Origin of the sequence: Streptomyces sp. NPDC091279, from assembly GCF_044757465.1 — a bacterium.
In the GTDB taxonomy this organism is placed as follows: Bacteria; Actinomycetota; Actinomycetes; order Streptomycetales; family Streptomycetaceae; genus Streptomyces.
This window is the reverse complement of record NZ_JBIVVA010000019.1, coordinates 1-57348: the sequence shown is the minus strand read 5'-3', so window position 1 is coordinate 57348 and position 57348 is coordinate 1. Positions and strand designations below refer to the sequence as shown.

General features: G+C 71.6%; 48 protein-coding genes. 21 read left to right on the top strand and 27 right to left on the bottom strand.

Annotation, left to right across the window (positions count from 1 at the left end; all coding sequences use genetic code 11):
- Positions 1–22: 22 nt before the first annotated feature.
- Entirely contained in the window at positions 23–556 is a 534-nt protein-coding gene (locus ACIQOU_RS34370; protein ID WP_401543730.1) for a TerD family protein, read from the top strand.
- An 81-nt stretch (positions 557–637) separates the two neighbouring features.
- Here ACIQOU_RS34370 and ACIQOU_RS34365 read toward each other — a convergent pair whose 3' ends face one another.
- Positions 638–3526 (bottom strand): vitamin B12-dependent ribonucleotide reductase, encoded by a 2889-nt coding sequence (locus ACIQOU_RS34365; protein WP_401543727.1) that lies wholly within the window; start codon positions 3524–3526, stop codon positions 638–640.
- Between the two features lie 193 nt (positions 3527–3719).
- On the bottom strand, positions 3720–4280 hold the full coding sequence (gene nrdR, locus ACIQOU_RS34360; RefSeq protein WP_401543724.1) for a transcriptional regulator NrdR: 561 nt from the start codon (positions 4278–4280) through the stop codon (positions 3720–3722).
- 589 nt (positions 4281–4869) lie between these two features.
- On the opposite strand from nrdR, the gene lexA reads away from it, so the two are divergent.
- Entirely contained in the window at positions 4870–5643 is a 774-nt protein-coding gene (gene lexA / locus ACIQOU_RS34355; RefSeq protein ID WP_401543721.1) for a transcriptional repressor LexA, read from the top strand.
- A gap of 172 nt (positions 5644–5815) precedes the next feature.
- On the opposite strand, the gene ACIQOU_RS34350 is transcribed toward lexA, so the two are convergent.
- Together ACIQOU_RS34350 and ACIQOU_RS34345 are read right to left on the bottom strand one after the other, a co-directional pair.
- A complete protein-coding gene (locus ACIQOU_RS34350) occupies positions 5816–7810 on the bottom strand; it encodes an ATP-dependent DNA helicase (RefSeq protein ID WP_401543718.1) in 1995 nt (664 codons plus the stop codon).
- A 232-nt stretch (positions 7811–8042) separates the two neighbouring features.
- Positions 8043–8717 (bottom strand): GNAT family N-acetyltransferase, encoded by a 675-nt coding sequence (locus ACIQOU_RS34345; protein WP_401543879.1) that lies wholly within the window; start codon positions 8715–8717, stop codon positions 8043–8045.
- Between ACIQOU_RS34345 and ACIQOU_RS34340 the strand changes: the two genes are divergently transcribed.
- Positions 8677–8940 (top strand): hypothetical protein, encoded by a 264-nt coding sequence (locus ACIQOU_RS34340; protein WP_401543885.1) that lies wholly within the window; start codon positions 8677–8679, stop codon positions 8938–8940. The genes ACIQOU_RS34345 and ACIQOU_RS34340 overlap by 41 nt on opposite strands.
- A 646-nt stretch (positions 8941–9586) precedes the next feature.
- On the opposite strand, the gene ACIQOU_RS34335 is transcribed toward ACIQOU_RS34340, so the two are convergent.
- Positions 9587–11497, bottom strand: a complete 1911-nt coding sequence (locus ACIQOU_RS34335) for an IucA/IucC family protein (protein WP_401543876.1) — start codon at positions 11495–11497, stop codon at positions 9587–9589.
- A 1422-nt stretch (positions 11498–12919) separates the two neighbouring features.
- Between ACIQOU_RS34335 and ACIQOU_RS34330 the strand changes: the two genes are divergently transcribed.
- The 3 genes from ACIQOU_RS34330 to ACIQOU_RS34320 all read left to right on the top strand — a co-directional run bounded on the left by ACIQOU_RS34330 (position 12920) and on the right by ACIQOU_RS34320 (position 16564).
- A complete protein-coding gene (locus ACIQOU_RS34330; RefSeq protein WP_401543873.1) occupies positions 12920–13672 on the top strand; it encodes a thioesterase family protein in 753 nt (250 codons plus the stop codon).
- Between the two features lie 167 nt (positions 13673–13839).
- A complete protein-coding gene (locus ACIQOU_RS34325) occupies positions 13840–15027 on the top strand; it encodes a trypsin-like serine peptidase (protein ID WP_401543716.1) in 1188 nt (395 codons plus the stop codon).
- A gap of 331 nt (positions 15028–15358) precedes the next feature.
- Positions 15359–16564, top strand: coding sequence for a trypsin-like serine peptidase (locus ACIQOU_RS34320; protein ID WP_401543713.1), 1206 nt, complete (start codon positions 15359–15361; stop codon positions 16562–16564).
- A gap of 228 nt (positions 16565–16792) precedes the next feature.
- Here the strand turns inward: ACIQOU_RS34320 and hflX are convergent, their stop codons facing one another.
- From hflX to miaA, 6 genes are all read right to left on the bottom strand, one after another.
- Complete coding sequence (gene hflX, locus ACIQOU_RS34315) at positions 16793–18295, bottom strand: GTPase HflX (protein WP_401543710.1); 1503 nt, start codon at positions 18293–18295, stop codon at positions 16793–16795.
- 165 nt (positions 18296–18460) lie between these two features.
- On the bottom strand, positions 18461–20065 hold the full coding sequence (locus tag ACIQOU_RS34310; protein WP_401543707.1) for a M1 family metallopeptidase: 1605 nt from the start codon (positions 20063–20065) through the stop codon (positions 18461–18463).
- Between the two features lie 141 nt (positions 20066–20206).
- Positions 20207–22324 carry a RelA/SpoT family protein gene (locus ACIQOU_RS34305; protein ID WP_401543705.1) on the bottom strand — a complete coding sequence of 706 codons (2118 nt, stop codon included), beginning with the start codon at positions 22322–22324 and terminating at the stop codon, positions 20207–20209.
- A 298-nt stretch (positions 22325–22622) separates the two neighbouring features.
- Positions 22623–23492, bottom strand: coding sequence for a diaminopimelate epimerase (gene dapF, locus ACIQOU_RS34300; RefSeq protein WP_401543703.1), 870 nt, complete (start codon positions 23490–23492; stop codon positions 22623–22625).
- Positions 23493–23676: 184 nt separating this feature from the next.
- The gene (locus tag ACIQOU_RS34295) at positions 23677–24183 is read right to left on the bottom strand and encodes a hypothetical protein (RefSeq protein WP_401543870.1); all 507 of its coding nucleotides are present in this window, start codon (positions 24181–24183) and stop codon (positions 23677–23679) included.
- 103 nt (positions 24184–24286) lie between these two features.
- On the bottom strand, positions 24287–25225 hold the full coding sequence (miaA, locus tag ACIQOU_RS34290) for a tRNA (adenosine(37)-N6)-dimethylallyltransferase MiaA (RefSeq protein WP_401543701.1): 939 nt from the start codon (positions 25223–25225) through the stop codon (positions 24287–24289).
- 408 nt (positions 25226–25633) lie between these two features.
- Here miaA and ACIQOU_RS34285 point away from each other — a divergent pair, with 408 nt between their 5' ends.
- The gene (locus tag ACIQOU_RS34285) at positions 25634–25906 is read left to right on the top strand and encodes an antitoxin (protein WP_401543699.1); all 273 of its coding nucleotides are present in this window, start codon (positions 25634–25636) and stop codon (positions 25904–25906) included.
- Between the two features lie 85 nt (positions 25907–25991).
- On the opposite strand, the gene ACIQOU_RS34280 is transcribed toward ACIQOU_RS34285, so the two are convergent.
- The 5 genes from ACIQOU_RS34280 to ACIQOU_RS34260 all read right to left on the bottom strand — a co-directional run bounded on the left by ACIQOU_RS34280 (position 25992) and on the right by ACIQOU_RS34260 (position 30446).
- A complete protein-coding gene (locus ACIQOU_RS34280) occupies positions 25992–26717 on the bottom strand; it encodes a class III extradiol dioxygenase subunit B-like domain-containing protein (protein WP_401543696.1) in 726 nt (241 codons plus the stop codon).
- Between the two features lie 217 nt (positions 26718–26934).
- Complete coding sequence (locus ACIQOU_RS34275; protein ID WP_401543694.1) at positions 26935–27222, bottom strand: hypothetical protein; 288 nt, start codon at positions 27220–27222, stop codon at positions 26935–26937.
- Between the two features lie 30 nt (positions 27223–27252).
- Entirely contained in the window at positions 27253–28782 is a 1530-nt protein-coding gene (miaB, locus tag ACIQOU_RS34270; RefSeq protein ID WP_401543691.1) for a tRNA (N6-isopentenyl adenosine(37)-C2)-methylthiotransferase MiaB, read from the bottom strand.
- A gap of 57 nt (positions 28783–28839) precedes the next feature.
- A complete protein-coding gene (locus ACIQOU_RS34265; protein ID WP_401543689.1) occupies positions 28840–29493 on the bottom strand; it encodes a response regulator in 654 nt (217 codons plus the stop codon).
- Positions 29490–30446, bottom strand: coding sequence for a sensor histidine kinase (locus ACIQOU_RS34260; protein ID WP_401543867.1), 957 nt, complete (start codon positions 30444–30446; stop codon positions 29490–29492). The genes ACIQOU_RS34265 and ACIQOU_RS34260 overlap by 4 nt, the downstream gene beginning before the upstream one ends.
- 216 nt (positions 30447–30662) lie before the next feature.
- On the opposite strand from ACIQOU_RS34260, the gene ACIQOU_RS34255 reads away from it, so the two are divergent.
- Positions 30663–31148, top strand: coding sequence for a cation:proton antiporter regulatory subunit (locus tag ACIQOU_RS34255; protein WP_401543687.1), 486 nt, complete (start codon positions 30663–30665; stop codon positions 31146–31148).
- A gap of 4 nt (positions 31149–31152) precedes the next feature.
- On the top strand, positions 31153–32373 hold the full coding sequence (locus tag ACIQOU_RS34250) for a cation:proton antiporter (RefSeq protein ID WP_401543684.1): 1221 nt from the start codon (positions 31153–31155) through the stop codon (positions 32371–32373).
- A 66-nt stretch (positions 32374–32439) separates the two neighbouring features.
- Here the strand turns inward: ACIQOU_RS34250 and ACIQOU_RS34245 are convergent, their stop codons facing one another.
- On the bottom strand, positions 32440–32844 hold the full coding sequence (locus ACIQOU_RS34245; protein ID WP_401543681.1) for a MazG nucleotide pyrophosphohydrolase domain-containing protein: 405 nt from the start codon (positions 32842–32844) through the stop codon (positions 32440–32442).
- A gap of 85 nt (positions 32845–32929) precedes the next feature.
- Here ACIQOU_RS34245 and ACIQOU_RS34240 point away from each other — a divergent pair, with 85 nt between their 5' ends.
- Complete coding sequence (locus tag ACIQOU_RS34240) at positions 32930–33931, top strand: TAXI family TRAP transporter solute-binding subunit (protein ID WP_401543679.1); 1002 nt, start codon at positions 32930–32932, stop codon at positions 33929–33931.
- 17 nt (positions 33932–33948) lie between these two features.
- Here ACIQOU_RS34240 and ACIQOU_RS34235 read toward each other — a convergent pair whose 3' ends face one another.
- Positions 33949–35352, bottom strand: a complete 1404-nt coding sequence (locus ACIQOU_RS34235) for a sensor histidine kinase (protein WP_401543676.1) — start codon at positions 35350–35352, stop codon at positions 33949–33951.
- 10 nt (positions 35353–35362) lie between these two features.
- Positions 35363–36049 carry a response regulator transcription factor gene (locus ACIQOU_RS34230; protein WP_401543673.1) on the bottom strand — a complete coding sequence of 229 codons (687 nt, stop codon included), beginning with the start codon at positions 36047–36049 and terminating at the stop codon, positions 35363–35365.
- A gap of 294 nt (positions 36050–36343) precedes the next feature.
- Between ACIQOU_RS34230 and ACIQOU_RS34225 the strand changes: the two genes are divergently transcribed.
- The 8 genes from ACIQOU_RS34225 to ACIQOU_RS34190 all read left to right on the top strand — a co-directional run bounded on the left by ACIQOU_RS34225 (position 36344) and on the right by ACIQOU_RS34190 (position 42833).
- Positions 36344–37120, top strand: a complete 777-nt coding sequence (locus tag ACIQOU_RS34225; RefSeq protein WP_401543670.1) for an amino acid ABC transporter ATP-binding protein — start codon at positions 36344–36346, stop codon at positions 37118–37120.
- A gap of 202 nt (positions 37121–37322) precedes the next feature.
- A complete protein-coding gene (locus ACIQOU_RS34220) occupies positions 37323–38153 on the top strand; it encodes a glutamate ABC transporter substrate-binding protein (protein ID WP_401543667.1) in 831 nt (276 codons plus the stop codon).
- A gap of 84 nt (positions 38154–38237) precedes the next feature.
- A complete protein-coding gene (locus ACIQOU_RS34215) occupies positions 38238–38903 on the top strand; it encodes an amino acid ABC transporter permease (protein ID WP_401543665.1) in 666 nt (221 codons plus the stop codon).
- Positions 38900–39802 (top strand): amino acid ABC transporter permease, encoded by a 903-nt coding sequence (locus tag ACIQOU_RS34210; RefSeq protein ID WP_401543662.1) that lies wholly within the window; start codon positions 38900–38902, stop codon positions 39800–39802. Before ACIQOU_RS34215 ends, ACIQOU_RS34210 begins: the two co-directional genes overlap by 4 nt.
- A gap of 234 nt (positions 39803–40036) precedes the next feature.
- Positions 40037–41641, top strand: coding sequence for an FAD-dependent monooxygenase (locus ACIQOU_RS34205; protein ID WP_401543659.1), 1605 nt, complete (start codon positions 40037–40039; stop codon positions 41639–41641).
- Positions 41642–41695: 54 nt separating this feature from the next.
- The gene (locus ACIQOU_RS34200; RefSeq protein WP_401543865.1) at positions 41696–41809 is read left to right on the top strand and encodes a putative leader peptide; all 114 of its coding nucleotides are present in this window, start codon (positions 41696–41698) and stop codon (positions 41807–41809) included.
- A gap of 80 nt (positions 41810–41889) precedes the next feature.
- Positions 41890–42432, top strand: coding sequence for a cysteine dioxygenase (locus ACIQOU_RS34195; RefSeq protein ID WP_401543656.1), 543 nt, complete (start codon positions 41890–41892; stop codon positions 42430–42432).
- Positions 42429–42833, top strand: coding sequence for a rhodanese-like domain-containing protein (locus tag ACIQOU_RS34190; protein ID WP_401543653.1), 405 nt, complete (start codon positions 42429–42431; stop codon positions 42831–42833). Before ACIQOU_RS34195 ends, ACIQOU_RS34190 begins: the two co-directional genes overlap by 4 nt.
- A 270-nt stretch (positions 42834–43103) precedes the next feature.
- On the opposite strand, the gene recX is transcribed toward ACIQOU_RS34190, so the two are convergent.
- The 4 genes from recX to ACIQOU_RS34170 form a co-directional block, all read right to left on the bottom strand.
- Positions 43104–43991: a recombination regulator RecX gene (gene recX, locus ACIQOU_RS34185; RefSeq protein ID WP_401543650.1), complete on the bottom strand. Its 888-nt coding sequence runs from the start codon at positions 43989–43991 to the stop codon at positions 43104–43106.
- A 5-nt stretch (positions 43992–43996) separates the two neighbouring features.
- On the bottom strand, positions 43997–45121 hold the full coding sequence (recA, locus tag ACIQOU_RS34180) for a recombinase RecA (RefSeq protein WP_401543647.1): 1125 nt from the start codon (positions 45119–45121) through the stop codon (positions 43997–43999).
- Positions 45122–46096: 975 nt separating this feature from the next.
- Positions 46097–47386, bottom strand: coding sequence for an AI-2E family transporter (locus ACIQOU_RS34175; protein WP_401543644.1), 1290 nt, complete (start codon positions 47384–47386; stop codon positions 46097–46099).
- A 60-nt stretch (positions 47387–47446) separates the two neighbouring features.
- Positions 47447–47641 (bottom strand): DUF3046 domain-containing protein, encoded by a 195-nt coding sequence (locus ACIQOU_RS34170; RefSeq protein ID WP_401543641.1) that lies wholly within the window; start codon positions 47639–47641, stop codon positions 47447–47449.
- Positions 47642–47722: 81 nt separating this feature from the next.
- Between ACIQOU_RS34170 and ACIQOU_RS34165 the strand changes: the two genes are divergently transcribed.
- Positions 47723–48667 carry a hypothetical protein gene (locus ACIQOU_RS34165; protein WP_401543638.1) on the top strand — a complete coding sequence of 315 codons (945 nt, stop codon included), beginning with the start codon at positions 47723–47725 and terminating at the stop codon, positions 48665–48667.
- Between the two features lie 2 nt (positions 48668–48669).
- Here the strand turns inward: ACIQOU_RS34165 and ACIQOU_RS34160 are convergent, their stop codons facing one another.
- From ACIQOU_RS34160 to ACIQOU_RS34145, 4 genes are read right to left on the bottom strand one after another with little or no spacing between them, the layout of a single operon-like run.
- Positions 48670–48978, bottom strand: a complete 309-nt coding sequence (locus ACIQOU_RS34160; RefSeq protein ID WP_401543635.1) for an AzlD domain-containing protein — start codon at positions 48976–48978, stop codon at positions 48670–48672.
- Positions 48975–49214, bottom strand: coding sequence for a hypothetical protein (locus ACIQOU_RS34155; protein ID WP_401543632.1), 240 nt, complete (start codon positions 49212–49214; stop codon positions 48975–48977). Before ACIQOU_RS34155 ends, ACIQOU_RS34160 begins: the two co-directional genes overlap by 4 nt.
- A 5-nt stretch (positions 49215–49219) precedes the next feature.
- Complete coding sequence (locus tag ACIQOU_RS34150; protein ID WP_401543630.1) at positions 49220–49981, bottom strand: AzlC family ABC transporter permease; 762 nt, start codon at positions 49979–49981, stop codon at positions 49220–49222.
- 22 nt (positions 49982–50003) lie between these two features.
- Positions 50004–50843, bottom strand: coding sequence for an AraC family transcriptional regulator (locus ACIQOU_RS34145; protein WP_401543627.1), 840 nt, complete (start codon positions 50841–50843; stop codon positions 50004–50006).
- Positions 50844–50924: 81 nt separating this feature from the next.
- On the opposite strand from ACIQOU_RS34145, the gene ACIQOU_RS34140 reads away from it, so the two are divergent.
- Positions 50925–55685: an ATP-dependent helicase gene (locus ACIQOU_RS34140; RefSeq protein ID WP_401543624.1), complete on the top strand. Its 4761-nt coding sequence runs from the start codon at positions 50925–50927 to the stop codon at positions 55683–55685.
- 296 nt (positions 55686–55981) lie between these two features.
- Entirely contained in the window at positions 55982–56809 is an 828-nt protein-coding gene (locus ACIQOU_RS34135; protein ID WP_401543621.1) for an Fpg/Nei family DNA glycosylase, read from the top strand.
- Positions 56810–57348 lie beyond the last annotated feature (539 nt).

Genomic DNA, 57348 nt, shown 5'->3' with positions numbered 1-57348 from the left:
GGATCGGGGAAGGGGAAGTCTGGTGAACGGCCTCAACAAGGGCATCAGCAAGGTCGAGGTCGCGGTGAAGTGGGACCCCAGTCCGGCGGGAGAGCCGCCCACCGATCTCGACCTCGTCGCCGCCACCTACCCGGCTGACGATCCACAGGGCGACCCCGCCTACCTGGTCCACTTCGACAGCCGCTCCCCCGACGGGACCATCGACCTCAACCGTGACAGCAAGGACGGCAAGGGCTTCGGCTGGGACGAGGTCATGACGCTGGAACTCGACCGGCTCAGCGAGCGTTACGCGCGCGTGGTGGTCGGCGTCGTCATCCAGCAGCGTCCGGCGCACCGCACGTTCGTCGGCGTGACCAACCCCGCGCTGCGCATCCGCGAGGGCTACGACGTGCTGGCGGAGGACGACTTCGGCCAGGCACCCGGGGCAACGGCGGCCACCGTCGCGGAGTTCGTGCGCGACGAATCCGGCAACTGGGTCTTCCGCTCCGGCGTGCAGGGCTTCGAGGACGACCCCGCCGACTTCCCCCGGATCATGGGGCACGCCCGCCGCTCCTGACGCAGCGGGCCGTGAACGGCGAGGAGGGGCACCGACGCCTGGTCGGTGCCCCTCCTTTTAGTGCCGCCTACGGGCTGTCCGTCAGCTGCAACCGCTGGTCGAGCCGCAGCCCTCGCAGATGTAGCAGGAGCCGGCCCGCTGCATCTTGGTGCCGCAGGAGAAGCAGAGCGGGGCGTCGGCCTGGATGCCCAGCTGCATCTCCACCAGCTCGGCGCTGGTGTGGGCCTGCTGCGGGACGGGCTTGGCGCCCTCGGTCGCCGGGGCGGTGACGGCCTTCAGGTCGGTCGCCCGCGGTGCCGACTGCGCCAGTCCCTCGACGTCGACCTCGTCGTCGTTGGGCTCGTAGGAGCCCGTCTCCAAGTGGCGCTCGCGCTCCTCGGCGGAGTGGATGCCGAGCGCGGAGCGGGTCTCGAAGGGCAGGAAGTCCAGCGCCAGGCGGCGGAAGATGTAGTCGACGATCGACTGCGCCATCCGCACGTCCGGGTCGTCCGTCATGCCGGCCGGCTCGAAGCGCATGTTGGTGAACTTCGAGACGTACGTCTCCAGCGGGACGCCGTACTGAAGGCCCACGGAGACGGCGATGGAGAAGGCGTCCATCATGCCCGCGAGGGTGGAGCCCTGCTTGGACATCTTCAGGAAGACCTCGCCGAGACCGTCGTCCGGGTAGGAGTTGGCGGTCATGTAGCCCTCGGCGCCGCCGACCGTGAAGGACGTGGTGATGCCGGGGCGGCCCTTGGGGAGGCGCTTGCGGACCGGACGGTACTCGATGACCTTCTCGACCGTCTCGCGGATGGCCGCCTCGGTCTTCTCGGTGACCTCGGTCTTCTCCTTCTCCTTGGTCTTCGCGGAGAGGGGCTGGCCGACCTTGCAGTTGTCGCGGTAGATCGCGAGCGCCTTGACGCCCATCTTCCACGCCTCGAAGTAGACCTCTTCGACGTCCTCGACGGTCGCCGTCTCCGGCAGGTTGACCGTCTTGGACAGCGCGCCGGAGATCCAGGGCTGGATGGCGGCCATCATGCGGACGTGGCCCATCGCGGAGATGGAGCGCTCGCCCATGGCGCAGTCGAACACCTCGTAGTGGCTGGGCTTGAGGCCCGGGGCGTCGATCACATTGCCGTTGTCGGCGATGTGGGCGACGATCGCCTCGATCTGCTCCTCCTGGTAGCCCAGGCGGCGCAGGGCCTGCGGGACGGTGCCGTTGACGATCTGCATCGAACCGCCGCCGACCAGCTTCTTGAACTTGACCAGGGCGAGGTCGGGCTCAAGTCCGGTGGTGTCGCAGGACATCGCGAGACCGATGGTGCCGGTCGGGGCGATGACGGACGCCTGGGCGTTGCGGAAGCCGTTCTTCTCGCCGAGCTCCAGGACGTCCTGCCAGGCCTCCGTGGCGGCGGCCCAGATCGGCGTGTCCAGGTCGTCCGTGCGCACGGCCACGGTGTTGGCGTCGGCGTGCTGCTTCATGACCCGCAGGTGAGGCTGCGCATTGCGGACGTAACCGTCGTACGGGCCGACAACGGCGGCGAGTTCGGCGGAGCGCTTGTACGAACGGCTGGTCATCAGCGAGGTGATGGCGCCGGCGAGCGCGCGGCCGCCGTCCGAGTCGTATGCGTGGCCGGTCGCCATCAGAAGGGCGCCGAGGTTGGCGTAGCCGATGCCGAGCTGGCGGAACGCGCGCGTGTTCTCGCCGATCTTCTGGGTCGGGAAGTCGGCGAAGCAGATGGAGATGTCCATCGCGGTGATGACCAGCTCGACGACCTTGGCGAAGCGCTCGACCTCGAACGACTGGTTGCCCTTGCCGTCGTCCTGGAGGAACTTCATCAGGTTCAGCGAGGCGAGGTTGCAGGACGTGTTGTCCAGGTGCATGTACTCGCTGCACGGGTTCGAGCCGTTGATCCGGCCGGACTCCGGGCAGGTGTGCCAGCGGTTGATGGTGTCGTCGTACTGGATGCCCGGGTCGGCGCAGGCCCAGGCGGCCTCAGCCATCTTGCGGAACAGGCTCTTGGCGTCGACCTCCTCGATGACCTCGCCGGTCATCCGGGACGTCAGACCGAACTTGCCGCCCTGCTCGACGGCCTTCATGAACGTGTCGTTCACGCGGACCGAGTTGTTGGCGTTCTGGTACTGGACGGACGTGATGTCGTCGCCGCCCAGGTCCATGTCGAAGCCCGCGTCACGCAGGGCGCGGATCTTCTCCTCTTCCTTGACCTTGGTCTCGATGAAGCCCTCGATGTCGGGGTGGTCGACGTCGAGGATGACCATCTTGGCCGCGCGGCGGGTGGCGCCGCCCGACTTGATCGTTCCCGCGGAGGCGTCGGCGCCGCGCATGAAGGAGACCGGGCCGGAGGCGTTGCCGCCGGAGGAGAGCAGCTCCTTGGAGGAGCGGATGCGGGAGAGGTTCAGGCCGGCGCCCGAGCCGCCCTTGAAGATCATGCCCTCTTCCTTGTACCAGTCGAGGATCGACTCCATGGAGTCGTCGACGGACAGGATGAAGCAGGCGGAGACCTGCTGGGGCTGCGGGGTGCCGACGTTGAACCAGACGGGGCTGTTGAAGCTGAAGACCTGGTGCAGGAGGGCGTGGGCCAGCTCGTGCTCGAAGATCTCGGCGTCGGCGGGCGAGGCGAAGTACTTGTGGTCCTCGCCGGCCTTCCGGTACGTCTTCACGATGCGGTCGATCAGCTGCTTGAGGCTGACCTCGCGCTGCGGGGTGCCGACGGCGCCCCGGAAGTACTTGCTGGTGACGATGTTGACCGCGTTCACCGACCAGAAGTCGGGGAACTCGACGCCACGCTGCTCGAAGTTGACCGAGCCGTCGCGCCAGTTGGTCATGACGACGTCCCGGCGGTCCCATACGACCTCGTCGTACGGGTGGACGCCGGGGGTGGTGTGGATGCGCTCGATACGCAGCCCCTTGGTGGCCTTGGTGCCCTTGGCTCGGGAACCTCGTGCCGGACCGCTCGCCGTCTCTGTCATGCCGCCTCCCTCTACGGGCTGAAACGCCCGGAAGTGCCCCGATGTTCCCGTGGGACACGATGTGCTGTCTGATGTCGCCGGGGCAGCTCGATGCCGCCCACGGCACGTCCTGGATCGCCTCTGTTCGGCCAGAAGCGGGGCATCCGCCCTGTTTCTGGCCCGTCGAGCGAGCGATCGATCAGTGATCGATCGCTCAGTCGGCGATGCGGGTGGGCTCGGGGACCTTGAGGTTCCCGGCCGGCCCACCGTCGTCTTTCTTGTTCCCCGCGACCGCGACCGCGCGGCCCTCGTCGCCCGCGGCGGCGCGTCGCGTCTCTTCCCGGAGCTCCACGATCGCGGACTCGAAGTCCTCCAGCGAGTTGAACGCCCGGTAGACGGAGGCGAATCGCATGTACGCGACGAGGTCGAGCTCCTGCAACGGACCGAGTATGGCCAGTCCCACGTCATGGGTGGTCAGCTCGGCACTGCCGGTGGCCCGCACCGCTTCCTCGACCCGCTGGCCGAGTTGGGCGAGGGCGTCCTCGGTGACAGGCCGTCCCTGGCACGCCTTGCGCACGCCATTGATGACCTTGGTACGACTGAACGGCTCGGTGACTCCGGAACGCTTCACCACCATCAGCGAACACGTCTCGACGGTGGTGAACCGACGCGAGCAGTCCGGGCACTGACGGCGCCTGCGGATCGACGTTCCGTCGTCGGTCGTACGGCTGTCGACGACGCGACTGTCGGGATGCCTACAGAAGGGGCAGTGCATGAACTCCCAACCCTCCTCACAGCAGACTCATGGGCCTCGCCGGAATGTTCCTGCCTCCGCGAAGCAGCCCCAAGCATAGGCGATCGCCGGAGCTTCGGAGACCCGGGGGACCACAACTTCTGGGCTGCGTCCGCAATCCAACCACTAGATGTGGGGATCTGCTCACACAAACACGCCGTACGCGTGCGTGTCGCACACCGCACGCCTGTCGACGTGTGCCGTGCGGGCACTCCGGGGAGGGGCGGGACACGCCGGACACCGGCGCGAACGTCCAAGAGCCTGTGAGGCATGCGGAGATACGGTGGGCGCCGCAAGGAGGGGCCGTGCGGCTCCGGCACAGATGAGACCCGGATCTCGGCTGTCGGAATGCCGGGTGGCAGACTGAGGCGACAACCCGCGGGGCGGTCGGCCGGGCGGCGAAGAGCCCGAAGAACAAGGCTTGTTCGACCGTCGGGCCGCGCGTCAGCCATACACCCAGATGCCTGATCACGTCAGGTCATCCACGGTTTTTCACTCGAACGTGTGTTTGGCGCAACCTTTCGAAAGCAACTACCGTTGTCCAGCAGGGAGACCATCGAGAGGGGCCGACGTGACCACGACCGCAGACAGCGCCATCACCGCCCAGGACCGCTCCCAGGGCCGAGTCGAGCCGGTGCAGGCGATGAACGACATGAATCCCGAGGGGCATAAGCGCTCCCTACCAGGCCGACCTCCTGGCATCAGGGCGGACAGCTCCGGACTCACCGACCGGCAGCGACGAGTGATCGAGGTCATCAGGGACTCGGTGCAGCGGCGCGGCTACCCACCGTCGATGCGGGAGATCGGCCAGGCCGTCGGTCTCTCCAGCACCTCCTCCGTCGCACACCAGCTGATGGCCCTGGAGCGCAAGGGCTTTCTGCGGCGCGACCCGCACCGCCCGCGCGCGTACGAGGTGCGCGGTTCGGACCAGGCCACCTCGGCGCAGCCCACCGACACCGCGGGCAAGCCCGCCGCGTCGTACGTCCCGCTGGTCGGCCGGATCGCCGCCGGTGGGCCGATCCTCGCCGAGGAGTCCGTCGAGGACGTCTTCCCGCTCCCGCGCCAACTGGTGGGTGACGGGGAGCTGTTCGTCCTGAAGGTCGTCGGGGACTCGATGATCGAGGCCGCGATCTGCGACGGCGACTGGGTCACGGTCCGGCGCCAGCCGGTGGCCGAGAACGGCGACATCGTGGCCGCGATGCTCGACGGCGAGGCCACGGTGAAGCGTTTCAAGCGCGAGGACGGTCATGTCTGGCTCCTCCCGCACAACGCGGCGTACGAGCCGATTCCCGGCGACGATGCGACCATTCTCGGCAAGGTCGTGGCCGTTCTGCGCCGCGTCTGACGGCCACAGCGGGCGGGCCCCAGTACGCCTCGCTCCCTGACCGGGCCCCGGAACCTCTGCGCCGGTTCCGGGGCCCTGTGCTGCCTAGGCCCCGGGCCGTCCGGACTCCGTCGCGGCCGCTTCCGTGAACCGGGGTGTGGCTGCCGCGACACAGCGGTAGCCACACCCCGGTTCACTCGGTCTCCGCCTCGGCCGCGGCCTCCGCCTGCTTCGCCGTCGCGTCGATCGCCGCCAGCGACCTGCGGACCTGATTGCGGTCCGTGGTGGACCAGAAGTCCGGCAGGGACGCCTTCAGATAGCTGCCGTACCGGGCCGTCGCCAGCCGCTGATCGAGCACCGCGACCACGCCTCGGTCGCCCGACGCCCTGACCAGGCGGCCGGCGCCCTGGGCCATGAGCAGAGCGGCGTGGGTGGCGGCGACCGCCATGAAGCCGTTGCCCCCGGCGTCCTCGACCGCCTTCTGGCGGGCGCTCATCAGTGGATCGTCCGGCCTCGGGAACGGGATCTTGTCCATGACGACCAACTGGCAGCTGGACCCCGGGACATCGACGCCCTGCCAGAGCGAGAGGGTGCCGAAGAGACAGGTACGCGGGTCGGCGGAGAAGTTCTTGATCAACTCGCCGAGGGTCTCCTCGCCCTGGAGCAGGATCGGGAACTCCGGAATCCGTGAGCGCAGTTCCTCTGCGGCGAGTTGGGCGGCACGCATCGACGAGAAGAGGCCGAGCGTACGGCCACCGGCCGCCTGGATCAGCTCCGTCAGCTCGTCGAGCATGTCCGCGCGGTCGCCGTCCCGCGCGGGGCGGGCCAGATGTTTGGCGACGTACAGGATGCCCTGCTTGGGGTAGTCGAAGGGCGAGCCGACGTCGATGCCCTTCCACTGAGGGACGTCGTCGCCTTCGGTGCCTTCGGGGGCGAGTCCCAGGGAGGCACCGACGCCGTTGAAGTCGCCGCCTAGCTTCAGGGTCGCGGAGGCCAGCACCACGGAGCGGTCCGTGAAGAGCTTCTCCCGCAGCAGTCCCGACACGGACATGGGCGCGACCCGCAGCGAGGCGCCGAACCGGTCGTGGCGCTCGTACCAGACGACGTCCCACTCCGAGCCGTTCGCCACTCGCTCCGCCACGTCGTGGACGCTCTCCACGGAGGCGAGCGCCTGTTTGCGGACCGCGTCCTCGTCCTGCACGGATTTGTCGCGGGTCGCGCCGATCGCCGAGATCACCGTGCGGCAGGCGTCGCGCAGGGCCATGAGGGCGTAGCCGAGGTCCTCCGGCACCTGCTCAAGGCGGCCCGGCAGGGCCAGTTCCATCAGCCGCTCGAAGCCCTCGGCGGCGGTCTGGAGCTGGTCGGCGGCCTTTTCGTTCACCAGCTTCGCGGCGCGGCGCACGGCTCGGTTGACCTGGCCCGCGGTCAGCTCGCCGGTGGCCACTCCGGTGACCCGGGAGACCAGTTCGTGCGCCTCGTCGACGATCAGGACCTCGTGCGGCGGGAGGACCGGGGCGCCCTCGATGGCGTCGATCGCGAGCAGCGCGTGATTGGTGACGACGACCGAGGCGAGCTTGGCCCGCTCCCGGGCCATCTCCGCGAAGCACTCGGCGCCGTAGGCGCACTTGGTCGCGCCCAGGCACTCCCGGGAGGAGACCGATACCTGCGCCCACGCGCGGTCGGAGACGCCGGGTGTCAGGCCGTCGCGGTCGCCCGTCTCCGTCTCGTCCGACCAGTCGCGCAGTCGCAGCAGGTCCTGGCCCAGCTTGCTGGTGGGGGCCGCCGCTTCGAACTGGTCGAACAGGGCCTCCTCCTCGTCCTGCGGCATGCCCTCGTGCAGGCGGTGCAGGCACAGGTAGTTCGACCTGCCCTTGAGCATCGCGAACTCCGGGCGGCGACGCAGCAGGGGGTGCAGAGCGTCGACCGTGCGGGGCAGATCGCGCTCGACGAGCTGGCGTTGCAGGGCGAGGGTGGCCGTCGCCACCACGACCCGTTCCCCGTGAGCGAGCGCGGGCACGAGGTAGCCCAGCGACTTTCCGGTGCCGGTGCCGGCCTGGACCAGTAGATGGGAACCGTCGTCGATCGCCTCCGCGACGGATTCGGCCATGGTCACCTGGCCGGGGCGCTCCGTGCCGCCCACGGCGGAGACGGCAGCATGCAGGAGTTCGGGGAGTGAGGGCTTCGTCATAGCGCGACCACCCTACGGCCCGGCACTGACAACCGGGTGCCGAAGCCCGGGCCCGGGGTGGGGGTGGAGCCGTGTGTTTTCCGGCCGACGACCGGGACGGATCGGTTTCGGGCGGCACCGGCTCGGGGCGGGCCGGGGCCGCCCGCTCGGAGCCGGAAATTGATTTCGCGAACCGGGAACCCGTCGCGAACCCCAGCCGTTTGACTCATTGCGACGGTCCAATCACACGCCGTCACAGCAGCTGGCGCAGGGAGCGGTCCCGGATCATCAGGGCGGCTCGCTTGGCGGGCAGGTCGACCTCCGCCGAGAACCGGAAGCCGGCGCTCAGAAAAGCCGAGACAGAGGGGGTGTTACGGAGGTCCGGTTCCGCGACGACGCGTGCGCACGCGGGCCGGTTGTCGAGCACGAGGTCCGCGACAGCGCGCAGCAGCGTGCCGCCGAGCCCACGGCCACGGTCAGCGGCACCGCCGATGAGGAGGTGGATTCCAGTGTCATGAGGACGAGCGGGATAGTGCCGGGCCAGCGGGTCGAGGTCCGCCCGGTAGATCTCCCAGTAGCTCATCGGTGCGCCGTCCAGCACGCCGATACAGGGGACGCTGCGTCCGTCTCCGGCGAGTTGGGCCCGGACATGGTCCTCGGTGACGTGCTCGGCACCGGCCAACTCCCAGTACTCCGCGACGGCCGGGTCATTCATCCAACGGCTGATCAGGGAGAGGTCGCGCTCGACGCTCACCGGGACGAGGTGGAAGGCACCGACGGGGGTGGCCACGGGGCCCCAGTCGGCGAGGCCATCAAGGAGGTCGCTGTCGGCGCTGGTGGGGGTGCGAGTGCTGGTGCGGGTGCGGGTGCCGACGGGAGTAGCGGGGGTGAAGGTGTCGGACGTGGTGGGGGTTGGGGTGGGGGTGATCGATGTAGTGGGGATGGGGGTGAGGGTGCTGGATTTGATGGGGGTGCGGGTGGCCGGTGCAGGGGGGACGGGAGTGACGGTGCTGGACGGGGCGAGGGCCGGGGTGCCCGACGTGGTGGGGACGGGGGTGAAGGCGCCGGATGTGGTGCCGGTGCGGGTGACGGCTTTGGCGCTCGGGTTGGCGTTTGGTACGACGCCGGGTACGGGTCCGGCTTCGGCCTGAGCTTGGGCCTGGGCTTGGGCTCCGGTTCCGGCCTTGGCTCCGGCTCCGGCTTCGGCCTGAGCTTGGGCCTGGGCTTGGGCTCCGGTTCCGGCCTTGGCTCCGGCTCCGGCTTCGGCCTTGGCTTCAGTTCCGGGGCGAGGTCCGAGTCCGGGTTCGGCCTCGGCTTCGGGTCCAGATCCAGGTCCAAGCCCGCCTCCGGGTCCGACCTCGGCTTCGACCTCGACCTCGGGTCCGGGGCCAGGCCCAGGTCCGGGTCCGGGTCCGGGTTCAGGTCCGGGTCCTGGTCCGGGTCCTGGTCCGGGTCCTGGTCCTGGTTCAGGTCCGGGTTCAGGTCCGGGTCCTGGTCCGGGTTCAGCTTCGGCCTCGGCTCCGGGGCCGGGTCCTGGTCCAAGCCCGGCCTCGGCTTCGGTCTCGCGGAGGGTTAGGAGTTCGTCGGGGAGGTGGAGGTCGAGGGTGTCCTCGTTGTTCGGGTCGGGTTCGGAGTCGACGGCTGTGTCGGCATCGATGGGAGGCATGGCTGCGCTCCTCTCGGGAGGCGGGCTGAAGGGGATGCGCCTCGGAGGTGAAGGGGGTTGCCGGTGACGGTCGGAGGCCAGGGGCTTGCCCGAGGGCGTTGTCCGGAACGGGAAGTGTTGTCAGGTAGGCGTCAGAGGTGGAGGGGGTTGGCGATGGTGACGTAGACGGACTGGGTCTCGACCGGGCCGACGAGTTCGTCCAGGCCGTGCAGCCGAGTCAGCAGGTTGGCCTTGCAGCGCAGGACGGGTGAGTCGAGCAACTGGCCGGGGAGCGTGGTGCTCAGCCGGGCGGGGCCGGAGGCGACGTCGGCGAGGAAGCGGCGGAAGGCGGCGAGCAACAGCCGTTCGTCGGCGAGGCGCTGGGAGCCGAAGGCACCGATGAGGCCGAGGACGTTGTTGATCGCGAGGTAGTAGGCGAACCGCTCGTCGGTCACCGCGTCCGGCACGAAGGTGTCGCTGGCCACGCCGATGCCGGGTAGCCGGGCGTCGAGTTCGGCTCGACGGGACTCGCGGAAGTAGTACCCCTGGTTGTCGCGGTACCGCCCTCCCCTGGGCCAGCCGTCGGCGTCGAGCAGGACCAGGGTGTTCTGCTGATGGGCCTCCAGCGCGACACCGGCCTCGGAGTCCAGCCACAGCACGGGGCGGACGACGTGTTCGAGGTAACGCAGGAACCACTCGGCCGCGACGGCTCCCCGGGGCCGACCGGTCCGGGCGGCGAGGCGGGCGACGATGCCGGCGAGCCGGGAGCGCGCGGCGTCGGTGTCCGGCTCCTTGCCTCGGTCCCGTGAGCCGGTCGAGCACCCTGCGTCGGCCTGCGGTTGCGGCTGGGGCCGGGGTGCGATCAGGCCTGCGACGCAGGAGACGTCGTCGGAGGGGGCGAAGGGGTTGTGCCGGATCACCACGTCGAGTCCGGGCACCGGGGAACCGTCCGGGGTGTCGACGGCGAGCCAGGCCGGGTCGCGGACGATGTCGAAGTTCGGGTGCGCGGCGCGCCACTGCTCGGCCAGGCCGCTGCGCAGCAGGCGGTGGACTTCGACGCCCCGGTGGAGTTCCTTGCGCAGGTTCTCCCGGCGGGAGTTGGTGATGCGCAGGGCCAGGGACAGCTTGAGCATGGCGAGGGCGCCGGTTCGGTGAACGGTACGTACGGAGGAGGTGGGGTGCCAGGGGGCGCCATGTGTGCCGAGGTCGTGGAGGAGGCCCGCGTCGAACAGGGCGGCGACTGCGGGGCGTTGACGGACCTCGCGGAGTTGCCAGGGGTGCAGGGGCAGGGCCGCGTGGCCGTCGGGCAGGGGAAGCGGGCGTTCGGGGCGGGGGCCGTCTGCCGCGAGGCGTGCGGTGAGGTGGGAGGCCGGGATGGGACGGCCCCGTTCGGTCCAGGCGGAGTCCGAGGCGAGTACGGACGGGGCCACGGCCAGCCAGTGCAGGGGAAAGGAGCCACGCAACTCGGGTGAGTACAGGGCCGCTTCGGCGTCCGGGAGGCCTTCGCGGCTCTTCGGGGTCGGGTGGAGCGGGTGTCCGAGGAGGAGAGCCTGTTCGGCGGAGAGGAAGCGGTCGGGGACATCGGCGGGGCGTGCGCGCCGGTCGGCGACGAAGGAGGCGGTGCGATGGAGGGAATCGGCGACCCGGGTGACCAGATCCGAGGTGGAGGTGGGTGTGGTGTCCGCTCCGGTGCTGATATCGGTGCTCGTGTCGGGCGCGGCCTGGTCCGCCGTGGTCTCTCGGGCGAGCAGGGCGGCGAGCGCGACGGCGTCGACCGGGGGTGACTGGGCGGGGGCGCCTGCCACGCGGGGCAGGCCGAAGCGATGCCAGCCCGTCAGGGACCAGTAAAGGACGGGGACCAGCAGAGCCGTACCGCTGGCGGGCAGTTCGATGCGGAGCGTGCTGCCTTCGGGTGCCGGCAGGTCGGTCTCGCGTACCCAGCAGCGCAGCAGGTTCTCGACGGCGGCCGCCTCCGCCACGGCACGGGGATCGGCGTGGTCCAACAGGTCTGCGAGGGAGGGGAGTTCTTCGGTGGGGAGGGTCCTCCGCTGCTGCTCGGGCACCCGGCTGACGGGGGATGCGGAGGCGTGGACGCGGGAGGTGACGGCGACCGGGGCGGTGGGGACGGTCGGAGTAGTGGAGGTGGCCGGGGCGTTGGGGACGGTCGGAGTAGTGGAGGTGGCCGGGGCGGTGGGGGTAGCCGGGGCGCTGGGGGCGGTGTTCAAGGGGTGTTCCTCGTGAAGTGGGGGGACGAGTGTGAGGCGGGAGGTGGGTGCGGGACGGGGGGGTCGGGGTTGGGGCCCGGGGTCGATGTGGAGCAGGCGGGGGTGGTGGGCAACGGGAAACGGGCGTGGGCGTGGGGACGGCGGTTTGGTGGGCAGCGGGGTGCTCGTGCGAGGCAGGGGGTTGGTGTGGGGTCGGCGGACTCGGCCACCGTTGCTGATCCTCCCGACGTCCCTGGGTGAGCCGACGCCTCACGTGCGCCCAGGCGTCTCCCGCCCCGGACGCCCGTGTTCCGCTCCACCTCCACGACAGGGGCCGCACACGGACAGCGGCCCCCCAGCTAGCAACCCCGGACCGCGCGCGGGGTTACGGGTCGCGGCGAACCTTGCCGAGGCTTTGACCAGCCGGTGTCTACGCCTCACCCGGCCCTGCCCCGGCCTCCCGTGTCCGCCGTGCCTATCCCCCGGCCCGCCGTAATCTCCCCGAGGCCGAGACCGGCGCCCTCAACTCCCTTGCTCTTCCGGCCTCCTGACCCGCCGCCCGTTGACCCTGCGCCCCCTGCCCCTTGCCCCTCCCGCCCCGGCTCCTGCCCCTTGACTCTCCGGCCCTCCTACCTCTTGCCCCTCCGGCCAGTTGCCCCTCCGATCCCCTGCCCCCGGCCCGTTGCCCCTCCGCCCCGTTATCCCTCCGCCCCGCTGGCCCAGCATTCGCTAGCCCCAGCTCCCTTGACCTCCAGCCCCTTGCCCCGAACCTCTTTGGCCCTCAGCATCGCCCTCTCCCCCACCTCTCTCCCTCACCCCTCGCCCTTGGCCCTCGGGCCCCGCCCCTCTCCCTCCCCCTTGGCCCACCGTTCGCCAACCCCAGCTCCCTTGCCCTCAAGCCCCCTTGCCCCGAACCCCTTTGACCCTCGACATCGCCCCCTCTCCCTCGCCCTTGCCCCGCCGGCCCCGCCCCTCCCTCACCCCTCCCTCCCACCACCGCACCCGCACCACCCGCCCCGTGCTGGCCGCCCCCCCCTGCCGGTCCGGTCCCGGGCCTCGGGCCCTCTGCTGCTTCGTCCGTCGGGACCCGTTAGCTTCGCTGTGCAGTCGTGTCTGTCTTGTCCTGCTGAACTCTCGTCCCAGACCTCCCGAGGAGAATCGAACGTGCAGCCCTCTGTCTCCACCTCGACGACCGCGACCGAGACCGTCTCCGGGCTCACCACCCCGCCCTCGCCCGGGAGTTACTTCGAGCGGGTCGGTGAGCGGTGTTATCGGCCGACCTTGCATGCGGGTGGGGCGTGGGACCCGGAGGAGCAGCACTTCAGTCCGTTGGGTGGGCTGGTGGCGCACGCGATCGATGAGCACGCGGTGGCGGACGGGAAGGGGCTGGTCGTCTCCCGGATCAGTTACGACATCCTCGGGCGGCTCGGGCTAGGCGAGTGTGAGATCGACGTGGAGACCGTGCGGCCGGGGCGGACGATCACGTTGGTGGAGGCGGTCGTGCGGATCGGCGGGCGGCCGGTGGTGCGGGCGCGGGCCTGGCTGCTGGCCGAGTGGGACACCGGCGCCGTCGCGGGCGGTCCCGACGAGCGCCTCGCCCCGCCGGAGGGGCTCGACCCGTGGCGCATGTCCGAGCTGTGGCCCGGCGGTTATGTGGCCTCCCTCGACGTCCGCCCGGTCGGGCCGCCCACGCCCGGCAGGACGACGGCCTGGATCTCGACGCCGTTGGAGCTGGTCGCCGGGGTGCAGGTCGGGCCGACGGCGTCGTTCCTGGCCCTCGTCGACACGGCCAACGGGATCGCCGCGCGGCAGTCGCCGGAGGCGTGGATGTTCCCCAACGTCGATCTGACCGTCCATCTGCACCGGCGGCCGACCGGTTCCTGGACGGGGCTGGAGACGACGGTCACCTTCGGGCCGTCGGGACAGGGGCTGACCAGCACCGTGCTGCACGACGTGAACGGTCCCGTCGGCCGCGCCGAACAGCTGCTCACCGTAAGGCCGTTGCCGGGCACCGGCGCCAACTCGGGTTCCTGACCAAGGCCGTTCACCGGATGCCCGGGGCGAACCGGCCGTAGCTAAACCGTTGTCGTTCCTTGGAATCGTCACCACAGCGACCCCATAGTCTGTGGGCCGTTCCATCGAACACCGCACCACAGGCCGACGGAAGTCGGTCGGCAGAACATTCAACGGGGAGACACACCATGCGTTCCACCAGGCCATCTCTGGCCGTCGTCGCACTCGCCTCGGTGCTGGCGTTGACGGCCACCGCGTGCGAGCCGGGCGACACCGAGGCGGGCGGTCAGCCCTCCGCCACCGCGAGCACCGCCGGTGCCGACAGCGACGGCAAGATAAAGGTTCCGGACGATCTCCGCGACAAGCTCAAGGAGCACGGGATCAACCTGGACAAGTGGAAGAACGGCGCCTGGAAGAACTGGGACCGGGACGACTGGCTGCGGGAGGCGGACGAGTTCGTCAACCCGATCATCAAGGGGCTGTGGAACCCGGACCGGATGCGGGACGCCGACGACCCCGACCAGGGCGTCGACGACAACGACCTCTCCGGCGACCAGGGCGTCACCGATCCGACGCCGGAGGCGGTGAACGCGCGTGCGGTGGCGCCGAGTTACCACGCGAACGCGGCCACCGCGGGCAAGGTCTTCTTCGACTCGCCCGAGGGCACGATGGTCTGTTCGGCGACGGTGGTGACGGACCCGGCGCACCCGGGCAAGTCCAACCTGGTCTGGACGGCGGGGCATTGCGTGCACGCGGGCAAGAAGGGCGGCTGGTACCGGAACGTGGCGTTCGTGCCGTCGTACAACGACGCGGGCCGCTCGGCGGCCCAGTTGGAGAACGCCACCAAGGAGCAGATCGCGCCGTACGGCGTCTGGTGGGGCGACGGGGCGAAGACCTCGCAGCAGTGGATCGAGCAGGGCGGCCAGAGCGGCGGCGCCGGTGCCTCCTACGACTTCGCCGTCATCCATGTGACGCCGGAGAAGGGCGGCAGCGGCAAGTCCCTTGAGGAGACGGTCGGTTCGGCCCTGCCGGTGAACTTCGACGCCCCCGCCGTACCGAAGGTCGCCGACATCACCGCGACCGGGTACCCGGCGGCCAAGCCGTTCGACGGGCAGAAGCTGTACCAGTGCCAGGACAAGCCGGGGCGGCTGTCGATGGCCGCCGCCGACCCGACGATGTACCGCATCGGCTGCACCATGACCGGCGGTTCCTCCGGCGGCGGCTGGGTGGAGAGGGGGACGGACGGCAAGCCCACGCTGGTCTCCAACACCTCCATAGGCCCGGTCACTTCGGGCTGGCTGGCCGGACCGCGCTTCGGTGACGTGGCGAAGGGCGTGTACGACGCGGTGAGCAAGAAGTTCGCCGACAGCCAGTGAGCCGACGCCGGACGCGGACCCCGCTGGAGGCGACGCGCCGTCCGCCCGGTGACCCTCACAGCCGTCACCGGGACGCCTGACAGAACCTTCACCGCCCCCGTCCCGTTCGCCCCCAGACCCCCCGGCATAGTGAGGTGTCGCGGACGCATCAACCCGCCCGACCCGCGTCCGCGCCGCCTCACCACACGCCCTACCGACACGCACTGCCAACACACGCCGACGGCCCACCCCGACGACATGTCCCGGCCACGCACTCCGCACCCGCGCCCGCACTCCGCCGAGCGCACCGCACACATCGACACGTTCAGGTTCCGACGGGGGTCACCGCACCATGCGCTCCATACGTACGTCCGCACCACCCCGGCGAGGGCGCCGCACCGCGCTCGCGGCCGCCTCTCTCGTCGCCGCCCTCGCGCTCACGGCGACCGCGTGCAACGGTTCCGGCCAGGACAGCGCGAGCGGCAAGCCCGCCACCGCGTCCGCCTCGTCGGCCACCGGCGACGGGAAGGTCCATGTCCCCGCCGACCTCGCGAACCGTCTGAAGGACCATGGCATCGACGTGGACCAGTGGCAGAAGGGCGGTTGGAAGAACTGGGACCGGGACACCTGGCTCAGCGCCGCCAAGGACTTCGTCAACCCGGTGATCAAGGGGCTCTGGAAGCCGGAGCGGATGCGGTCCGCGAAGGAGGCCGACAAGACGGTGTCGGTGCAGGACGCCTCCGCCGACCAGGGCGTCAGCGACCCCGAGCCGACGCCCGCCCGGGCGGTGGCCGAGAAGACGCCCTACCAGCGGTACGCGGCGCCGGTCGGGAAGGTCTTCTTCGACTCCCCCGAGGGTTCGATGGTCTGTTCGGGCACGGTCGTCAAGGACGTGAACCACCCCGGCAAGTCCAACCTGGTGTGGACGGCGGGGCATTGCGTGCACGCGGGCGGCAAGGGCGGCTGGTACCGCAACATCGCCTTCGTGCCCGCGTACAACAACAAGGGCGAGTCGGCGGCCCAGTTGAGCAACGCGAGCGCCGCCGAGATCGCGCCCTACGGCAACTGGTGGGCGGACTGGGCGTCCACCTCCGGCCAGTGGATCAAGGGCGGTTCGGAGAGCGGCGGCGCGGGTGCCCCCTACGACTACGCGGTGCTGCACGTGAAGCCGGAGCAGGGCTCGAAGTCCCTTGAGGAGACGGTCGGAGCGGCGCTCGACGTGGACTTCTCCGCACCGGCCGCGTCCGAGGTCGCGCAGCTGGGCGCCTGGGGGTACCCGGCGGCGGCGCCCTACGACGGGCTGAAGATGTTCAAGTGCCTCGACCGGCCCGGCCGGTTCGCGCTGAGCCCGTCGCTGCCGACGATGTACCGCATCGGCTGCACCATGACCGGCGGTTCGTCCGGCGGTGGCTGGTTCCGGGTGGTGAACGGCGTGACCAAGCTGGTCTCGAACACGTCGATCGGCCCGAGCGACCACACCTGGCTGGCGGGCCCGCAGCTGGGCGCGGGCGCCGAGGCCCTCTACGAGGACATGAGCAGGACATACGGCGGCCGCTGACACCCCCCCATCCGTGTGAACGGCGACCGCTGACACCTCCCACCCGCGCGAACGTCGGCCGCTGGCCCCCCATCCGCGCGAACGGCGCTCCACCGCACCCCGCCACCACGGCGCACGCCCCTCGCAGGCGCGCACAACCCGATGGCCCGCCCCCTCTACTCAGGGGACGGGCCATCGGGTCGAACGTGGGCCTACCGATCAGCCCACCGAGGCTCAGACCACCGAGGCTCAGGCCACCGGGATCGGGACCGGCACGTAGGGGGCCAGTTCCGCCGCCAGTTCCTCGTGCACGCGGGCCTTGAGCAGGGTGCCCTCCGACGTGTGTTCCTCGGAGATCACCTCGCCCTCGTCGTGCGTGCGGGCGACCAGCTTGCCGTGGGTGTACGGGACGAGCGCCTCGATCTCGACCGACGGGCGGGGCAGCTCGTTGTCGATGAGCGCGAGCAGCTCCGCCATGCCCTGGCCGGTGCGGGCCGAGACGGCGATGGACCGCTTCTCGATGCGCAGCAGTCGTTGCAGGGTGACCGGGTCCGCCGCGTCCGCCTTGTTGATCACGACGATCTCGGGTACGCCGGTGGCGCCGACGTCCCTGATGACCTCGCGTACGGCGGCGAGCTGCTCCTCCGGGGCCGGGTGCGAGCCGTCGACCACGTGCAGGATCAGGTCGGACTGGCCGACCTCCTCCATGGTGGAGCGGAACGCCTCGACCAGGTGGTGGGGCAGGTGCCTCACGAAGCCGACGGTGTCCGCGAGCGTGTACAGGCGCCCACTGGGCGTCTCGGCACGGCGGACGGTCGGGTCCAGGGTCGCGAACAGGGAGTTCTCGACCAGGACACCGGCGCCGGTGAGGCGGTTGAGCAGGGACGACTTGCCCGCGTTGGTGTAGCCCGCGATGGCGACGGAGGGCACCTTGTGGCGCTTGCGCTCCTGGCGCTTGAGGTCGCGGCCGGTCTTCATCTCCGCGATCTCCCGGCGCATCTTCGCCATCTTCTCGCGAATCCGCCGCCGGTCCGTCTCGATCTTGGTCTCACCGGGGCCACGGGTGGCGAGGCCGCCGCCCTTGCCGCCGCCCATCTGACGGGACAGCGACTGACCCCAGCCGCGCAGCCTCGGCAGCATGTACTGCATCTGCGCGAGCGCGACCTGCGCCTTGCCCTCACGGGACTTGGCGTGCTGGGCGAAGATGTCGAGGATCAGGGCCGTCCGGTCGATGACCTTGACCTTGACGACGTCTTCGAGGTGGATGAGCTGGCCCGGGCTCAGCTCACCGTCGCAGATCACGGTGTCGGCGCCGGACTCCAGGACGATGTCCCGCAGTTCGTTGGCCTTGCCGGAGCCGATGTAGGTGGCCGCGTCGGGCTTGTCGCGGCGCTGGACGACGCCGTCGAGGACGAGGGCGCCCGCGGTCTCGGCGAGGGCGGCCAGCTCCGCGAGGGAGTTCTCCGCGTCCTGCACGGTGCCCGTGGTCCAGACGCCGACGAGGACGACCCGCTCCAGCCGCAGCTGGCGGTACTCGACCTCGGTGACGTCCTCCAGCTCGGTGGACAGCCCACCGACCCGGCGCAGCGCCGCGCGCTCGGAGCGGTCGAACTGTTCGCCGTCCCGCTCTCCGTCGATGTCGTGGCTCCAGGCGACGTCCTCTTCCATCAGGGCATCGGCCCGAAGATTCTCGGCGTAGGTGTGCGCGAGGCGCTGCTGCGCGTCCTGGGAAGGGGAAGAAGAGGAGGTCATTGGGTCCTTACGTCGAAGAGAAGGGAAGGGCGGCGGCGGTCTCCGTCACTGTGCTCAACGTACGAGCCCGCCGGGAGATTCCCGGGTCTCGTGCCGCGCCGACCCGAAGATGGTCGCACGGGACGCCCCGTGCGGTCACCGCCTTATTCCCGGCCCACGCGGGGATCAACCGGCCGGGGAAGCGGCCACGGCGGCCTTGTGGGAGGCCACGGCCGCCTTGGGAGCGGATGCGGGGGCCTTGGCCGACGCAGGCGCTTTGGCCGGCGCGGGGGCCTTGGCGGGCGTGGGGGCCTTGGCGGGTACGGCCGACTTCCAGTCCGGGTGGCCCGGCATCGGCGGGGTCTTCTCGGCGTACAGCCACGCCTGGAAGAAGTCGTCGAGGTCGCGGCCGGAGATCTCGGAGGCGAGGCGGACGAAGTCGGCGGTGCTCGCCGTTCCGTCGCGGTGCAGGCGGACCCAGGAACGTTCCAGGCGCTCGAAGGCCTCGGCACCGATCTCCTGGCGCAAGGCATACAGAACGAGCGCGGCGCCGTCATAGACATTGGGACGGAAAATACTGATCTTCTGGCCGGGCGCGGGGGCCTTCGGTCGGGCGGGCGGTCCTCCGGCGCTGCGCCAGGTGTCGGAGGCGTTGTAGGCCGCCTTCATGCGGGTCTCCATGGGGCGGTCGGCCTTCTCCTGCGCGTACAGGGCCTCGTACCAGGTGGCGTGTCCCTCGTTGAGCCACAGGTCGGACCAGGTGCGGGGGCTGACGCTGTCGCCGAACCACTGGTGGGACAGCTCGTGCACCATGACCGACTCGACGTACCACTGGGGGTAGCCGGGCTCGGTGAAGAGGTCCTTCTCGAAGAGGGAGAGCGTCTGTGTCTCCAGTTCGAAACCGGTGGTGGCCTGCGCCATGAGGACGCCGTAGGTCTCGAAGGGGTAGGCGCCGACCTTGCTCTCCATCCAGGCGATCTGGTCGGGCGTCTTGGCGAGCCAGGGTTCGAGGGCCTCGCGGTCCTTGGCGGGGACGACGTCGCGCACCGGCAGTCCGTTCGGGCCCTCGCGGTGCAGCACGCTGGAGCGGCCGATGGAGACCTGGGCGAGTTCGGTGGCCATCGGGTGCCGGGTGCGGTAGGTCCAGGTGGTGGTCCTCGCGGCCCGGGAGCGTCCGGCGGGCAGACCGTTGGCAACGGCGGTGTAGTCGTTCGGCGCGGTGACCTCGATGGTGAACATCGCCTTGTCGGAGGGGTGGTCGTTGCACGGGAACACCAGGTGGGCGGCGTCGGCCTGGTTGGCCATGGCGAGGCCGTCGGCGGTGCGCACCCAGCCGCCGTCCTGGCCGTCGGCGGCGACCGGGTCGCTGGTGTGCCGCACGGTGATCCGCGTCCAACTGCCCTCGATCAGCGGGACGTCGGGCGTGACGACGAGATCCTCACCGGCGCTGGTGAAGGCGGCCGGTTCGCCGTCGACCTCGACCGACTCGACGGTGCCGTGCGCGAAGTCGAGGTTGATGCGCTCCAGGTCGGCCGTGGTCCAGGCGTCGATGGTGGTGACGGCCGACAGGGGCTTGCGGTTGTCGCCGGAGTAGGTGAAGTCGAGGTGGTAGGACGCCACGTCGTAGCCGGGGTTGCCGAGGGTCGGGAAGAGGCGGTCGCCGATGCCCAGCGCGGCCGGGGGCGCACTCGCGGCGAGCAGGGCGACGGAGACGGCGGAGGCGAGCAGCGCGGCGGCCGTACGGCGGCGGACGGCGCGGCGGGGCGTGTGGGGGCGAGGGCTGAGCGGCATGGACCACCGCTACCAGCGCGTGTGCGCCGGGCGGCGCCGACGCGCGCCCGAACCACCCGAACGAGTCGGCGCGCGCCCTCAAGCCCGCGCCCCCTCAAGCCCGCGCCTCTCAAGCACAGGCCCCCTCAAGCCCCGAGCGTCTCAGGCGCCGGGTGCCTGTGGCTGGGCGCGGCTCACGTCGTAGACGCCGGGGACGTTGCGCATGGCCCGCATGAGGGTGGGGAGGCGGGCGGCGTCGGGGAGTTGGACGGTGTAGGTGTGCCGGACCCGCTGCTGGGTGGGCGGTTCGACGGTGGCCGAGGAGATCTCGGCGCCCTCCGTGGCCATCGCCTCGGTGAGGTCGGCCAGGAGGTGCGGGCGGACGAACGATTCGGCGACCAGGGTGACCCGGCACTCGGTGGTGTCCCCCCAGCGCACGCCGACCTCCGCGCGCCCGGCGCTCTTCATCCGTCCCACGCCGGCGCACACCACCCGGTGGACGGTCACCACGCCCCCGCGCACGGTGAACCCGGTGACGTCGTCGGGCGGTACCGGCGTGCAGCACCCGGCGAGTCGGACGGTCGCGCCGGGCTGGTCGACGAGGACGTTGTCGGTGGCGGGGCGGGCCAGGGACAGCTCGGAGGCCTCGGCGGTGGGGCGCAGCCGTACCTCGGGCCGCTCGGGGTGCTGGGGCGTCTCGTCGCCGGGGTGGGTGGTGAGCCAGCGTTGGATGGCGATGCGGGCGGCGGGCGTATGAGCGTGCTCCAGCCATTCGCGGGACGGCTCGGAGGCCGGGTCCTGGCCCATCAGGAGCTGGACGGTGTCGCCGTCGGTGAGGACCGTGCTGAGCGTCGCCAGACGGCCGTTGACGCGGGCGCCGATACACGCGTGCGCGTCCTCGCCGTACTGCGCGTAGGCGGCGTCGACGCAGGTGGCGCCCTCGGGCAGGCCCAGGGTGCCGCCGTCGGGGCGGAAGACGGTGATCTCGCGGTCCTGCGCGAGGTCCTCGCGCAGGGTGGACCAGAAGGTGTCGGTGTCCGGCGCGGCCTCCTGCCAGTCGAGCAGCCGGGAGAGCCAGCCGGGCTTGGTCGGGTCGACGCGCTCGCCGTCGGCGGGGTCGTCCGGCGCGGGCGCGTACGGATTGCCCAGCGCGACGACACCGGCCTCGGCGACCTTGTGCATCTGGTGGGTGCGGATGAGGACTTCGGCGACCTGGCCGTCCCCGCGCGCGACGGCGGTGTGCAGCGACTGGTAGAGGTTGAACTTCGGAACGGCGATGAAGTCCTTGAACTCCGAGACGACCGGCGTCATACAGGTGTGCAGTTCGCCGAGGACGCCGTAGCAGTCCGCGTCCTCGTTGACGAGGATCAGCAGGCGGCCGAAGTCGGCGCCGCGCAGCTGGGCGCGTTTGCGGGAGACGCGGTGCATGGAGACGAAGTGCCGGGGGCGGATGAGGACTTCGGCGGGGATGCCGGCGTCGCGCAGGACGGCGCGGATCTCGTCGGCGATCTCGGCGAGGGGGTCGTCGGCGCGGGAGGCGTTCTCGACGATCAACTCCCTGGTGTGCCGGTACTCCTCGGGGTGGAGGATCGCGAAGACCAGGTCCTCCAGCTCGGTCTTGAGGGCCTGGACACCGAGGCGTTCGGCGAGCGGGATGAGGAAGTCGCGGGTGATCTTGGCGATGCGTTCCTGTTTCTCGGGGCGCATCACGCCGAGGGTGCGCATGTTGTGCAGCCGGTCGGCGAGTTTGATCGACATCACGCGGACGTCGCTGCCGGTGGCGACCAGCATCTTGCGGAAGGTCTCGGGCTCGGCGGCGGCGCCGTAGTCGACCTTCTCCAGTTTGGTGACGCCGTCGACGAGGTAGCGGACCTCGGCGCCGAACTCCTTGCCGACCTGGTCCAGCGTCACGTCCGTGTCCTCGACGGTGTCGTGCAGCAGGGACGCGGTCAACGTGGTGGTCTCGGCGCCGAGTTCGGCGAGGATCAGGGTGACGGCGAGGGGGTGGGTGATGTACGGCTCGCCGCTCTTGCGCATCTGGCCGCGGTGCGAGGACTCGGCCAGGACATAGGCGTGGCGCAACGGCTCAAGATCGGCGTCGGGGTGGTGGGCACGGTGTGCCTCCGCGACATGGCCGATGGCGTCGGGCAGGCGGTCCCGGCCGGCCGGGCCGAGCAGCGCCGCCCGGCCGAGACGGCGCAGATCGATCCGGGCCCGCCAGCGAGCGGTGGACACGGTGACCGGACCTGGGGTCGCGGGGTTCGTCGCCTCCGCACTCATGGGCACCTCCGGCTGCCTCGACCGGCGGACGGGGTGCCCCAGGGCGGACACGGCTCAGGGGATGGCACTGCTCCCCCGTCCGGGCCGGTGCTTGATGCTACCGAGCGCATCACGTGCGTCCGACCGCCTCTCGCCGAGCGTGAAACGGATCACCCATTCGAGCGACGCTTCGCAGGTTTATGTTTTCCCGCCAGGTGGCAAGGGGCTGGCCGTGCTTTCCCATCCGACGAGCCTCCCCCTCACTGGCACTCCGTGCCATGTGACCGCGTACGCCTCCGATGCCAAGCCTCCCCTTCGCTCAGCGAGCGGCGTTTTCCAGCCACTCGGCGTCGATCTCGCCCTCGGCGACGATCACCGCGGGGCCGGTCATCTCGATCTCGCCGTCGGGCCGCTCGGTGATCACCAGCGTGCCGCCGGGCACATCGACGGTGTAGGTCGCCGGGGTGCCGGTGACGGCCGGGTCGGCTCCGTCACGGCGGGCGGTGGCGACGGCGACGGCGCACGCGCCCGTACCGCACGACCGGGTCTCACCGACGCCCCGCTCGTGGACGCGCATGGCGACGTGCCGGGGGCCGCGGTCGACGACGAACTCCACGTTGACCCCGTCCGGGTAGGCGACGGCCGGGCTGACCGGCGGCGGCGCGTACAGGGCGCCCGCGTGGGCGAGGTCGTCGACGAAGGCGACGGCGTGCGGGTTGCTCATGTTGACGTTCCGGGCGGGCCAGCTGCGCTCACCCACGCTCACCGTGACGTCGCCCTCGGGGAGCCGCGCGCGGCCCATGCCGACCGTGATGTCGCCGTTCTTGGCGAGGTGCACGTGCTTCACGCCCCCGCGCGTGGCCACCGCGAGGTCGCCCTCGACGGCGTGTCCGGCGCGCTGGAGGTAGTGCGCGAAGACCCGCACGCCGTTGCCGCACATCTCGGCGATCGAGCCGTCGCCGTTGCGGTAGTCCATGAACCACTCGGCGTCGGCCGCCATGGCCCGGGCGTCGGGGTGCGCGGCGGACCGCACCACGTGCAGCAGCCCGTCCCCGCCGATGCCCGCACGCCGGTCGCACAGGGCGGCGACGGCGCCCGGCCCCAGCTCAAGGGCGTTCTCCGGATCAGGAACGATCACAAAGTCGTTCTCCGTACCGTGCCCCTTGAGAAACCCAATCCGCGTACTCATCCCCCGATCGTACGACCCCCCACCGACAACCCACCCAACAACGGTTCACCACCGCCGCCAAGGAACACGGGCCCCTACCGAGAAACGGCCCGGCAACGCAGGTAAGGGGCGCGGGGAACTGCGCGACCAGCCCCCACGGCGCCGCACCCGGTACAAGGCCTGTACCGCTCCTCCAGGGAGGGAGTCACCGCAGGCGGGCGACCCGCCACACCGCGAGTACCACGACCGCCCCGACCACGACGACGTACGCCAGGACGACCCGCCAGTCAGGCCGCCGCCCAGAGCCCCGCGCAGGCAGCCCGGGCCAGATGTGCCCGACGCGCCGCGCGGCCATCATCCCCCACCCCGCCGCACAGGAACAGATCAGCAACCCCAGCATGGCGATCACCGCCCCGCTGTCACCGAAGTCGAACGCCAGCGGAAAGGCGAACATCAGGGAGCCGAGCGTGGCAAGACCGACGATGGGAGCGAGCGTCCACAGCCGCATCCGGCGCTGCGGGCGCAGCTCGACCTCGACCTCGGGCCCGCCGGCGAACATCTCCTCGGGCTCGGGCCCGTCCGCGGTCACCCCGCCCTGCGTGTCGTCCTCGGGACCGTCGGGGCTCAGTCGGTCCTCGTCCTGCTCCGGCCCACCGCCGTCGGCGGTGAAAGGCTCGGTGCCTTGTGTGGTGTCGCGAGGGCCGGCCTCCATCGCCACGCGCCCTCCCAACTAGGACTAGGTCGATCGAAGCTCGATGATGGCACGGCCCCGGAGGCCGCGATGACGGCCGGAGCGTCCCGATGCCATGACGTGATCAGGCTGTGACCGGTCGTTCGACCAACGCCAGTGCGAGGCGCGGCAGTTCCGCGAGATCCGCCGCCGCTCCACTGAGCCAGTGCACCCTCGGATCGCGCCGGAACCACGAATCCTGACGGCGCGCGAAGCGCTTGGTGGCGCGCACGGTCTCGGTGCGCGCCTCGTCGAGCGTGGCCTCCCCGGCGAGCGCCGTGAGGATCTGCTGATAACCGAGGGCGCGGGACGCCGTGCGCCCCTCGCGCAGCCCGCGCGCGTCCAGTGCGCGCACCTCGTCGACGAGGCCCGCGTCCCACATCCGGTCCACCCGGCGGGCGATGCGCTCGTCCAGCTCGGGGCGGGCGACGTCGACGCCGATCTGGACGGTGTCGTAGACCAAGTCGTGGCCCGGGAGGTTGGCCGTGAAGGGGCGGCCGGTGATCTCGATCACCTCAAGGGCGCGGACGATCCGGCGGCCGTTGCCGGGCAGGATCGCGCGTCCGGCGTCGGGGTCGGCGGCGGCCAGCCGCGCGTGCAGCGCACCGGCGCCGCGCAGGGTCAGTTCCTCCTCCAGGCGGGCCCTGATCTCGGGGTCGGTGCCGGGGAACTCCAGGTTGTCGACCGCCCCGCGCACATAGAGGCCGGAGCCGCCGACCAGGACCGGCCAGCGGCCCTCGGCGAGCAGGGCGTCGATACGCGCGCGTGCGAGGCGCTGGTACTCGGCGACGGACGCGGTGACGGTGACGTCCCAGATGTCGAGGAGGTGGTGCGGGACTCCGCCGCGTTCCTCGGGCGTCAACTTGGCGGTGCCGATGTCCATCCCCCGATAGAGCTGCATCGAGTCCGCGTTGACGACCTCGCCGCCCAGCCGTTGGGCGAGGAAGACGCCCAGATCGGACTTTCCGGCCGCCGTGGGACCGACGACGGCGATGACTCGGGGGGCGGGGGATGCGCTGCTCACGGCACCAGTCTCGCAAACGCGGACGGCGCTCCTCCCAGGAGCCGGGCACCGGAGCGGGCGGCACGGTCGCCTGGCACATGACAACCGCCGCGCGGGCCGGGCGACGGTGACCTCGGGGACGCGTTCGGGCGTACCGGACGGCGCGGGATCTCACCCGCGCGAGTACCGTATGGAGTTGATATGGAGTATTGAGTTGGTATAGGCGAATTCGCCCGGCTCGTACGTCGGTCGACGGCCGCACAGAGGACGGTGGCGGAGGCCGGGACCGGCGCCGAGGTCGCCGTCGGGATCTGAGCCGGTGTGGTCATGACCGGTGCGGGTAAAGAGATCCCCAAGCAGCAGTCCGTAGAGCAGGTGGCCTACCGTGAGGCCCACGAGGGCGCCCGCAGGTGACAGGGAAGGTGGACCATGGGTCTTCTGGACAACTTGAAAGCCAAGATCAGCCCCGCCAAGGACAAGGTCGCGGACCTCGCCCAGCAGCACGGGGGCAAGATCGCCGACGGTCTGGACAAGGCCGCGAAGGCGGTCGACGAGAAGACCAAGGGCAAGTACACCGACAAGATCGAGACGGGCACCGGCAAGGCCAAGGAGGCCGTGGACCGGCTCGCCCACAAGGACGGCACGCCCGGTTCGGACCCGACGAAGCCGAACGGCCCCGAGGGGACGCACCCGGCGCCGTGACGGCCCGGCCGCCTCGTGAACGGCGGACGGCCCGCGAGCGTCACCGCTCCGGGCCGTCCGCCGTTTCCGCGCTCCAGGACGCTGTTCAGGACCAGCTCGCCACCACGTATCCCACCCCGTACGGCGCGTCTTCGTACAGAAGGCGCCCGGCGAGCCCCGCGCCCTCGGCCGCGCCCGCAAGGACCTGCCAGGAGGCTCGGCCCGCTGCCTTCAGCTCCCGGGCCAGACCGGCGTCCAGGGCCCGCAGGGCCGCCAGGTCGGCCGAGCCGAGCGCGCGGCCGACCCCGGCGTCGAAGGGTGCCGCCCGTTCGTCCAGGTAGCCCGGCGCCTTGACGGTGCGGCAGGCGCTGGCGTCGCCCATCACCAGCAGGGCCACCCGTGCGGCGCGGGCGCCGATCTCCCGGCCGGTCGCCAGGCACCGCGCGCTCTCCAGGGACTCCGGCACCCCGAGCCCCTCGATCGGGGCGTCCGCCCAGTCGGTGCGGGCGAGCAGCCAGGCGGCCACGGCGAGGGACGTCGGCAGGGCGGGCCCGGGCTCCCCGGCCGCCTCTGTACCGAGGGTGACGTCTGTGCCGAGGGTGACGTCGAGGTCGACGCCGAAGCCCCGGAACGAACCCGGCGTGCCCTGCGGGTAGGGGCCCGCCGGTTCACCGGGGCCGACGACCACCAGGAGGTCGGGGCGGGCGGCGGCGAGGACGCCCAGGGCGTCGGTGCAGGCGGTGCGGGCCACGTCCAGCTCGGCGGCGGCACCTGCCGCGACCTGGGGGACGAGCAGCGGCGGACAGGGGCAGACAGCGGCGGCGACAAGCATGATCGGCAGCGTAACCCCGCCCGCACGCGTGCCGCCGGTCGGGCACGGCACCCGGCGCGCGGGGTTGACGGCACGCGCGCGTGGACGCACGTTCCCGATCTGCGCCGTCGGCCCGCACGCGCGCGTGGGTGGCTGCGGCGGGCCACCGTCGACGTGGTCCCGTCGGCCTCCACGCGTGCGTGGCCGTTGGCTCCCGCCCGCCTCGGCGGCGTTCGCCCTAGCCTCGCTCCGGGGCGCTGTCGTGGAGGAGTTCGGCGACGGTGAAGCGGGTGTGGAAGGTTTCGAAAGTGCCTTCGGAGATCAGGAGGAGGCCCTCCTGCTGCCGGAACAACCGGACGCGCTTGGGGCGGCGGGGGTGGGTGGGGCGGTAGGTGCTCGCGAAGGTCTCCAGCGCGCGCAGGGCGTCCTCACGCGTTCCGGTGACCCGGCCCGCGACCTCGCACGCCCACTGCCTGCCCTCGCCCGCCCCCTGCGTCGACTCGACGATCAGTCCCCACACGGCCATGGCCGCGCCCCCGTTTCCTCGCCTGCCCGGTCAGTCGCAGCCGCAGCCGCTGCCCGTGGCGACCGGCAGCGGGGCCGGGACGCCGATCTTCGGCAGGCCGAGCATGACCCCGGCCGGTTTCGCGGCCTCGGCGGCGGTGCGCTTCTCCCAGGCGTCGCCCGCGCGCGTGCGGCGCACGTCGAGAACGGCGCCCTCGGCGAGGAGGTGGTGCGGGGCCGCGTAGGTGATCTCGACGGTGACCACGTCACCGGGGCGTACCTGCTGGTCGGGCTTGGTGAAGTGGACCAGGCGGTTGTCGGGGGCGCGGCCGGAGAGGCGGTGGGTGGCGCCGTCCTTGCGGCCCTCGCCCTCGGCGACCATCAGCTCCAGGGTGCGGCCGACCTGCTTCTTGTTCTCGTCCCAGGAGATCTCCTCCTGGAGTTCGACGAGCCGCTCGTAGCGGGCCTGGACGACCTTCTTGGGGATCTGGTCGTCCATGGTCGCGGCCGGGGTGCCGGGGCGTTTGGAGTACTGGAAGGTGAACGCCTGGGCGAACCGGGCCTCGCGGACCGCGTGCAGCGTCTGCTCGAAGTCCTCCTCGGTCTCGCCGGGGAAGCCCACGATGATGTCGGTGGTGATCGCGGCGTGCGGGATGGCCGCGCGGACCTTGTCGATGATCCCGAGGTAGCGCTCCTGGCGGTAGGAGCGGCGCATCGCCTTGAGGACGGTGTCCGATCCCGACTGCATCGGCATGTGCAGCTGCGGCATCACGTTGGGCGTCTCGGCCATGGCGGCGATGACGTCGTCCGTGAAGTCGCGCGGGTGCGGGGAGGTGAACCGGACCCGCTCCAGGCCCTCGATCGTGCCGCAGGCCCGCAGCAGCTTGCTGAAGGCCTCGCGGTCGCCGATGTCGGAGCCGTAGGCGTTGACGTTCTGGCCGAGCAGGGTGATCTCGCTGACGCCCTCGGCGACCAGGGCCTCGATCTCGGCGAGGATGTCGCCCGTGCGGCGGTCCTTCTCCTTGCCGCGCAGCGCCGGGACGATGCAGAAGGTGCAGGTGTTGTTGCAGCCGACGGAGATCGACACCCAGGCCGCGTAGGCGCTCTCGCGCCGGGTCGGCAGGGTGGACGGGAACGCCTCCAGGGACTCGGCGATCTCGACCTGCGCCTCTTCCTGCACGCGCGCGCGTTCCAGCAGGACCGGCAGCTTGCCGATGTTGTGCGTGCCGAAGACGACGTCGACCCAGGGCGCCTTCTTGACGATGGTGTCGCGGTCCTTCTGCGCCAGGCAGCCGCCGACCGCGATCTGCATGCCGGGGCGGCCGGCCTTGCGCGGGGCGAGGCGGCCGAGGTTGCCGTAGAGGCGGTTGTCGGCGTTCTCCCGGACCGCGCAGGTGTTGAAGACGACGACGTCCGCGTCGCCGTCGGAGCCCTCGGGGGCGCGGACGTACCCGGCGCCTTCCAGCAGTCCGGACAATCGCTCGGAGTCGTGGACGTTCATCTGGCACCCGTAGGTACGGACTTCGTAGGTCTTGGGCGCTGAGGTGTCCACTGCCGGGCTCCGGTCGCTGCTGATGGTCATGGCTCAAGGGTAGGCGCTGCGGGCGGGCGCCCGGCCGCCCCGTCCGCGCTCGCCGTCTCAGGGCTCGATGAGCCCGGCCCTGATCGCGTACCGGGTCAGTTCCAGACGGTCCTTCATGCCCAGTTTGTGCAGGAGGTTGGCGCGGTGGCGTTCGACGGTCTTCGCGCTGATGAAGAGCAGTTCGCCGATCTCCTTCGAGGTGTGGCCCTCGGCGACGAGCTTGAGGATCTCCTCCTCGCGTTCGGTGACGGCGCGTTCGGGCAGGCCGTCGCCCCGGTGCAGGCGTTCCAGGTAGGAGCGGACCAGGGCCCGTTCGGCGCCCGGGTACACGAACGGTTCGTCTCGTACGGCCGCCCGGCACGCCTCGACGAGGTCACGGTCGGCGACGGACTTGAGGACGTAGCCGCTGGCGCCCGCTCTGAGGGCCTCGAAGAAGTACTGCTCGTTGTCGTACATGGTCAGGATGAGGAGGCGCAGGGACGGCATCCGGCGGGAGAGTTCGCGGGCCGCCTGGAGGCCGGTCATGCGGGGCATCGCGATGTCCAGGACGGCGAGGTCGATCTCCTGGGCGCGGGCCAGCTCGACGGCCTCGGCACCGTCCCCCGCCTCGGCGACGACGGTGAGGTCGGGTTCGCCGTCGAGGATGAGCCGGACGCCCTGGCGGACGAGGGCGTGGTCGTCGGCGAGCAGGACCCGGGCGGGCGGGGTCATCGGCGGGCCCCTTCGGTGCCGGTGGCCGGGACGCGCAGGCGGACCTCGGTGCCGGTCTCCAGGCCTGGGCCGAGGTGGAGGTCGGCGCCGACGAGCAGGGCACGCTCGCGCATCCCGCGGATACCGGCGCCCTCCCGGGCCGCGGCGAGGCCGGCGCCGTTGTCCCGGACGAGGAGTTCGACGCCGCCGGTGACGGGGCGCAGCCGCAGTTCGGCGCGGTCGGCGCCGGAGTGGCGTGCGGTGTTGGTGAGCCCTTCCTGGGCGACGCGGTAGAGCACGAGTTCGGACTCCTCGGTGAGCGGGGGCAGGTCGCCGGGGACGTGGTGGCGGACCGTGAGGCCGTGCGTGGTGAACTCGCCTGCCAGCGAGCGCAGGGCGCTGACCAGGCCGAGTTCCTCCAGGACGCCGGGGCGCAGTCGGCGGGCGATGCGGCGGATCTCGTCGAGCCCGGCCCGGGTGGCCTCCTGGGCCTGGCCGACCTCGGCGCGCAGCCCTTCGGGGGTGCGGTCGGCGACCCGTTTGAGCTGGAGCAGGACGGCGGTGAGGGTCTGGCCGACCTCGTCGTGGAGTTCGCGGGCGATCCGGTGCCGTTCCCGCTCCTGGGCGGAGAGCGCGAGGCCCGCCCCGGCGGCGCGCTCGCGCTCCAGCCGTTCGAGCATGGTGTTGTACGTGATGATCAGGTCGGCCACCTCGGCGGGGCCCGCGACCTCGGCGCGGGCGCCCGGGTGCAGCAGGTCGGCGGCGGCCATGGCACCGGCGAGGCGGCGCAGCGGGGTCAGTCCGGCGCGCAGCACGAGCGCGTTGCCGACCAGCAGCAGCGCGAGGCCGACGACGACGACCAGGGCCTCGGCGGGCAGCACGGGCGTGGAGACGGTGACGGGGCCGAGCAGCAGGCAGGCGGCGACGACCAGCCCGAGGGCGTTGAGCGAGAAGATCCGCCAGAACAGCGACACGGTCCTCCCTCGTCCGGCACGTGCTCCCGGCACTGTGGTCACGACCGTCTCCTCTCTCCCCCGCTCGCGTATATCCGTCACGTCACCCATATCGCCACGGTACGTGGGGGTGACACCATGCAGAGGGTCGACCGTGATCACTCCCCGGCCACGGCCCGGGCGCCGCACGGTCCGCCGATCCACGCTGAGAGAGCCGCAAGGACAAAGGGGAGAAACGTGTCTGCGCCACGCCTGCGGGCGACGCCGTTGCCGGGCATCGGGGTCCAGTACGACCTGGTGACCAAGGACCAGCGCCATCTGTCCGTGGTGGCCCACCGGGACGGTGCCCGGACGGTGAACATGTACCGCAACGACGATCCCGACTCGTGCGCGCACTCACTGCGGCTGTCCGGTTCGGAGGCGGGTGCGCTGATCGACGCGCTGAAGCCGTCGCACCACAGCGCGAGCCTGCTCTACACCTCCGACCTGGGCCTGGTGGCCGAGCGGATCGAGGTGGCGGCCGCCTCCCGGTTCAACGGCCGGGTGCTCGGGGACACCCGATTGCGCACCGACACCGGGGCCTCGGTGGTCGCGGTGCTGCGCCGTGCGGAGGCGATCCCCTCGCCGACCCCGGACTTCCGGCTGGCGGGCGGTGACATCCTGATCGTCGTCGGCACCCGTGAAGGCGTGGACGCCGCCGCGGCGATACTGGGCCGGGAGTGATCACGTGCACTCCGCGGTCCTGCTGATCGAGTTCGGTTCCATCCTGCTGGCGCTCGGCCTGCTGGGGCGGGTGGCGGCGCGGTTCAGCCTCTCCCCCATCCCGCTCTATCTGCTGGCCGGTCTGGCCTTCGGCGAGGGCGGTCTGCTGCCGCTCGGCGCGAGCGAGGAGTTCGTCGCGACCGGCGCCGAGATCGGCGTCATCCTGCTGCTGCTCATGCTCGGCCTGGAGTACACGGCCGGTGACCTGGTCACCAACCTCAAGTCGCACTACCCGGCCGGTCTGGTCGACATGGCGCTCAACGCGCTGCCGGGCGCGGGCATCGCCCTGCTGATGGGCTGGGGGCCGGTGGCGGCCGTCGTGCTGGCCGGTGTCACCTGGATCTCGTCGTCCGGGGTGATCGCCAAGGTCCTCGGCGACCTGGGCCGGGTCGGCAACCGGGAGACCCCGGTGATCCTCAGCGTGCTGGTCCTTGAGGACCTCGCGATGGCGGTGTACCTGCCGATCGTGACCGCGCTGGTGGCGGGCGCCGGGCTGCTGGCGGGGAGTCTGACGCTGGCGATCGCGCTGGGCGCGGCCGGTCTGGTGCTGTTCGTGGCGGTGCGCTACGGGCGGGTCATCTCGCGGTTCGTCTCCAGCGACGACCCGGAGAAGCTGCTGCTGGTCGTGCTGGGGCTGACGATCCTGGTCGCGGGCGTGGCCCAGCAGCTCCAGGTGTCGGCGGCGGTCGGCGCGTTCCTGGTCGGCATCGCGCTGTCGGGTGAGGTCGCGGAGGGCGCGCACACGCTGCTGAGTCCGTTGCGCGACCTGTTCGCGGCGGTGTTCTTCGTCTTCTTCGGCCTGCACACCGATCCGGCGAGCATTCCGCCGGTGCTGGTGACCGCGCTGGCGCTGGCCCTGCTGACGGCGGGCACGAAGATCGCGACCGGGTACTGGGCGGCCCGGCGGGCGGGCATCTCCGCCAAGGGCCGGTGGCGGACGGGCGGCGCGCTGGTGGCGCGCGGGGAGTTCTCCATCGTCATCGCGGGGCTCGCGGTCAGCGCCGGGATCGAACCGAGCCTGGGCCCGCTGGCCACCGCGTACGTCCTCATCCTGGTCATCCTCGGCCCGCTCACCGCGCGGTACACCGAGCCGGTGGCGCGGTTCGTCACCGACCGGCTCGCGGCCCGTGGGAAGCCGGTCGAGCGGCAGCAGGCGGAGGCGGAGGAGGTTCCGGTGGGCGACTGAGACCCATCGGTCACGCGGGCCCACGGCACGCCCTGGAGGGGAGCCGCCGTGGGCCTGCCCCCGTGTTCAGGCGCCGTCCGGTCGCCAGCCCTGGCGGCGCAGTACGGCCGTGATGTCGGGCGCCTCGTAGTGCTCGCCCTTGAGGACCTTGCCGTCCTCGCGGCGGGCGATCCTGCCGTCGGGCCCGAGCTTGGTCATGTTCGAGCGGTGGATCTCCGCGATCACCGCGTCCAGGTCGATGCCGTGCACCAGGGCCGTGCCGTAGGCGACGTAGACGACGTCGGCCAGCTCGTGCGCGAGTCTGTCGAGGGGGCCCGTGACGGACACCTCGGCCACCTCGGCGGCCTCCTCGCGCAGCAACTCCCCGCGGTGCGCGGCGAGTTGCTCGGGGATCTCGGTGGGCGTGGTGCGGGCGTCGAGACCGACGGCGAGATGGAAGGCACGGACCAGGTCGGCGGGCGAGGCACTCATGACGGCGACTCTATCGACCGCCTCTGACAGTCGGGTCCCGGGCAGCCCTGGTCAGCACCGCACACCGGCTGGCAGGATCGCCCGCATGTCCCTGTTCTTCCCCCGGCTCGGCCGCCGCCCGGCCCTCTTGGGAGCGGCCGCCGGTTTCGTCGTCGTCGGGCTGCTGCTGTGGTGGCTGCTGCCGCTGGGCGAGGAGCCGCCGAGCGGGACGGTCACGTTCAGCACGGGGACCAGGGCGGGGGTGTATCAGCAGTACGGGAAGCTGCTCCAGCACGAGTTCCACGAGGACATGCCGGGCTTGGACGTGCGGCTGCTGACGAGTGCCGGGTCGCAGGAGAACGTGCGGCGGGTGGCCACCGGGCAGGCCGACTTCACCATCGCGGCCGCCGACGCCGTCGAGACGTACGACCTGAGCGACGACAATCCGGGCGCGACCCGGCTGCGCGGGGTGGCCCGGCTCTACGACGACTATGTGCAACTGGTCGTGCCGCGCGACTCACCGGTGAAGTCGGTCGCGGATCTGCGCGGCCGACGGGTGTCGACGGGGCCGCCCGGCTCCGGGGTGCGGCTGATAGCGGACCGCGTCCTGAAGGCGGCCGGGCTCGACCCCGAGAAGGACGTCAGCTCGCGCTCCTACGGCATCGACACCGGGCCCGAGCAGCTCCGGGAGCACGGGATCGACGCGTTCTTCTGGTCCGGCGGGCTGCCCACCCAGGGGTTGCAGAAGCTCGCGTCGACGTTCGCGTTCCGGTTCCTGCCGATCGACACCGCGCTGGTGGCGAAGTTGCACGCGCAGGGCGGCGCGACCCGCTACTACCGGGCCACCAACATGCCGGAGTCGGCGTATCCGGGGCTCCAGAACGGCACCGCCGTGCCGACCATCGCGGTCTCCAACCTCCTGATGACCCGCACCGACGTCGACCCGCGCCTGACCGAGTGGGTCACCCGCACGGTCATCGACAGCCGCGACCGCATCGGCGCGACCGTCCACTCCGCGCAACTCGTCGACCTGCGCACGGCGATCTACACGGACCCGCTGCCCCTCCAGGAGGGCGCCCGCCGCTACTACCGCTCCATGAAGCCCTAGAAGGCGCGCAACGGCGTTCAGCTCGTCGGCGCCGAGCGCGGCACCGTCACCGTCACGCGCAGCCCGTGCGGCGTGTGGTGGGCGTAGGCGATGGTGCCGCCGCCCGCCGCCAGCAGGGTGCGGGAGATGGAGAGGCCGAGCCCTGAGCCGTTGATGTTCTGGTGGTGGGCGCTGCGCCAGAAGCGGTCGCCGACGCGGGTCAGCTCGTCGTCGGTCAGTCCGGGCCCCCGGTCGGTGACGACGACGGTCGTGGTGGTGCCGTCGGCCGCGACGCTCACCTCGACGGTCTCGTCCTCGGGCGTGAACTTGACGGCGTTGTCGATCACCGCGTCCAGGGCGCTGGAGAGGGTGACCGGGTCGGCCCAGGCGGTGACCGGCGGGCAGTCGCCGACCAGGTGGACGCCCTTGGCGTCGGCGGTCGGCGTCCACGCGGCGACCCGCTCGGCGGTCAGCGCCCCGATGTCGGTGATCCGCAGGTCGGCCTCGGCGTGCTCGGCGAGGGCGAGGTCGAGCAGGTCGTCGAGGACGGACGCGAGCCGCTTGCCCTCGGTGCGCACGGAGGCGATCTCCTCGTTGCCCTCGGGCAGTTCGAGCGCGAGCAGCTCGATCCGCAGCAGCAGCGCGGCCAGCGGGTTGCGCAACTGGTGGGAGGCGTCGGCGACGAAGGCGCGCTGCTGTTCCAGGACGTCCTCGACGTTGTCCGCCATCTCGTTGAACGACCGTGCCAGGCGCCGGAGTTCCGGGGGGCCGCCGGCGGCCGCGACGCGGGACTTCAGGCGTCCGGTGGCGATGTCGTGGGTGGTGGCGTCCAGCACCCGCACGGGCCGCAGCACCCACCCCGTCAGCCGCAGCGCGGCCCCCACCGCCAGCAGCATCGCCGCGCTCTCGCCCGCCCCGATCACCAGCCAGCCGTGCAGCACCCGGGAGCGCATCGGCCCGGTCGGCGAGTCGGTGACGACGACCGCGACGACGTCGCCGTCCCGGATCACCGGCGACGCGACGACCAGCCGGTGCCGCTGCCAGGGCCACACCTGGGCGGGGTCGTGGCTGCGGCGGCTGAGCAGCGCCTCGGCGAACGCGTCCCGCATCTCGCCCTCGGCCGGCAGCCGCCACTCGGTGGGCGCGCTGGCCATCGGCGTCTCGCTGCGGCAGAAGACCCCGGCCCGGATGCCGTACACGCCGTAGTAGCTGGCCAGTTCGGAGCTGAGGGTCTCCAGGCGTTCGTCGGCGTCGGCCCGGGCGGTGCCGCAGGCGTCGGTGACGAACTGGGCGAGGGCCGCGAACCGCGCGGTGTCGTCGATCCGGTCGACGACCACCCGCTGCTGCTCGGCGGCGGCCACGCTGACGGCGAGCGGGACGCCCAGGGCCAGCAGGACGGCCGCGAGCAGGACGATGAGCAGCGGCAGCAGCCGGGTACGCACTCCCGACCCGCTAGGCGGCCGGGGCGACGAGCCGGTAGCCGACCCCGCGCACGGTCTCGATCAGCGCGGGCATCCGCAGCTTGGCGCGCAGGGACGCGACATGCACCTCCAGGGTGCGCCCGGTCCCCTCCCAGCTGGTGCGCCAGACCTCGCTGATGATCTGCTCCCGGCGGAAGACCACCCCGGGCCGCTGCGCGAGCAGGGCCAGCAGGTCGAACTCCTTGCGGGTCAGCTGCACCACCGTCGCGTCCACGCTGACCTGCCGGGTGGGCAGCTCGATGAGGACCGGGCCGAGGCGCAGCGCGGTGGACTCGGCGCCGGGCGCCTCCTCGGGGACGGTGCGCCGGCTCACGGCGTGGATACGGGCGAGGAGTTCGCCGGTGTCGTAGGGCTTCACGACGTAGTCGTCGGCGCCGAGGTTGAGGCCGTGGATGCGGGAGCGGACGTCCGCGCGCGCGGTGACCATGATCACCGGGGTGCTGGTGCGTTTGCGGATCTTGCCGCACACCTCGTAGCCGTCCTGGTCGGGCAGGCCCAGGTCGAGCAGGACGACGCCGAAGCCCTCGCCCTCGGGTATCAGCGCCCGCAGCGCCTCCTCGCCGCTGCGCGCGTGGGTGACGTCGAATCCGTGCCGGGCCAGGACGGCGGACAGTGCGGCGGCGACATGGTTGTCGTCCTCGACGAGCAACAGCCTCACCGGGGCCCCCTTCGGTTCATCGGCCGTACGAACTGAGATGTGTAGATGTGAACAAGCCACGTACGCGCGCGTGCACCAGGGCAGTCACGCTGATGGACGAGGACGCCGTCAAGTGCGTTCCGGTTGCGTGGCACTTCCGTTATGCGCCCGATACGAGACGGTCGGGCCGGTGCTACGACTTGTGTCCGGTCGCTACCGGATCGTGATGCTCAGATCTCCCTCAGATGTGATGACGGTCGCATTGCCTTGTCATTACTGTCCTCCGAAACCGAGGAGGACGGGAGCCTGATCGCCATGACCGAAGTATCGGTGGCCAAGGAAGAGGTGGCCTCGACCGGCGACCTGGTCGTCCTGAAGGGCGTCAACAAGCACTTCGGCGCGTTGCACGTGCTCCAGGACATCGAGCTGACGATCACCCGCGGTGAGGTCGTCGTCGTGATCGGGCCCTCCGGGTCCGGAAAGTCGACGCTCTGCCGCACCATCAACCGGCTGGAGACGATCGACGCCGGCACCATCACGATCGACGGCAAGCCGCTGCCCCAGGAGGGCAAGGAGCTGGCGCGGCTGCGGGCCGATGTCGGGATGGTCTTCCAGTCCTTCAACCTCTTCTCGCACAAGACCGTGCTGGAGAACGTGATGCTGGGCCAGCTCAAGGTCCGCAAGGCGGAGAAGAAGAAGGCCGAGGAGAAGGCGCGGGCGCTGCTGGACCGGGTGGGGGTGGGCTCGCAGGCCGACAAGTACCCGGCGCAGCTCTCCGGCGGCCAGCAGCAGCGGGTGGCCATCGCGCGGGCGCTGGCCATGGACCCGAAGGTGATGCTCTTCGACGAGCCGACCTCGGCGCTCGACCCCGAGATGATCAACGAGGTCCTGGAGGTCATGCAGCAGCTGGCCCGGGACGGCATGACCATGATCGTCGTCACCCACGAGATGGGCTTCGCGCGGTCGGCGGCGAACCGGGTGGTCTTCATGGCCGACGGCCGGATCGTCGAGGAGGCCACGCCCGAGCAGTTCTTCAACAACCCGCGCAGCGACCGGGCCAAGGACTTCCTGTCGAAGATCCTGCACCACTGATCCGAGGTCCGGTCCGGTCCGGTCCTCGGCCCTGTCCGACCCCGGGGGCCTGTCGGTCCCCGGATCGCGCCGGTCCGACGGTCGCGTCGATCCCGGCGCCCCGCCGATTCGCCGATCCCGCCGATCCCGCACGCCGATCCGGTGCCGGGTCCGGCCGTCATCGCTCCTTCAGCGCTCCTTCAGCCAAGGGAAGTTCACCATCATGAAGCTCCGCAAGGTCACCGCCGCCTCGGCCGCCGTGCTCGCCCTGTCCGTCGCCGCCACCGCCTGCGGTTCGAGCGACAAGGACTCGGGCAGCGGGTCGAGCAAGAAGATCGCCATCGGCATCAAGTTCGACCAGCCCGGCATCGGCCAGAAGACCCCGCAGGGCTACTCCGGCTTCGACGTGGACGTGGCCACGTACGTCGCCAAGAAGCTCGGCTACAGCGCCGACCAGATCGACTGGAAAGAGTCGAAGAGCCAGGACCGCGAGACGATGCTGCAACGCGGTGACGTGGAGTTCATCGCCGCCTCCTACTCGATCACCCCGGAGCGCGAGGAGAAGGTCGACTTCGCCGGCCCGTACCTGCTCGCCCACCAGGACGTCCTGGTCGCCGCCGGTGACAACTCGATCAAGTCGGCCTCGGACCTCAACGGCAAGAAGCTGTGTTCGGTGACCGGCTCGACCTCGGCGCAGAACCTCAAGGAGAAGCTGGCCCCCAAGGCCAACCTCCAGAAGTACCCGACCTACTCGGCCTGCCTCACCGGTCTCCAGAACGGCGCCATCGAGGCGCTGACCACCGACGACTCGATCCTCGCCGGGTACGCCTCGCAGGCGCAGTTCAAGGGCAAGTTCAAGCTCGCCGGTCTGAAGATGACGAACGAGAACTACGGCATCGGCGTCAAGAAGGGCAGCGCCCTCAAGGCCAAGATCAACAAGGCCCTGGAGTCCATGGTCTCCGACGGTTCCTGGGAGACGGCCGTGAAGAAGAACTTCGGCCCCGCGGACTACAAGTACGACCCCGCGCCGAAGATCGGCGACATCAAGAGCTGACCAGGGCCCGACCGCGGTGCCGTCCATCCCGGTGGGCGGCACCGCCCGGGTGCGACCGGATCGCCACGTGGAATGTGGGAAAACGTGTTCGACTTTCTTGAAGGTTACGACCTGCTGGGAGCCTTCTGGGGGACGGTGCAGCTCACCCTGCTCTCCGCCGTCGGCTCCCTGGTGTGGGGAATCCTGCTGACCGCGATGCGGGTCGGCCCGGTGCCCCTGATGCGTGGCTTCGCCACCGCCTACGTCAACATCGTGCGGAACATCCCGCTGACCGTGATCATCCTGTTCACGTCACTGGGCCTGAACCAGACGCTCGGCGTGTCCTTCGGCGCGCAGGACTTCGACACGATCAACTTCCGGCTCGCCGTGCTGGGTCTGGTCGCCTACACCGCCGCCTTCGTGTGCGAGGCGCTGCGCTCCGGCATCAACACGGTCCCGGTCGGCCAGGCCGAGGCCGCTCGCGCGCTCGGCCTCGGCTTCACGCAGGTGCTGTTCCTCGTGGTGCTGCCGCAGGCGTTCCGTGCCGTCGTCGGCCCGCTGACCAACGTCCTCATCGCGCTCACCAAGAACACCACGGTGGCGGCGGCGATCGGGGTCGGGGAGGCGGCGACCCTGATGAAGGGAATGATCGAGAACGAGGCCCAGTTCATCCTGATCTCCTCGGTCTTCGCGTTCGGATTCGTGTGCCTGACGATGCCGACCGGTCTGGTCTTCGGCTGGGTCGGCAAGAAGGTGGCGGTGAAGCGATGAGCTCCGTTCTCTACGACGCCCAGGGCCCCCGCGCCAAACAGCGCAACGTCCTGCTCACCATCGGCTTCCTGATCGTCGCCGCGGCCGTCGTGTGGTGGGTGTTCGGCGCCCTCTCCGACAAGGGCCAGCTGGACTGGGAGAAGTGGAAGCCGTTCTTCGTCGGCACCGAGGCCTGGACGACGTACATCCTGCCGGGTCTCCAGAACACGCTGACCGCGGCGGCCCTGTCGATGCTGATCGCGCTGCCGCTGGGCGCGGTGCTCGGCATAGCGCGGCTCTCGGACCACCGGTGGGTCAGGGTGCCGGTGGGCGTGGTCATCGAGTTCTTCCGGGCCATCCCGGTGCTGATCCTGATGATCTTCGCCCAGGCCCTGTACTCGGCCTACAGCACGGTCGGTTCGGACGAACGGCCGCTGTACGCGGTCGTCACCGGCCTGGTCCTCTACAACGCGTCGGTCCTCGCGGAGATCGTCCGCGCGGGCATCCTGAGCCTGCCCAAGGGCCAGACGGAGGCGGCGCACGCGATCGGCCTGCGCAAGACCCAGACCATGACGTCGATCCTGCTCCCGCAGGCGGTCACGGCGATGCTCCCGGTCATCGTCAGCCAACTCGTCGTCATCGTGAAGGACACCGCGCTCGGCGGCGCCGTCATGACCTTCCCCGAGCTGCTCGCCTCGGCGAACACGATGAGCGGCTACTACGGCGCGAACACGATCGCCAGCTTCACGGTCGTCGCGGTGATCTTCCTGGCGCTCAACTTCAGCCTGACGAGCTTCGCGGGCTGGCTGGAACGGCGCCTGCGCAGCCGCAAGAGGTCCTCGGGCACGGTACTCAGCCCGAACGTCGCGTCGGTCGGCGAGACGGCGGGCACCGGCGCCGGGGGCGCCCCCGTGCTCTGAGCCACCGGCATCGCTACGGAAAGGGGACGACAGAGGGCTCTGTCGTCCCCTTCGCCATCAGCCGCCTCACCCGACACATCTCCAGGTGGCGCGGTCCGGCGCACCGGCCGAAGAGCGTCGCTTGACGCGGGAACCGGCAGTGGGTTGCATACGTTCTGTGATCGTGCACCCTGCTCCAACTTCCTGTTCACCCACGTCCGTCAGGACACCGCCCCGGGCAGGGGGCGCCGCGCCGTGGACCCGGTGATCATCGTCGGGGCGGGGCCCGTCGGACTGACCCTGGCCCTGGCCCTGGCCCGCCAGGAGGTGCCGTCCGTCGTGCTCGACGAGGGCACCGGCGCGGAGGAGCGACGCCCCGCGCGCACGGTCGTCCTGCGCGAGGACACCGCCGCCCTGCTGGAACGTCTCAGCGGCGTCCCCCTCGCCGCGCGGGGCACGCACTGGGCCGGATGGCGGTCGCTGCGGCGCAAGCAGGTGATGCGGGAGATCACCTTCGACGACGAACCCGCCCCGTTCCATCTCGCCCAGCACGTGCTGACCAGCGCCCTGCGCCAGGCGCTGGCGGGCGAGGAGCTGGTCACGATCGCGCCGGACAGCCGTCTCGACTCCGTCGAGCAGGAGCCCTCCGGCGTCACCGCCCACACCCGTGGCCCGGACGGCACCTGGTGGCGCGGCAGTTACCTGGTCGGCTGCGACGGCCCTCGCTCCACGGTCCGCAAGCTCCAGGACATCCGCTTCCCGGGCCGCACCGCGGTGGAACGGCACGCCGTCGCCGCCCTGCGCACCGAACTGCCGTGGCCCGAGCGGGCGTTGCTGCACCGCGTGCCGCCGTGGCGGACGGCGGGCCCGTCGGCCGGTGAGGTCACCGGACGCCCGCTGCCGGACGGCGTGTGGCGCCTGGACTGGCTGCTGCCGCCCGGCAAGGACCTGGTCACCCCCGAACTGCTGCTGACCCGCGTCCGCGAGACCCTGGCCGGCTGGACCGGCGGCTCGACCCCGCCGTACGACCTCCTCGACACCGGCGTGCACACCGTCCACCACCGGCTCGCCCGGCGCTGGCGGGTCGGGCGGGTGTTCCTCGCCGGGGACGCGGCGCATCTGCTCGGCGCCCTCGGCACCCAGGGGCTCGACGAGGGGCTCAGGGACGCCGACAACCTCGCCTGGAAACTGGCGCTGGCCTGGCACCACGGCCCGCACGAGGCGCTCCTCGACAGCTACCAGGAGGAACGACGCTCCGTGGTCGCCGCCCGGCTGCGCGCCGCCGACCAGGCCCTGCCGCTGCTGCGCGGGGGCGGCGGGCTGCGCTCCTACGTCCCCGGCTCGGCCCGTGGCCACGACGCGCTGCTCACCGACGGTCACCTCGGCTACGGCGCGCTCGGCGCCCCCGGCGGCTACGCCGACTCGCCGCTCGCACCCCGGCACCTGGAGGGCGAGGTGCCGGTCGACACCCCGGCGGGCGAGCCCGTCGAGGAGGTGCGGGTGACGGCGGAGGACGGCTCGTTCGTCGGGCTGCGGGACCGGCTCGGGCGCGGGGCGCTGCTGGTGGTGCTGATCGCGCCGGGCACCGGGGTGTGGGACCGCAAGCACTGGGTGACAGCCGGGGTCATGCCCCGGCTGGCCGCCGCCGTGGCCGCGCTGCCGCACCCCGCCGAGCTGCTGGTCGCCGAGGAGTACCCGGGCGCCGCCGCCCACACCGTTCTGCTGATCCGCCCCGACGGCCATCTCGTCACGGCGTTCAACGGCGTCCGCCCGGCCGACCTGTACGCGGCCGCCGAAGCCACCCTCGGCGGCCCGGCCGAGGCCCGCGAGGAGGCGGAGGCCACGGCCGGTTCGCGCTGACCTCCGCACCCACCGTCACTGTGCGGTCCACATAGTGACGGTGAGTTGACCGGGGTGGGCCCGCGTGGTTCACTCCGGATCGTGACCGACACCTGTGTGCGCCTGTGGCGGAGGGTCCATATGGACCTCGTCCGCTATGCGGGCTGCGTGTGTCGCCCGTCCTGCTGACCTCGCGTCTTCTTCTCCCCTCAGCGCGCCGCCTCGTTGCTGTCGCGCGCTGTCCGCGAACGCTCACTGGACGGTTCCCCATGTCTGTCATCCCCTCGGTGCCCTCGGTGCCCTCGGCGCGCGTCGCCGCTCCCCCCACCCAGGCCGAACTGCTCGACTTCGTCCGGCGCAGCGCCGCCGACGCCGAGTTGATCGCCTCCCTCCCGCTCGACCCCGAGGGCCGCACCTGGGTGCGTCTGGAGGGCCCCGGCGGCAGCGAGGCGTGGCTGATCGGCTGGCCGCCCGGCACCGGCACCGGCTGGCACGACCACGCGGAGTCCGTCGGCGCCTTCCTGACGGCGGCCGGTGAGCTGAAGGAGCACTCCCTCGCCGCGCGCCTGCCGGCCGACGGCTGGAAGACGCTGGAGCTGGACGACGGCGTCGACCGCGAACGCCGGCTCCCGGCGGGCGAGGGCCGCTCCTTCGGCCGCCACCACGTCCACGAGGTCCTCAACGAGTCCACCGACCGGCACGCGGTCTCCGTCCACGCCTACTACCCGCCGCTCCCGCAGATCCGCCGCTACAGCCGCACCGGCCCGGTGCTGCGCCTGGAGCACGTCGAACGCCCGGAGGACTGGCAGTGACCACCACCGACGAACAGCCGCCCGGCATAGACGAGTTGCTGGACCGGGTCCGCGCCACGTACACCCGCGTCTCCCCGCCCGAGGCGGCGGAGGCGGCCGCCGCGGGCGATGCCCTCCTGGTCGACATCCGCTACGCCGCCCTGCGCGACCGCGACGGCCTCATCCCCGGCGCCCTCGTCATCGAGCGCAACGAACTGGAGTGGCGCCTCGACCCCCGGGGCAGCCACCGCGTCCCCGAGGCCACCGGCCACGACCTGCGGATCGTGGTGATCTGCAACGAGGGCTACGCGTCGAGCCTGGCCGCGTCCTCCCTCCACCAACTGGGCCTCCACCGGGCGACGGACCTGACCGGAGGGTTCCAGGAGTGGCGGAGGTCGGGGTTGCCGGTCACGGCTGCTTAGGCGGGCGGGGGCGCTCGGGGTGAGGGCGTCCGCTCGGACAGTGACATTCGCTCAGGGCGTTGGCCTCGGCTTGGGCGGGTGGCATCCACTCAGGTCGGCAGCCTCCGTTCAGGGCGTTGGGCCTCGACTTAGGCAAGCGGCGTCCGCTTAGGCAGGCGGCGGCCGTTGAGGACGAGAACGGCGTCAGGGAACGCGCCCCGCTCATCCTGTGCCCCCCCTTGCCCCTTCCTCTCCTCCCCCCTCGCCCTCTCCCTCTTCCCCTCCCCCGTTTCAGAACCCTTCCCCGTCGAGGAAGTCCGCCTCCTCGCCCTCCTCTTCCAGTGCCTGTCGGACCACCCGGAGGGCCAGGCCCTGGGGGTAGCCCTTGCGGGCGAGCATGCCGGCGAGGCGGCGCAGTCGTTTGTCGCGGTCGAGGCCCCGGGTGGAGCGGAGCTTGCGGGCGACCAGCTCTCGCGCGGTCGTCTCTTCCTGCTCGGAGTCGAGCTGGGAGACGGCCTCGTCGATCAGGGTGGACTCGACGCCCTTGGTCCGCAGTTCCTGGACGAGCGCCCGCCGGGCCAGCCCCCGGCCATGGTGCCGGGACTCCACCCAGGCGTCCGCGAACGCACCGTCGTTGATCAGCCCGACCTCCTCGAACCGTGACAGCACCTCCTCGGCGGCGTCGTCCGGGATCTCCCGCTTGCGCAAGGCGTCCGCGAGTTGCTTGCGGGTGCGTGGGGTCCCGGTGAGCAGGCGCAGGCAGATCGCCCGGGCCCGCTCCACCGGGTCCGCCGGTGCCTCCGCCCGCTCGGCCCGCTCGCTTCTCGGCGAGGTGGTGAAGTCGCCGTCCGCGCCGGACGGTTCACCGCGACGCCGCTGTCCGCGCCCACGGGAACCGCGACCCGCTCGACGCGGGCGGCCTCCGGGGCCGCCGTCCGCCGGGCCCCCGTGCCCGTCGTCCGTGCCGTACCCGGCCCCCGTGTCCGCGTACGGCTCCCCGTCGCTGAACTGCCCGTACGGTTCCGCGCCCCCGTGACGCCCGTAGCCGGCGCCGCTGTCGCCTCTGTCGCCGTCGTCCGGCCCGGCAAGATCCCGCTGTCCGCCGCCCGCCCGGCCCCGCTCGCGCGGAGGTTCCGGGTGGGCGTACTCGTACTCGGCCCAGTCGGTTCGCCGTGTCACACGGATCAGCTCTTGGCGGCCGGGGTCTTGGCCTTCGTCGCCTTGGCCGCGGCGGGGGCGGGCACCTTCGCGTCGTCAGCGGCACCGGTGGAGACGGCGGCGTCGGCACCCGGCTCGGCGGTCGGCTGCTCGGGACGTACGCCGACGCCCAGCTTCTCCTTGATCTTCTTCTCGATCTCGTTGGCCAGGTCGGGGTTGTCCTTCAGGAAGTTACGCGCGTTCTCCTTGCCCTGGCCGAGCTGGTCGCCCTCGTACGTGTACCAGGCTCCGGCCTTGCGGACGAAGCCGTTCTCCACGCCCATGTCGATCAGGCCGCCCTCGCGGCTGATGCCCTGGCCGTAGAGGATGTCGAACTCGGCCTGCTTGAAGGGCGGCGCGACCTTGTTCTTGACGACCTTGACGCGAGTGCGGTTGCCGACCGCGTCGGTGCCGTCCTTCAGGGTCTCGATGCGCCGGATGTCGAGCCGCACCGAGGCGTAGAACTTCAGCGCCCGGCCACCGGTCGTGGTCTCCGGGGAGCCGAACATCACGCCGATCTTCTCGCGGAGCTGGTTGATGAAGATCGCGGTGGTCTTGGACTGGTTGAGCGCGCTGGTGATCTTCCGCAGCGCCTGGCTCATCAGACGGGCCTGGAGGCCGACGTGGCTGTCGCCCATCTCGCCCTCGATCTCCGCGCGCGGGACGAGCGCCGCGACGGAGTCGATGACGATGAGGTCGAGGGCGCCGGAGCGGACCAGCATGTCCACGATCTCCAGGGCCTGCTCGCCGTTGTCCGGCTGGGAGAGGATCAGGTTGTCGATGTCGACGCCGAGCTTCTTGGCGTACTCGGGGTCGAGAGCGTGCTCCGCGTCCACGAACGCGACCTGGCCACCGGCCTTCTGCGCGTTCGCCACGGCGTGCAGGGTCAGGGTCGTCTTGCCGGAGGACTCCGGGCCATAGACCTCCACCACGCGGCCGCGCGGCAGACCGCCGACGCCGAGGGCGACGTCCAGTGCGGTCGATCCGGTGGGGATGACCTCGATGGGTTCGTTCGGCCGCTCGCCGAGGCGCATCACCGCGCCCTTGCCGAACTGCCGTTCAATCTGTGCGAGTGCGGCGTCCAGCGCCTTCTCGCGGTCGGTTCCTGCCATGGGTTCCACCCGATTTGCTTGAGTCGATCGCTTCACGTCAAAGACGCTAACGCCTGCCACTGACAATGCGTCCCGACGCCCGTCCGACCTGTGGATAACTTGGGTGCATCTCCATCGAAACGGGTTGAAATCCCCCTGGAACCCGCTGTTGGAATCCCTGTCGAGAATCTCGCCGGAGCTTCCATCAGAATGGATGTTCGATTTTCGTGTCAAGCGCACCACGCGGCACTTCGGTAGTTCTTCGCAGGGACACAGCAGCGGCTTCACGGAGGCACAGCAGCGGCTTCACCGAGGCCGACTGGCGGCGCGGTAGCGGGGCGGACTGTCGGTCGGCGCTGCACGGGGGGGCGGCGGCCCGATGCCCGACGGAGGCTCCGGCCCCTCTCAAGGCCGAACGGCCTTCCGCAGCCGACGCCCCGCAGTGGACCACGCGAGGAGCCGAACGGCCGTCCGGCACGACTCCCTCGCTACCGCGTCCGCCGCGCGCCTCGCTGTCTCACCGCTCCTCCAACAAGGCGCGCGCCACCGCACCTTCCGACACCGCCCATCCAACACTCTCGACGAGGAAGGGGACTTGGCCATGTCACAGCACAACAGCCTCCGCACCAGCACTCCTTGCTGTCACCGAGAGCACCAGCCGCCGGAACGTCCGTGGCAGCAGGCCACGGTCTATTCCCTGTCCACCGCCACGGGCAGGGGGATACGATCATCAGCGAGGCGGGGTCGTAGCACAGAGGTAATGCGCCGCGACATCATCTCGGAGGACGTCGGTTCGAATCCGGCCGCCCCGCCCCTTAAAAAGCATCCCTCCGTTGCCCCGTCCTGTGTTCCACGGCTCCCCTGGACAAGGCTGGGCCGTATCCGGCGCACACGGCCCAGGGAGCACGTCGCCCGCAATGCCGGGGGCGGACTCCCAAGTACAGCCCCCGCCGCAACCCCGCGTGCCCCGAGGCTCGGCGCCGCCCGACTCCCCTGCTACGACGGCTCCCCCGACGCACCCGGTTCCCCTGAGCCCCCAGCCCCCGCACCCCCAGCTCTCGCGCCCCGGCGTTCTCCCTGCCACCACGCGCGCGTGGCGAGGCGGGGTGTCGGTAGGCGGCCTCCGCCTCGTCGGTGGCCGTGGACTCGGGGGTCGTCGGTGACCGCGTAGCGCTTCACGTACGCGCCCAGGAACGCCTGGAGGGTGGCGACCGCCGGGATGGCGATCAGCGCGCCGACGGCGCCGAGGAGCGCGGTGCCGACGATGACCGAGCCGAAGGCGACGGCGGGGTGGATGTCGACGGTCCGCGCGGTCAGCTTGGGCTGAAGCATGTAGTTCTCGAACTGCTGGTAGACCACGACGAAGATCAGCACCCACAGCGCGTACCAGGGCGCCACGGTGAAGGCGATCAGCATCGGCAGCGCGCCCGCGAGATACGTGCCGATGGTCGGGATGAACTGCGAGACCAGCCCCACCCACACCGCGAGCACGGGCGCGTAGGGCACGCCCAGGGCCTCCAGCAGGATGTAGTGCGCGATCCCGGAGATGAGCGCCATCAGACCGCGCGAGTAGATGTAGCCGCCGGTCTTGTTGACGGCGATCTCCCAGGCACGCAGCACCTCGGCCTGTCGCACGGGCGGCAGCACGGAGCAGATCGTGCGGCGCAGGCGCGGGCCGTCCGCGGCGAAGTAGAACGAGAACAGGGCGACCGTCAGCATCTGGAAGAGGCCGCCGAGCACCTGCGCGGAGACGTCGAGGACACCGGTGGCGCTGTTCTGCACATAGGTGCGCAGCCAGTCGGAGCGCAGCAGCCCCTCCTGGACGTCCACCCGCCGCAGCTCGGTGTGGAAGTGGATGTTGATCCAGTGGATGACGGAGTCGAGGTACTCGGGGAAATCCTCGACGATCTTGATGATCTGACCCGCGAGCATCGAGCCGAGCAGGGTGATGAACCCGGCCGTGCCCACGATCACGGCGAGGGAGACGAGGGCGGTGGCGAGTCCCCGGCGCAGCCCCCGCGAGGCCATCCAGCTCACCGCGGGCTCGACGGCGAGGGCCAGGAAGAAGGCTATGAGGATGTTGATCAGCAGGCCGGTGAGCTGGTGGAAGGCCCAACTGCCCAGCTGGAAGACGGCGTAGAGGGAGAGCGCGAGGACCAACGCGCGCGGCAGCCAACGGGGCATGCGCGCGGTGGCGGCCCCGTCGGCCGGGGCCCGCTCGGGCGGTGTCGGGCCGGACGGGGCTGCGTGCGGGGCGAGCTGCCCGGTCTCGTCAGTGGGTGCCACGGAGCAAGTCTCGCCCACGCCACTGACAATCGGCCCCGGCCCCCCGGACTTCGTGCCGGTTCAGCGGCTCTCCCCCGGAACGTTCATCACCGTGCAGACCACACGCCACACGTCCTTGGCGTCCCAGCCGGAGTCCAGCGCCTCCTGCACCGTGCGTCCGCCCAGCTCCGTCATCACGTGATCGCGCGCGAAGGTGTCGGCGTACCCCGGACCGAAGTGTTCCGCCATCCGCTGCCAGAAGACCGTCAACCGCATGCCTCCAGTATCCCGCTCCTGAGAGTGGGCCCGGAGCCGGTACCGGGCATGGGTACCGCTTTCCGCCCTACGGTCTGACGCATGTCCCCCACAGGTGCTTCCCCCCTGCCGACCATGCCCCCGGCGGGCTCCCCGCTCTTCCGCGCCGAGCACTTCGTGTGGCTCACCGCGCGCGTGCTGGAGCAGCGCCGCTTCGCGCATCACTTCCTCAACGGCGACGTCGACCCGGTGGAGACCGCGCTGAACGCCTACCGCAACGAGGACGGCGGGTACGGGCACGCCCTCGAACCGGATCTGCGCGGTCCGGTCAGCCAGCCGCTGCACACCGGGCACGCGCTGCGCGTCCTGGACTCCATCGGGCGCTGCGGCGGCCAGCGGGCGGAGCGGGTGTGCCGTTACCTCACGTCGGTCTCCACGGCGGACGGCGCGCTTCCGGCGATCCACCCCAGCCAGCGCGGCTATCCGACGGCGCCGTTCCTGCCGGTCGTGGACAACCCGCCGAGCGAACTCCTCGCCACCGGCCCGGTGGTGGGCCTGCTGCACCGCAACGAAGTCTGGCACGCCTGGCTGTTCCGGGCCACGGACTTCTGCTGGCAGGCGATCGACACCCTGAAGACATCCCACCCGTACGAGATCGAGGCCGCGGTGGCCTTCCTGGACTCCGCTCCCGACCGCCCGCGCGCGGAGGCCACCGCCGACCGGCTGGGCCGGCTGGTGCGCGAACACCGGCTCGCCGTCCTTGATCCGGACCGTCCGGACGCCTTCCCGGTCGCCCCCGGCTATGCCCCGGGCGAGCACCACTTCCCGCACGACTATGCGCGGACGCCGGGTTCGCTCGCGCGCGCGTGGTTCACCGACGAGGAGATGAGCCGTTCCCTGGACTTCCTCGCGGCCGCCCAGCAGGACGACGGCGGCTGGCCGATCCGCTGGCGCTCCTGGGCGCCGGGCACCGCCCTGGAAGCGCGTCCCATGGTGACGATCGAGGCGCTGGGCACGCTCCGCGCCCACGGCCGCGCCATCGGCTGACCTCAGCCCGTCAGGGCCCGCACTCCGGCGGTCACGACCACGGCCGCGCCCACGACCACCAGGAACGGCGCCCGCAGCAGCAGCGCCACGGCGGCGGCCGCCAGCCCGACGGCCCGCGCGTCGACCGTGAGGGCGTGCCCGTCGGCGAACGTCTGCTGCGCGGTGAGCGCCGCCAGCAGCGCGACCGGCAGCAGCGCGGCCAGCCGCTTCACCGACGGCCGTTCCAGGGCACCGGCGGGCACCAGCAGCCCGGCGAGCTTGACGAGATAGCACCCGAGGGCGGTGGCCCCGATGGCGATCCAGACGTTCATCGCGCCGCCCTTTCTTTGTCACCGTTCCGGACAGCCGCCCGAACAGCCTCTTCTTTGCCGACGATCCGGACGCTCACCCGAACGGCCTCCCCTATGCCGCCGTTTATGTCGCCGTTCAAGACGTTGACCCGCGCGGCCTCTTCTTTACCGACGATCTGGGCGCTCACCCGAACGGCCTCCTCCTTGTCGCCGTTCAAGACGCTCATCCGCGCGGTCTTCCCCTTGTCGCCGGTCAAGCCCATCACCTCGACGCCCCTTCTATGTGGCTGTCTTTGTCGGCGTCCTTGTCGGCGGGCGGGGTTGTTCTGCGCCGGCCCTCGGCCCACAGGACGGCGGGGGCGGCCAGGGAGGCCACCAGGACAGGTACACCGGCGGGCAGCACGGGCAGCAGCCCGAGGCCGAGCACGACGGCGATCCCGGCGACGACGCGCTCAGTGGTGGTCCGCAGCATCGGCGCGAGCAGCGCAAGGAAGACGGCGGGTCCGGCCGCGTCGAGCCCCCACGTCCGGGTGTCCCCGACGGCCTCGGCTCCGAGCGCGCCCAGCAGGGTGGTCAGGTTCCACAGCACATAGAGCGTCGCTCCGGTGACGGTGAAGGCGATCCGGGTGGCACGCCGCGTGGGCTGCGCCAGGGCGACGACGGTCGTCTCGTCGATCACCCACTGGGCGGCGAACGGCCGCACCGCGCGCGGGAGGGCGAGCAACTGCGACAGCCGCAGCCCGTAGAAGGCGTTCCGCGCGCCCAGGAAGAACGCCCCCGCAGCGGCCGTGAACGGATTCCCGCCGGCGGCCAGCGCTCCCACCAGGGCGAACTGGGACGCCCCGGTGAACACCAGCAGGCTCAAGGCGCACGTCTGCGCCACGGTGAGCCCGGCACCGGCCGACGTCACCCCGAAGGCGAAGCCGGACAGGCCCACCGCCACTCCGACACCGAGGGCGTCGCGGACGACGGCTCGGTCCGTCTTCTGCTCCCCCACGTCCCTCACAGCTGTCTGTTCGTTCACACCTGGACGTTAGGGGCGACGGTCAGACCCCGTCTTGTATGTTCTTGCGCTCGCGCCGGTAAGCGCCCGGCGGGACACCCACGATCCGGCTGAAATGCCGGTAGAGGTGCGGCTGGTCGACGAAGCCGACGGTGAGGGCGGCCTCAGCGGGTGACACGCCTACGTCCAGCAGCCGTCTGGCGCGCTTCACGCGCGCGTCCGTGAGCCAGGTGTGCGGCGGCAGCCCATAGGTGTCCCGGAACGCGCGCAGCAACGCGAACGGGCTCGTCCCCAGTTCCCTGGCGAGCCTCTCCAGAGTGGGCGGCTCGGCCATCCGTTCCTCCAGTACCGCGCGGGCCCGAGCGGCGGTCAGGGCGCCCGCGCTGCGCACCTCCCGGCGTGGCAGCACTCCGCCGTTCACCCGCAGCAACCGGGTCACCGCCACCCTCAGCAGGGTGTCGGCGGCCAGCGCGTCGCCCTCGTCGGTGGCCCGCAGCACCCGGTGCACGAGGGCCACGGAGTACGGGTCGTCGATCACCGGCTCGACGAAACCGGGGGTGCCCCGTATCGACGTCGTCTCGGCCGCTATCTCGGCCACCACCTCGGGCGACGGGTAGACGGCCCCGTACCGCCAGCCTTCGGGCACCCCCGCCCGTCCGGTGTGCGGGGTGTCGGGGTTGACCAGGGCGAGCCCGCCGGCGCCCGCGTGCTGTTCGGCGCTGCCGTGGTGGAAGACCTCGACGCCCTCGGCGATCGCGGCGATGACGAAGTTCTCGTGCGTGTGCCGTACGAACGTCTTGCGCACGTACCGGGCCCGCAGCAGATCGACCCCGGGCAGGTCGATGTACCGCCAGTGCCGAGCCACCTCACGAGATCCAGCCATACGTCCATTCTCCGCCGGCCCCGGCAGACACCGAACCCGCAGGTCAGCGCCGTTGTCAGTGGTCGGGTGCAGGATGGACGCATGGTCAGCGCCGCATCCGAGCCCCTGCCGGGCTTCTCCCCCGCCACCCGTGGCTGGTTCACGGGTGCCTTCTCCGCGCCCACCGCGGCCCAGTCCGGCGCCTGGCAGGCCATCCGGCGGGGCTCGGACGTCCTGGTCGTGGCCCCCACCGGGTCCGGCAAGACCCTCGCCGCCTTCCTCGCCGCCCTGGACCAGCTGGCCTCCACGCCCCCGCCCGCCGACCCGAGGAAGCGCTGCCGGGTCCTGTACGTCTCCCCGCTCAAGGCCCTCGCGGTGGACGTGGAGCGCAACCTCCGCAGCCCGCTCACCGGCATCCGCCAGGAGTCCGTGCGCCTGGGCCTGCCCGAGCCCGAGGTGACCGTGGGCATCCGCTCAGGCGACACCCCGGCCGCCGAGCGCCGCGCCCTGTCCACCCGCCCGCCGGACATCCTGATCACCACGCCGGAGTCCCTGTTCCTGATGCTGACGTCGGCGACCCGTGACGCGCTGACCGGCATCGAGACGGTGATCCTGGACGAGGTGCACGCGGTGGCCGGCACCAAGCGCGGCGCCCATCTGGCGCTCTCCCTGGAGCGCCTGGACGAGCTGCTGCCGAAGCCGGCCCGCCGCATCGGCCTCTCGGCGACCGTCCGGCCTGTCGACGAGGTGGCCCGGTACCTCGCTCCCCGGGGCCGGGTGGAGATCGTCCAGCCCGCGTCGGGCAAGGAGTTCGACCTCTCCGTGGTCGTCCCGGTGGAGGATCTGGGTGAGCTGGGCGGCTCCCCCGCCACCGACAGCACCGACGACTCGGGCGCGGCGGAACGTCCGTCGATCTGGCCGCACGTCGAGGAGCGCATCGCCGACCTGGTCCAGGCGCACCGCTCCACGATCGTGTTCGCGAACTCCCGCCGCCTCGCCGAGCGCCTGTGCAACCGGCTTAACGAGATCGCGTACGAGCGCGCCACCGGCGAGCCCCTCCCCGAGCACCACTCCCCCGCCGAGCTGATGGGCGGCTCCGGCGCCGCCCAGGGCGCGCCGCCGGTCATCGCGCGCGCCCACCACGGCTCGGTCTCCAAGGAGCAGCGCGCGCTGGTCGAGGAGGACCTCAAGGCCGGCCGGCTGCCCGCCGTGGTCGCCACCTCCAGCCTGGAGCTGGGCATCGACATGGGCGCCGTGGACCTGGTGGTCCAGGTCGAGTCGCCGCCCTCGGTCGCCTCCGGGCTCCAGCGGGTCGGGCGCGCGGGCCACCAGGTGGGGGCGGTCTCCACGGGCGTGGTCTTCCCGAAGTACCGGGGCGACCTGGTCCAGGCGGCCGTGGTCACCGAGCGCATGCGTACCGGTTCCATCGAGTCCCTGCGGGTGCCCGCCAATCCGCTGGACGTGCTGGCCCAGCAGCTGGTCGCGATGGTGGCGCTGGACACCTGGCAGGTCGACGACCTGCTGACCACGGTCCGCCGCGCGGCGCCCTTCGCGTCGTTGCCGGAGTCGGCGTTCACGGCGGTGCTGGACATGTTGGCGGGCCGCTATCCGTCCGACGCGTTTGCCGAGCTGCGCCCGCGCGTGGTGTGGGACCGGGTGGCGGGCACGGTCACCGGACGCCCGGGCGCACAGCGCCTCGCGGTCACCTCCGGGGGCACGATCCCCGATCGCGGCCTCTTCGGCGTCTTCCTGGCCGGCGCCGACCCCAAGAAGGGCGGCGGGCGGGTCGGCGAGCTGGACGAGGAGATGGTCTACGAGTCGCGCATCGGCGACGTCTTCACCCTCGGCACCAGTTCCTGGCGCATCGAGGACATCACGCGCGACCGCGTCCTGGTCTCCCCCGCGCCGGGTGTGCCGGGGCGGCTGCCCTTCTGGAAGGGCGATCAGCTGGGCCGCCCGCTGGAGCTGGGCCGCGCGGTGGGCGCGTTCCTGCGCGAGGTCGGCTCGCTGTCCGAGGAGGACGCCCGGCTGCGGCTCACGGCGGCGGGCCTGGACGCCTGGGCCGCCGGGAACGTCCTGTCGTACCTGACCGAACAGCGCGAGGCGTGCGGCCATGTGCCGGACGACCGGACGATCGTCGTCGAGCGGTTCCGGGACGAGCTGGGCGACTGGCGGGTGGTCGTGCACTCCCCGTTCGGCGCCCAGGTGCACGCCCCCTGGGCGCTCGCGCTGGGGGCCCGGCTCGCCGAGCGGTACGGCATGGACGCCCAGGTGATGCACGCCGACGACGGCATCGTGCTGCGGCTGCCGGACGCCGACCTGATGAGCCTGGACCTCCTCGACCGGGAACCGTCGGCGCCGACGGCTGCGTTCTCGGCGTCGGACTCCGACGAGGCTCCGGTCGGTGCGCAGGACGTCGTCTTCGACAAGGGCGACGTCGATCAGATCGTCACCGAACAGGTCGGCGGCTCGGCCCTGTTCGCGTCCCGGTTCCGGGAGTGCGCCGCGCGGGCCCTGCTGCTGCCGCGCCGCAGCCCCGGCAAACGCACGCCACTGTGGCAGCAGCGCCAGCGGGCCTCGCAACTCCTCCAGGTGGCCAGCGAGTTCGGGTCGTTCCCGATCGTCCTTGAGGCGGTCCGCGAGTGTCTCCAGGACGTCTTCGACGTCCCGGGGCTCGTCGAGCTGATGGGCGACCTCGAATCCCGCACGGTGCGTCTGGTCGAGGTGACGACCCAGGAGCCGTCGCCGTTCGCGCGTTCCCTGCTGTTCGGGTACGTCGCCCAGTTCCTGTACGAGGGCGATTCGCCGCTCGCCGAGCGCAGGGCCGCCGCCCTCTCCCTCGACTCCCACCTCCTCGCCGAGCTGCTGGGCCGGGCGGAGCTGCGCGAACTGCTCGACGCCGACGTCCTGACCGAGCTGGAACGCGAGCTTCAGTGGCTCACCGAGGACCGGCGCGTCAAGGATGCCGAGGGCGTCGCGGACCGGCTGCGTCTGCTCGGGCCGCTCACCGACGCCGAGTTGGCCGAGCGGGGCGCCGAACCGGCGTGGGCCCGGGGGCTGGCGTCGGCCCGGCGGGCCATCCGGGTCCGCATCGGCGGCGCCGATCACTGGGCGGCGATCGAGGACGCGGGCCGGCTGCGCGACGCCCTCGGCACGGCGCTCCCGGTCGGCGTGCCGGAGGCCTTCACGGAGCCGGTCAAGGACCCGCTCGGCGACCTCCTCGCCCGGTACGCGCGCACCCACGGCCCGTTCACGTCGGCCACTGCGGCGGCCCGGCTCGGCCTGGGCACGGCGGTCACCGAGGGCGCCCTCCAGCGGCTGACGGCGGCGGGGCGGATCGTGCAGGGCGAGTTCCATCCGGCCGGCATCGGCCAGGAATGGTGCGACGCGAGCGTGCTGCGCAGGCTGCGCCGCCGTTCCCTGGCCGCGCTGCGGCACGAACTGGAACCGGTGGAGCCGCCCGCGCTCGCCCAGTTCCTGCCCCAGTGGCAGCACATCGGCAAGGGGCACACCCTGCGCGGACTCGACGGCCTGGTCCGCGCCCTCGAACAGCTCCAGGGCGCGTCCGTGCCCGCGTCGGCCCTGGAGAAGCTGGTCCTGCCGTCCCGCGTGACCGGCTACCACCAGGCGATGCTCGACGAACTGACGGCGGCCGGAGAGGTGGTGTGGGCCGGCGCGGGCTCGCTGCCCGGCAAGGACGGCTGGATCTCCCTCTACCTGGCCGACGCCGCCCCACTGCTCCTGCCCCCGCCGCACCCCTTGGAGTTGACGGCACTGCACCAGTCCGTCCTGGACGCCCTCGCCGGGGGCTACGGCCTGTTCTTCCGCCAGATCGCCGACCAGGTCCGCGCCACCACCCACCCGGACGCCACCGACCCCCAACTCGCCGACGCCGTCTGGGACCTGGCCTGGTCCGGACGCCTCACCAACGACACGCTGGCCCCGATGCGCGCCCTCCTCGGCTCGGGCCGCACCGCCGGCTCCACCGCTCACCGCGCGAAACGGAACGTCCCGCGCGGCCGGTACGGCTCCCTCACCGGCGCCGCCCGCCCGGTCTCCCGGGGCGGCCCGCCCACCGTCGCCGGCCGCTGGTCGCTGCTCCCGGCCCGCGAGACCGACCCGACCGTCCGCGCCCACGCCCTGGCCCGGACCCTCCTCGACCGGCACGGCGTGGTCACCCGGGGTGCCGTCGCCGCCGAGGGCGTCGAGGGCGGTTTCTCAGCGACGTACCGTGTCCTGTCCGCGTTCGAGGACAGCGGCCAGGCCCGTCGCGGCTACGTCGTGGAGGGCCTCGGCGCGGCCCAGTTCGCGATGGACGGCGCGGTGGACCGCCTCCGCGCGGCAGCCAACGCCCGCGACCGGGGCGAGTCCGCGCCTCCACGCCCGCCCATGGACGACTTCATGCCGCCCGACCCGGTCACCGACTTCACGTTCCCGCCCGCCGCCCCTTACGCCGCCCGCCCCACTCCCGACTCCACGGCCGTCGTCCTGGCCGCCGCCGACCCGGCGAACGCGTACGGCGCCGCCCTTCCCTGGCCCGAGCCCCCGGACGGCGCCACCCACAAGCCGGGCCGCAAAGCGGGCTCCCTGGTCGTCCTGGTCGACGGCGAACTGACCCTCTACATGGAACGCGGCGGCAAGACCCTGCTGGCCTGGCCCACCACCCCGGACGCCACCGCCACCGACGACCCCCGCCTCACCCCGGCCGCCGAAGCCCTGGCAACGGCAGCCCGCGCGGGCTCCCTGGGCACGGTCACCGTGGAACGCGTCAACGGCACCTCAGCCCTGACCTCCCCCCTAGGCGCCCTCCTCGAAGGCAAGGGCTTCATAGCCACCCCCCGAGGCCTACGCCTCAGACCCTGACCGCCCCCCAGGGGCGCGAGGAACTGCGCGACCAGCCACGAAGGCGCCGCACCCGACACCCCATCTTGAGAAACGCAGGTCTCCCGCCAACAAACGTCCAGCCAACCCAGGCCAAGGGGCGCGGGGAACTACGCGACCAGCCACGACGGCCCGGCACCATCCCACAACCCCCACCCACCCAGGGGCGCGAGGAACTGCGCGACCAACCCCCACGACGCCGCACCCACCCTCAGAGCCCCACCCTCCGCACCCCCGTCCACCCCCACCCCCACACCCACCCGTGCCACCCTTACCCCATGCCCGAAGGAGACACCGTCTGGCAGACAGCAACCCGCCTGCACACCGCCCTAGCGGGAAAGGTGCTGACCCGCACAGACTTCCGAGTCCCCGCCCACGCGACAGCCGACCTCACCGGCCGCACCGTCCTGAACGTCACCCCGCGCGGCAAACACCTGCTGACCCGCATCGAGGGCGGCCTCACCCTCCACACCCACCTACGGATGGACGGCGCCTGGAAGGTCTTCGAGAACGGCCGGCGCTGGACCGGCGGCCCCGCCCACCAGATCCGCGTGATCCTCGGCACCGCCGACCGCACAGCCGTCGGCTACCGCCTCCCCGTCCTCGACCTCCTCCGCACCGCCGACGAGGAACGTGCCGTAGGCCACCTCGGCCCCGACCTCCTCGGCCCAGACTGGAACCCCGACCAGGCACTGGCGAACCTGCTGACCGACCCCGCCCGCTCCCTCGGCGAAGCCCTCCTGGACCAGCGCAACCTGGCCGGCATCGGCAACGTCTACAAGAGCGAGCTGTGTTTCCTCCTCGGCGCCACGCCCTGGCTCCCGATCGGCGCTCTCCCCGCCGACCGCGTCGCGAAACTCCCCGCGCTCGCCCGACGCCTCCTGGTGGCCAACCGCGACCGCCCGGTCCGCAGCACGACAGGCAGGCGCGGCCAGGACCTGTTCGTGTACGGCCGCGCCCCACGCCCCTGCCTGCGCTGCGGCACGTCCATCCGCGTGGCTGACCAGGGCGACGGCTCCCGCGAACGCCCCACCTACTGGTGCCCGACCTGCCAAAGCGGCCCGACACCACCCCACCCCGAAACCCCACGCCACCCAACCAACTGACGCCCGCCAGAACCCCCATACCCCCCGGCGCACAACCCACCAGGCACCCGCCCCCGCGACCGCACCACCGCACCACCGCACCACCGCACCACCGCACCACCGCACCACCGCACCACCGCACCACCGCACCACCGCACCACCGCACCACCGCACCACCGGGCCACCGGGCCACCGGGCCACCGGGCCACCGGGCCACCGGGCCACCGGGCCACCGGGCCACCGGGCCACCGGGCCACCGGCAGCATCGAACGCCCCCCGCCACGCCGCTCACCCAGGCCGACGCCACGATCCACCGCGCCAACCACAACGCCGCATGGGGCGCCCCACACACGGCGGCGAACCAAGACGACCACGTCCCACCCGCCCCCGTCCGGCCGAGTCAGCACCCCCCCCCGTTATGTTTTTCGCGGTCCTGCAAGAGGGCCGCTGGCCTCCGGGCCCGGCATGACTGTGTCCCCCTGTCGAAGGCATGACCTGGGGGGTGGTGTCACCGGGCTCGTGAGGTGTCGTCGGAGACGCTGATGAGAGGTCCGGCCACC

Excerpts from the sequence above, each read along its gene's own strand:
- ACIQOU_RS34310 (WP_401543707.1), bottom strand. The coding sequence starts at position 20,065 with ATGCCGCTCAGCCCTCGCCCCCACACGCCCCGCCGCGCCGTCCGCCGC.
- ACIQOU_RS34265 (WP_401543689.1), bottom strand. The coding sequence starts at position 29,493 with ATGACCCCGCCCGCCCGGGTCCTGCTCGCCGACGACCACGCCCTCGTC.
- ACIQOU_RS34160 (WP_401543635.1), bottom strand. The coding sequence starts at position 48,978 with ATGAACGTCTGGATCGCCATCGGGGCCACCGCCCTCGGGTGCTATCTC.
- ACIQOU_RS34245 (WP_401543681.1), bottom strand. The coding sequence starts at position 32,844 with ATGAGTGCCTCGCCCGCCGACCTGGTCCGTGCCTTCCATCTCGCCGTC.
- ACIQOU_RS34275 (WP_401543694.1), bottom strand. The coding sequence starts at position 27,222 with ATGGCCGTGTGGGGACTGATCGTCGAGTCGACGCAGGGGGCGGGCGAG.
- ACIQOU_RS34140 (WP_401543624.1), top strand. The coding sequence starts at position 50,925 with ATGGTCAGCGCCGCATCCGAGCCCCTGCCGGGCTTCTCCCCCGCCACC.
- ACIQOU_RS34295 (WP_401543870.1), bottom strand. The coding sequence starts at position 24,183 with ATGGAGGCCGGCCCTCGCGACACCACACAAGGCACCGAGCCTTTCACC.
- nrdR (WP_401543724.1), bottom strand. The coding sequence starts at position 4,280 with ATGCACTGCCCCTTCTGTAGGCATCCCGACAGTCGCGTCGTCGACAGC.
- ACIQOU_RS34320 (WP_401543713.1), top strand. The coding sequence starts at position 15,359 with ATGCGCTCCATACGTACGTCCGCACCACCCCGGCGAGGGCGCCGCACC.
- miaB (WP_401543691.1), bottom strand. The coding sequence starts at position 28,782 with ATGACCATCAGCAGCGACCGGAGCCCGGCAGTGGACACCTCAGCGCCC.
- hflX (WP_401543710.1), bottom strand. The coding sequence starts at position 18,295 with ATGACCTCCTCTTCTTCCCCTTCCCAGGACGCGCAGCAGCGCCTCGCG.
- recA (WP_401543647.1), bottom strand. The coding sequence starts at position 45,121 with ATGGCAGGAACCGACCGCGAGAAGGCGCTGGACGCCGCACTCGCACAG.
- ACIQOU_RS34170 (WP_401543641.1), bottom strand. The coding sequence starts at position 47,641 with ATGCGGTTGACGGTCTTCTGGCAGCGGATGGCGGAACACTTCGGTCCG.
- ACIQOU_RS34220 (WP_401543667.1), top strand. The coding sequence starts at position 37,323 with ATGAAGCTCCGCAAGGTCACCGCCGCCTCGGCCGCCGTGCTCGCCCTG.
- ACIQOU_RS34135 (WP_401543621.1), top strand. The coding sequence starts at position 55,982 with ATGCCCGAAGGAGACACCGTCTGGCAGACAGCAACCCGCCTGCACACC.
- ACIQOU_RS34240 (WP_401543679.1), top strand. The coding sequence starts at position 32,930 with ATGTCCCTGTTCTTCCCCCGGCTCGGCCGCCGCCCGGCCCTCTTGGGA.
- ACIQOU_RS34210 (WP_401543662.1), top strand. The coding sequence starts at position 38,900 with ATGAGCTCCGTTCTCTACGACGCCCAGGGCCCCCGCGCCAAACAGCGC.
- ACIQOU_RS34365 (WP_401543727.1), bottom strand. The coding sequence starts at position 3,526 with ATGACAGAGACGGCGAGCGGTCCGGCACGAGGTTCCCGAGCCAAGGGC.
- ACIQOU_RS34165 (WP_401543638.1), top strand. The coding sequence starts at position 47,723 with ATGTCCCCCACAGGTGCTTCCCCCCTGCCGACCATGCCCCCGGCGGGC.
- ACIQOU_RS34325 (WP_401543716.1), top strand. The coding sequence starts at position 13,840 with ATGCGTTCCACCAGGCCATCTCTGGCCGTCGTCGCACTCGCCTCGGTG.
- ACIQOU_RS34350 (WP_401543718.1), bottom strand. The coding sequence starts at position 7,810 with ATGACGAAGCCCTCACTCCCCGAACTCCTGCATGCTGCCGTCTCCGCC.
- ACIQOU_RS34145 (WP_401543627.1), bottom strand. The coding sequence starts at position 50,843 with ATGGCTGGATCTCGTGAGGTGGCTCGGCACTGGCGGTACATCGACCTG.
- ACIQOU_RS34285 (WP_401543699.1), top strand. The coding sequence starts at position 25,634 with ATGGGTCTTCTGGACAACTTGAAAGCCAAGATCAGCCCCGCCAAGGAC.
- ACIQOU_RS34305 (WP_401543705.1), bottom strand. The coding sequence starts at position 22,324 with ATGAGTGCGGAGGCGACGAACCCCGCGACCCCAGGTCCGGTCACCGTG.
- ACIQOU_RS34225 (WP_401543670.1), top strand. The coding sequence starts at position 36,344 with ATGACCGAAGTATCGGTGGCCAAGGAAGAGGTGGCCTCGACCGGCGAC.
- ACIQOU_RS34280 (WP_401543696.1), bottom strand. The coding sequence starts at position 26,717 with ATGCTTGTCGCCGCCGCTGTCTGCCCCTGTCCGCCGCTGCTCGTCCCC.
- dapF (WP_401543703.1), bottom strand. The coding sequence starts at position 23,492 with ATGAGTACGCGGATTGGGTTTCTCAAGGGGCACGGTACGGAGAACGAC.
- ACIQOU_RS34195 (WP_401543656.1), top strand. The coding sequence starts at position 41,890 with ATGTCTGTCATCCCCTCGGTGCCCTCGGTGCCCTCGGCGCGCGTCGCC.